The 56730-nt window shown below is 57.7% G+C and carries 53 protein-coding genes, 1 pseudogene and 1 CRISPR repeat array (1 of these 55 only partly in view); of the genes and pseudogenes, 29 read left to right on the forward strand and 25 right to left on the reverse strand.

Annotated elements, in window-relative coordinates; translation table 11 throughout:
* Positions 1 to 48 precede the first annotated feature (48 nt).
* A CRISPR array of direct repeats spans positions 49 to 674; the repeat unit is 37 nt; unit sequence GTTTCAATCCCGCATACCGGGATAAGGAATTTGAGAC.
* 226 nt (positions 675 to 900) lie between these two features.
* Positions 901 to 1233, reverse strand: a complete 333-nt coding sequence (locus tag NZ705_05265; protein ID MCS7292371.1) for a rhodanese-like domain-containing protein — start codon at positions 1231 to 1233, stop codon at positions 901 to 903.
* Between the two features lie 117 nt (positions 1234 to 1350).
* On the opposite strand from NZ705_05265, the gene NZ705_05270 reads away from it, so the two are divergent.
* A complete protein-coding gene (locus NZ705_05270; GenBank protein MCS7292372.1) occupies positions 1351 to 2007 on the forward strand; it encodes an NAD(P)H-dependent oxidoreductase in 657 nt (218 codons plus the stop codon).
* On the opposite strand, the gene NZ705_05275 is transcribed toward NZ705_05270, so the two are convergent.
* From NZ705_05275 to NZ705_05290, 4 genes are read right to left on the reverse strand one after another with little or no spacing between them, the layout of a single operon-like run.
* Entirely contained in the window at positions 1991 to 3238 is a 1248-nt protein-coding gene (locus NZ705_05275; protein ID MCS7292373.1) for a methionine gamma-lyase family protein, read from the reverse strand. The genes NZ705_05270 and NZ705_05275 overlap by 17 nt on opposite strands.
* Complete coding sequence (locus tag NZ705_05280; protein ID MCS7292374.1) at positions 3239 to 3727, reverse strand: GNAT family N-acetyltransferase; 489 nt, start codon at positions 3725 to 3727, stop codon at positions 3239 to 3241. It abuts the gene before it with no gap.
* Complete coding sequence (locus NZ705_05285) at positions 3727 to 4362, reverse strand: TerB family tellurite resistance protein (GenBank protein ID MCS7292375.1); 636 nt, start codon at positions 4360 to 4362, stop codon at positions 3727 to 3729. The genes NZ705_05280 and NZ705_05285 overlap by 1 nt, the downstream gene beginning before the upstream one ends.
* Positions 4362 to 4967, reverse strand: a complete 606-nt coding sequence (locus NZ705_05290) for a CPP1-like family protein (GenBank protein MCS7292376.1) — start codon at positions 4965 to 4967, stop codon at positions 4362 to 4364. The genes NZ705_05285 and NZ705_05290 overlap by 1 nt, the downstream gene beginning before the upstream one ends.
* 245 nt (positions 4968 to 5212) lie before the next feature.
* Between NZ705_05290 and NZ705_05295 the strand changes: the two genes are divergently transcribed.
* Complete coding sequence (locus NZ705_05295; protein ID MCS7292377.1) at positions 5213 to 7798, forward strand: DUF3536 domain-containing protein; 2586 nt, start codon at positions 5213 to 5215, stop codon at positions 7796 to 7798.
* Here the strand turns inward: NZ705_05295 and NZ705_05300 are convergent.
* Together NZ705_05300 and NZ705_05305 are read right to left on the reverse strand one after the other, a co-directional pair.
* Positions 7689 to 8864: an aldo/keto reductase gene (locus tag NZ705_05300; GenBank protein MCS7292378.1), complete on the reverse strand. Its 1176-nt coding sequence runs from the start codon at positions 8862 to 8864 to the stop codon at positions 7689 to 7691. The genes NZ705_05295 and NZ705_05300 overlap by 110 nt on opposite strands.
* 5 nt (positions 8865 to 8869) lie before the next feature.
* Positions 8870 to 9460 (reverse strand): Uma2 family endonuclease, encoded by a 591-nt coding sequence (locus tag NZ705_05305; protein MCS7292379.1) that lies wholly within the window; start codon positions 9458 to 9460, stop codon positions 8870 to 8872.
* A 163-nt stretch (positions 9461 to 9623) separates the two neighbouring features.
* On the opposite strand from NZ705_05305, the gene hpnH reads away from it, so the two are divergent.
* Genes hpnH through rbfA form a run of 3 tightly spaced genes read left to right on the forward strand, consistent with a single transcriptional unit; the run spans position 9624 to position 11772 of the window.
* Positions 9624 to 10646: an adenosyl-hopene transferase HpnH gene (hpnH, locus tag NZ705_05310; protein MCS7292380.1), complete on the forward strand. Its 1023-nt coding sequence runs from the start codon at positions 9624 to 9626 to the stop codon at positions 10644 to 10646.
* 50 nt (positions 10647 to 10696) lie between these two features.
* Positions 10697 to 11365 (forward strand): photosystem II biogenesis protein Psp29, encoded by a 669-nt coding sequence (gene psb29 / locus NZ705_05315; protein MCS7292381.1) that lies wholly within the window; start codon positions 10697 to 10699, stop codon positions 11363 to 11365.
* A gap of 29 nt (positions 11366 to 11394) precedes the next feature.
* The gene (gene rbfA, locus NZ705_05320; protein MCS7292382.1) at positions 11395 to 11772 is read left to right on the forward strand and encodes a 30S ribosome-binding factor RbfA; all 378 of its coding nucleotides are present in this window, start codon (positions 11395 to 11397) and stop codon (positions 11770 to 11772) included.
* Here the strand turns inward: rbfA and NZ705_05325 are convergent.
* Positions 11750 to 12601, reverse strand: a complete 852-nt coding sequence (locus tag NZ705_05325; GenBank protein ID MCS7292383.1) for a transglutaminase family protein — start codon at positions 12599 to 12601, stop codon at positions 11750 to 11752. The genes rbfA and NZ705_05325 overlap by 23 nt on opposite strands.
* Before the next feature lie 60 nt (positions 12602 to 12661).
* On the opposite strand from NZ705_05325, the gene NZ705_05330 reads away from it, so the two are divergent.
* The 3 genes from NZ705_05330 to rsmB are packed head-to-tail and all read left to right on the forward strand — an operon-like array spanning position 12662 to position 16835.
* Positions 12662 to 14359 carry a VWA domain-containing protein gene (locus NZ705_05330; protein MCS7292384.1) on the forward strand — a complete coding sequence of 566 codons (1698 nt, stop codon included), beginning with the start codon at positions 12662 to 12664 and terminating at the stop codon, positions 14357 to 14359.
* 30 nt (positions 14360 to 14389) lie between these two features.
* A complete protein-coding gene (locus NZ705_05335; GenBank protein MCS7292385.1) occupies positions 14390 to 15511 on the forward strand; it encodes a glycosyltransferase family 4 protein in 1122 nt (373 codons plus the stop codon).
* Positions 15477 to 16835 (forward strand): 16S rRNA (cytosine(967)-C(5))-methyltransferase RsmB, encoded by a 1359-nt coding sequence (rsmB, locus tag NZ705_05340; protein MCS7292386.1) that lies wholly within the window; start codon positions 15477 to 15479, stop codon positions 16833 to 16835. Before NZ705_05335 ends, rsmB begins: the two co-directional genes overlap by 35 nt.
* A gap of 12 nt (positions 16836 to 16847) precedes the next feature.
* Here the strand turns inward: rsmB and NZ705_05345 are convergent, their stop codons facing one another.
* Positions 16848 to 17648: a class I SAM-dependent methyltransferase gene (locus NZ705_05345; protein ID MCS7292387.1), complete on the reverse strand. Its 801-nt coding sequence runs from the start codon at positions 17646 to 17648 to the stop codon at positions 16848 to 16850.
* Positions 17641 to 18345 (reverse strand): 7-cyano-7-deazaguanine synthase QueC, encoded by a 705-nt coding sequence (queC, locus tag NZ705_05350; protein MCS7292388.1) that lies wholly within the window; start codon positions 18343 to 18345, stop codon positions 17641 to 17643. Before queC ends, NZ705_05345 begins: the two co-directional genes overlap by 8 nt.
* Before the next feature lie 118 nt (positions 18346 to 18463).
* Between queC and NZ705_05355 the strand changes: the two genes are divergently transcribed.
* A complete protein-coding gene (locus NZ705_05355; GenBank protein ID MCS7292389.1) occupies positions 18464 to 18754 on the forward strand; it encodes a hypothetical protein in 291 nt (96 codons plus the stop codon).
* Here the strand turns inward: NZ705_05355 and NZ705_05360 are convergent.
* Positions 18751 to 19425, reverse strand: coding sequence for a DUF1995 family protein (locus tag NZ705_05360; GenBank protein MCS7292390.1), 675 nt, complete (start codon positions 19423 to 19425; stop codon positions 18751 to 18753). The genes NZ705_05355 and NZ705_05360 overlap by 4 nt on opposite strands.
* Positions 19426 to 19490: 65 nt before the next feature.
* Here NZ705_05360 and NZ705_05365 point away from each other — a divergent pair, with 65 nt between their 5' ends.
* The 9 genes from NZ705_05365 (at position 19491) to aroA (ending at position 26441) form a co-directional block, all read left to right on the forward strand.
* On the forward strand, positions 19491 to 20066 hold the full coding sequence (locus tag NZ705_05365) for a hypothetical protein (protein ID MCS7292391.1): 576 nt from the start codon (positions 19491 to 19493) through the stop codon (positions 20064 to 20066).
* 76 nt (positions 20067 to 20142) lie between these two features.
* Entirely contained in the window at positions 20143 to 20445 is a 303-nt protein-coding gene (locus NZ705_05370; protein MCS7292392.1) for a hypothetical protein, read from the forward strand.
* A 10-nt stretch (positions 20446 to 20455) separates the two neighbouring features.
* The gene (locus NZ705_05375; GenBank protein ID MCS7292393.1) at positions 20456 to 20923 is read left to right on the forward strand and encodes a hypothetical protein; all 468 of its coding nucleotides are present in this window, start codon (positions 20456 to 20458) and stop codon (positions 20921 to 20923) included.
* An 18-nt stretch (positions 20924 to 20941) separates the two neighbouring features.
* The gene (locus tag NZ705_05380) at positions 20942 to 21490 is read left to right on the forward strand and encodes a hypothetical protein (GenBank protein MCS7292394.1); all 549 of its coding nucleotides are present in this window, start codon (positions 20942 to 20944) and stop codon (positions 21488 to 21490) included.
* 51 nt (positions 21491 to 21541) lie between these two features.
* On the forward strand, positions 21542 to 22807 hold the full coding sequence (locus tag NZ705_05385) for an argininosuccinate synthase (protein MCS7292395.1): 1266 nt from the start codon (positions 21542 to 21544) through the stop codon (positions 22805 to 22807).
* Positions 22808 to 22829: 22 nt separating this feature from the next.
* Positions 22830 to 24113, forward strand: coding sequence for an HD domain-containing protein (locus tag NZ705_05390; protein ID MCS7292396.1), 1284 nt, complete (start codon positions 22830 to 22832; stop codon positions 24111 to 24113).
* Positions 24114 to 24146: 33 nt separating this feature from the next.
* Positions 24147 to 24803, forward strand: a complete 657-nt coding sequence (upp, locus tag NZ705_05395; protein ID MCS7292397.1) for a uracil phosphoribosyltransferase — start codon at positions 24147 to 24149, stop codon at positions 24801 to 24803.
* 28 nt (positions 24804 to 24831) lie between these two features.
* Complete coding sequence (locus NZ705_05400; GenBank protein MCS7292398.1) at positions 24832 to 25116, forward strand: hypothetical protein; 285 nt, start codon at positions 24832 to 24834, stop codon at positions 25114 to 25116.
* Complete coding sequence (gene aroA / locus NZ705_05405; GenBank protein MCS7292399.1) at positions 25113 to 26441, forward strand: 3-phosphoshikimate 1-carboxyvinyltransferase; 1329 nt, start codon at positions 25113 to 25115, stop codon at positions 26439 to 26441. Before NZ705_05400 ends, aroA begins: the two co-directional genes overlap by 4 nt.
* On the opposite strand, the gene NZ705_05410 is transcribed toward aroA, so the two are convergent.
* Both NZ705_05410 and NZ705_05415 read right to left on the reverse strand, forming a co-directional pair.
* Complete coding sequence (locus tag NZ705_05410; protein MCS7292400.1) at positions 26438 to 27430, reverse strand: protein kinase; 993 nt, start codon at positions 27428 to 27430, stop codon at positions 26438 to 26440. The two genes, aroA and NZ705_05410, sit on opposite strands and share 4 nt — an antisense overlap.
* A gap of 30 nt (positions 27431 to 27460) precedes the next feature.
* Positions 27461 to 27700 (reverse strand): response regulator, encoded by a 240-nt coding sequence (locus NZ705_05415; protein MCS7292401.1) that lies wholly within the window; start codon positions 27698 to 27700, stop codon positions 27461 to 27463.
* Positions 27701 to 27771: 71 nt separating this feature from the next.
* Here NZ705_05415 and NZ705_05420 point away from each other — a divergent pair, with 71 nt between their 5' ends.
* Genes NZ705_05420 through NZ705_05430 form a run of 3 tightly spaced genes read left to right on the forward strand, consistent with a single transcriptional unit; the run spans position 27772 to position 29915 of the window.
* Positions 27772 to 28443, forward strand: a complete 672-nt coding sequence (locus tag NZ705_05420) for a HEAT repeat domain-containing protein (protein MCS7292402.1) — start codon at positions 27772 to 27774, stop codon at positions 28441 to 28443.
* 12 nt (positions 28444 to 28455) lie between these two features.
* Positions 28456 to 29523 carry an Mrp/NBP35 family ATP-binding protein gene (locus tag NZ705_05425; GenBank protein ID MCS7292403.1) on the forward strand — a complete coding sequence of 356 codons (1068 nt, stop codon included), beginning with the start codon at positions 28456 to 28458 and terminating at the stop codon, positions 29521 to 29523.
* The gene (locus NZ705_05430) at positions 29520 to 29915 is read left to right on the forward strand and encodes a hypothetical protein (protein ID MCS7292404.1); all 396 of its coding nucleotides are present in this window, start codon (positions 29520 to 29522) and stop codon (positions 29913 to 29915) included. Before NZ705_05425 ends, NZ705_05430 begins: the two co-directional genes overlap by 4 nt.
* Positions 29916 to 29917: 2 nt before the next feature.
* Here NZ705_05430 and NZ705_05435 read toward each other — a convergent pair whose 3' ends face one another.
* Genes NZ705_05435 through ndhI form a run of 3 tightly spaced genes read right to left on the reverse strand, consistent with a single transcriptional unit; the run spans position 29918 to position 32335 of the window.
* Positions 29918 to 31066 carry an alanine--glyoxylate aminotransferase family protein gene (locus NZ705_05435; protein ID MCS7292405.1) on the reverse strand — a complete coding sequence of 383 codons (1149 nt, stop codon included), beginning with the start codon at positions 31064 to 31066 and terminating at the stop codon, positions 29918 to 29920.
* Positions 31067 to 31119: 53 nt separating this feature from the next.
* Entirely contained in the window at positions 31120 to 31716 is a 597-nt protein-coding gene (locus NZ705_05440; GenBank protein ID MCS7292406.1) for an NADH-quinone oxidoreductase subunit J, read from the reverse strand.
* Between the two features lie 34 nt (positions 31717 to 31750).
* Positions 31751 to 32335, reverse strand: a complete 585-nt coding sequence (ndhI, locus tag NZ705_05445; protein ID MCS7292407.1) for an NAD(P)H-quinone oxidoreductase subunit I — start codon at positions 32333 to 32335, stop codon at positions 31751 to 31753.
* A 137-nt stretch (positions 32336 to 32472) separates the two neighbouring features.
* On the opposite strand from ndhI, the gene NZ705_05450 reads away from it, so the two are divergent.
* The gene (locus NZ705_05450) at positions 32473 to 33159 is read left to right on the forward strand and encodes a HEAT repeat domain-containing protein (protein MCS7292408.1); all 687 of its coding nucleotides are present in this window, start codon (positions 32473 to 32475) and stop codon (positions 33157 to 33159) included.
* Here NZ705_05450 and NZ705_05455 read toward each other — a convergent pair.
* Positions 33112 to 33927, reverse strand: a complete 816-nt coding sequence (locus NZ705_05455) for a hypothetical protein (protein MCS7292409.1) — start codon at positions 33925 to 33927, stop codon at positions 33112 to 33114. The two genes, NZ705_05450 and NZ705_05455, sit on opposite strands and share 48 nt — an antisense overlap.
* 193 nt (positions 33928 to 34120) lie before the next feature.
* Between NZ705_05455 and NZ705_05460 the strand changes: the two genes are divergently transcribed.
* From NZ705_05460 to NZ705_05475, 4 genes are read left to right on the forward strand one after another with little or no spacing between them, the layout of a single operon-like run.
* On the forward strand, positions 34121 to 35008 hold the full coding sequence (locus tag NZ705_05460; protein ID MCS7292410.1) for a hypothetical protein: 888 nt from the start codon (positions 34121 to 34123) through the stop codon (positions 35006 to 35008).
* Between the two features lie 26 nt (positions 35009 to 35034).
* The gene (locus NZ705_05465; protein MCS7292411.1) at positions 35035 to 36048 is read left to right on the forward strand and encodes a serine protease; all 1014 of its coding nucleotides are present in this window, start codon (positions 35035 to 35037) and stop codon (positions 36046 to 36048) included.
* Between the two features lies 1 nt (position 36049).
* A complete protein-coding gene (locus tag NZ705_05470) occupies positions 36050 to 37237 on the forward strand; it encodes a trypsin-like peptidase domain-containing protein (GenBank protein ID MCS7292412.1) in 1188 nt (395 codons plus the stop codon).
* A complete protein-coding gene (locus NZ705_05475) occupies positions 37218 to 38825 on the forward strand; it encodes an ABC transporter substrate-binding protein (protein ID MCS7292413.1) in 1608 nt (535 codons plus the stop codon). Before NZ705_05470 ends, NZ705_05475 begins: the two co-directional genes overlap by 20 nt.
* A 360-nt stretch (positions 38826 to 39185) precedes the next feature.
* On the opposite strand, the pseudogene NZ705_05480 reads toward NZ705_05475, so the two are convergent.
* A pseudogene (locus NZ705_05480) lies at positions 39186 to 44042 on the reverse strand (5'-nucleotidase C-terminal domain-containing protein).
* Between the two features lie 489 nt (positions 44043 to 44531).
* On the opposite strand from NZ705_05480, the gene NZ705_05485 reads away from it, so the two are divergent.
* Genes NZ705_05485 through NZ705_05495 form a run of 3 tightly spaced genes read left to right on the forward strand, consistent with a single transcriptional unit; the run spans position 44532 to position 49527 of the window.
* The gene (locus NZ705_05485; protein MCS7292414.1) at positions 44532 to 45269 is read left to right on the forward strand and encodes a peptidylprolyl isomerase; all 738 of its coding nucleotides are present in this window, start codon (positions 44532 to 44534) and stop codon (positions 45267 to 45269) included.
* On the forward strand, positions 45266 to 48193 hold the full coding sequence (locus NZ705_05490) for a peptidase domain-containing ABC transporter (GenBank protein MCS7292415.1): 2928 nt from the start codon (positions 45266 to 45268) through the stop codon (positions 48191 to 48193). Before NZ705_05485 ends, NZ705_05490 begins: the two co-directional genes overlap by 4 nt.
* An 8-nt stretch (positions 48194 to 48201) precedes the next feature.
* On the forward strand, positions 48202 to 49527 hold the full coding sequence (locus NZ705_05495) for an HlyD family type I secretion periplasmic adaptor subunit (protein MCS7292416.1): 1326 nt from the start codon (positions 48202 to 48204) through the stop codon (positions 49525 to 49527).
* Positions 49528 to 49614: 87 nt separating this feature from the next.
* On the opposite strand, the gene NZ705_05500 is transcribed toward NZ705_05495, so the two are convergent.
* From NZ705_05500 to NZ705_05530, 7 genes are all read right to left on the reverse strand, one after another.
* Positions 49615 to 50472: a sulfurtransferase gene (locus NZ705_05500; GenBank protein ID MCS7292417.1), complete on the reverse strand. Its 858-nt coding sequence runs from the start codon at positions 50470 to 50472 to the stop codon at positions 49615 to 49617.
* A 288-nt stretch (positions 50473 to 50760) separates the two neighbouring features.
* The gene (locus NZ705_05505) at positions 50761 to 51894 is read right to left on the reverse strand and encodes an acyl-CoA/acyl-ACP dehydrogenase (protein ID MCS7292418.1); all 1134 of its coding nucleotides are present in this window, start codon (positions 51892 to 51894) and stop codon (positions 50761 to 50763) included.
* A 78-nt stretch (positions 51895 to 51972) separates the two neighbouring features.
* Positions 51973 to 52509: an OsmC family protein gene (locus NZ705_05510; GenBank protein ID MCS7292419.1), complete on the reverse strand. Its 537-nt coding sequence runs from the start codon at positions 52507 to 52509 to the stop codon at positions 51973 to 51975.
* 192 nt (positions 52510 to 52701) lie between these two features.
* Entirely contained in the window at positions 52702 to 53478 is a 777-nt protein-coding gene (locus NZ705_05515; GenBank protein MCS7292420.1) for an ABC transporter ATP-binding protein, read from the reverse strand.
* 101 nt (positions 53479 to 53579) lie between these two features.
* The gene (locus NZ705_05520; GenBank protein MCS7292421.1) at positions 53580 to 54380 is read right to left on the reverse strand and encodes an ABC transporter permease; all 801 of its coding nucleotides are present in this window, start codon (positions 54378 to 54380) and stop codon (positions 53580 to 53582) included.
* A 1-nt stretch (position 54381) separates the two neighbouring features.
* Positions 54382 to 55977 carry an ABC transporter substrate-binding protein gene (locus NZ705_05525; protein ID MCS7292422.1) on the reverse strand — a complete coding sequence of 532 codons (1596 nt, stop codon included), beginning with the start codon at positions 55975 to 55977 and terminating at the stop codon, positions 54382 to 54384.
* 173 nt (positions 55978 to 56150) lie between these two features.
* Positions 56151 to 56730: the 3' portion of a TetR/AcrR family transcriptional regulator gene (locus tag NZ705_05530; protein MCS7292423.1), read on the reverse strand. The gene runs 23 nt beyond the window's last position; only the last 580 of its 603 coding nucleotides appear in the window; its start codon lies off the right edge, out of view — the gene reads right to left on this strand; its stop codon occupies positions 56151 to 56153.

Consider the following 56730-nt stretch of genomic DNA (forward strand, 5'->3'; position numbering starts at 1 on the left):
GAATTTGAGACTTATGAGACACCATTGGGGGTACTGCCGGGGGTGACAGTTTCAATCCCGCATACCGGGATAAGGAATTTGAGACACCCAAATCCCCCTGCTGGGCCTCCTGGCAGTAAGCCTGTTTCAATCCCGCATACCGGGATAAGGAATTTGAGACCTTTACTTCACTCACAACTGGCTCCGGCACTCGCAAGTTTCAATCCCGCATACCGGGATAAGGAATTTGAGACTTCGGCAACCGATAAACCAGGTAGCGGATGATACCGTTTCAATCCCGCATACCGGGATAAGGAATTTGAGACACCACCCAGTGCGGGACGCGGTCGGGGCCGATGGGTGTTTCAATCCCGCATACCGGGATAAGGAATTTGAGACCACTGTCATCCCCTCAATACCTGGAAGTCTTGCAAGTTTCAATCCCGCATACCGGGATAAGGAATTTGAGACACCTCCCAAACCCGCCAATTGCTTCTGCCGCTTCTCTAGTTTCAATCCCGCATACCGGGATAAGGAATTTGAGACTTCAATTAACTGTTGGGCTTTGTAGGGAGATGTCTCGTGTTTCAATCCCGCATACCGGGATAAGGAATTTGAGACACCGAACCTAATATAACTCAACAGTAATACGTAACACGTTTCAATCCCGCATACCGGGATAAGGAATTTGAGACTCTGCGCCTGGAAAGACCCGTAAACCGGGATGTCTGGCGCTCATTTTCGTGAAGGTCCCCCAACTGAGACCTTTTGTTAGTACATTGTCCCCACAATTTTGGGGCGATCACACCTTCAACTATCGAATTGTCAAGGTCCTGGCGGTTTTCGTGAACCCCCTAGGGTTTTGGCCGCCACTAAGGTTCACGAAAAACCTTGCCCCCATTCTATACCAACTGACCCCAGTTAGTAGCGGGGGAAGGTTGGGTCGGCGTACCGGGCGTAGGCCTCTAATCCACCGGCCAAATTGCGCACCTGCTGGTAGCCTTGCTCCATCAACCAAGCGCACACCCAAGCAGACCGCACCCCGTGATGACAAATGACGATGACCTCCTGCTCCGGGTCGAGCAACGACCGGATTTGGGTGGACCACTGGGCAAACTCACTCAGGGGCAGGTGCAAACAATCAGGCAACCGCGCTCGCTCGACTTCCCACCACTCCCGCACGTCAAGCACCTGGAGATAGGGATTTTGACGCCGACGCTCGGCCAGTTCCACCGGACTGACCTGCTGAATCATCGTTCCGAAGACCCTAATCCACCCGTCTTCCCCATTCTATTGGACTCCTGGACGGCCCACCCCTATAATCGAAATCAAGGCTACAACGTTAACTTTTGTAAAGCAGGGGGATGGCTCATGGGGGATGTGGTTTCGCCGGCGTTTGTCCAGCAGCGGTTGTACTGGCGGTACGCCACGAAAAAGTTTGACCCCACCCGCAAGATTCCCCCTGAGATTTGGGCGGTTCTCGAAGAAAGCTTGCGACTTGCGCCTTCGTCCTTTGGGTTGCAACCCTGGCGGTTTGTGGTTGTGAACAATCCTGACATTCGCGCCCGTTTGGTGGAGTATTCCTGGGGCCAAAAACAAGTGGTGGAAGCGTCCCACCTGGTGGTGCTGGCGTTACAAAAAAATATCGGCCCTGCGGACGTGGACCGCTATTTAGCGCGCATGGCGCAAGTGCAGGGGGTACCCCTGGAAAAGCTGCAGGGATTTGGCCAGATGGTCAAGGGGTTTTTGACCCAGCCGCCTTACCCGTTGAACCTGGAGGAGTGGGCCGCCCGCCAGGTGTATATCGCTCTGGGACAGTTGATGACGGTGGCGGCGTTTTTGGGGATTGATACCTGCCCGATGGAAGGGTTTCTGCCGGATAAATACGACGAAATTCTGGGACTTGCCGGGACGCCCTACCGCTCGGTGGTGGTCTGTCCGCTGGGCTATCGCGCGCCCGATGACCCCAACGCCCAGCGCCCTAAAGTGCGCTACGAAAAAAGCGATGTGTTTATGTATGTGAATTAGAAAATTCGGGCAAGAGGTGCTCGAGCACCCAGAGCCAGTGCAACCAGGTAGTGCCGCCTTGGCAAAAGACGATGTAAGGCGGACGCAACGGCCCATCGGCAGACAACTCGCTGGTGCTGCCGTCAATGAAGGTGCCGCCGGCCATCAGCAGTTGGCTTTCGTAGCCAGGGGTCACAGCGGGCACAGGGTCCAGGTAACTCCCCACTGGACTCAAGCGCTGGAGCACGCGGCAAAAGCGCTGCAGGCGTTGGGGGTCTCCTAGTTGAATGGCTTGGATGGTGTCGGGACGCGGCTGGTCCGGCAAGGGCTGCACCGGGTACCCCAACCGCTGGAACGTGGCCGCTAGGAGCAACCCACCCTTGAGCGCTTCGCCGACCATCTGGGGTGCCAGAAACAGCCCTTGGAAAAACAAGCGGTTGCACCCCAACGACGCGCCCGTTTCCATCCCAATGCCCGGCGCGCTCAACCGGTTGGCCGCCAGGTGTACGTACTCCCGCTTGCCCGCGACGTACCCACCGCAGGGGGCAATCGTACCCCCCGGATTTTTGATAAGCGACCCGGCAATGACATCAGCGCCCACCATCGGCGGCTCCTGCGCTTCGGCAAACTCCCCGTAGCAGTTGTCCACGACGCAAATGGTTTGGGGCCGGACTGACTTGACCAAGCGAATGATGTGGCCGATTTCTGCGACGGTCAAGCTGCGCCGCCAGCGATAGCCACAGGAGCGCTGGATAAACACCACGCGGGTTTGCGGCCCAATCGCCAGGGGTATCCGGTCCCAGTCCACCTCGCCGCGAGGGGTCAAGTCCACCTGCCGGTAGGTCACGCCGAAATCCCGCAGAGACCCTTGCCCTGTTCCCCGCAGGCCCAGCACCGGCTCCAGAGTGTCGTAGGGCGCGCCGGTCACGCTGAGCAACTCGTCGCCAGGGCGCAACAGACCGTACAGAGCGCAGGCAATCGCATGGGTGCCCGAAACAAACTGAAGACGCACCAGCGCGGCCTCCGCTCCCATCACCTGGGCCAACACCCGCTCGAAGGTGTCGCGTCCCAGGTCGCCGTGCCCGTAACCCGTCGTTTCCTGAAAGTGATGCACCCCCACCTGGTGGTCAGCCATCGCCTGCACCACCCGCGCCAGGTTGGTCTTGACCAGGGCGTCAATCTGCTGGAACTGGGGCTGCAACTGGTCCACCACTGCCTGGAGCAACGGCTGTGTCGTCAATGCAAGCGCCATCTAATCCCCCAGCCACTGGTACATGACCAAGGCATCAATGTAGCCCAGACGAGGGTGCAAAAACGCCTTGGGCAAGCGTCCCACCACCTCAAACCCCAGTTTTTGCCACAGATGAATCGCCACCTGGTTGCTGGCCGCCACAAAGTTGAACTGCATCGCCTTGTACCCCAGCGCCCGCGCCATACGCAACGAATGCTCGCCCAATTGGCGTCCAATGCCCTGGCCGCGCCAGGTTTTGGCCACGATGTAACCGCAGTTGCACACATGCCGCCCTGGCCCCCCTTGATTGGGCTTCAGGTAGTAGGTGCCGACAATCTGACCATCCCGTGCGGCGACGTAGGTTTTTTGGGGCTGTTCCATCCAGAGACAGTAGGCTTGCGCTGGCGATATATCGGGGTCATAGCCGTAGGTTTCGCCGGCCCTTGCCACTTCCTGGATGAGGGGCCAAAGGTGCTCCCAATCCTGCGGTTGTGCTTCGCGAATGACCATCAGGTAGGTACATCTTCCCCGCGTTCGGCCAAAAACGCCAGCGCCCGCATCCGCAGCCCCACCAACTGCTCGTACAGGGGGTTGAGCTTGCACAAAGGAGGGATATGCACTACCTTGCGTCCGAAGAGCACCACATCCCGCTCAAACGGGCATTGCGCCGGAATCAGGCGACAGAGAAACCGCGCCACCTTCGGGTCATGAATCTCCAGCTGGTCAAGCCAGCGCCGCACCGGGTCGAGCAAGTCGTGACGCACCTCCGGATGGGGCACGCACTGGTCCCCTGCGCGCTTGACTAAAGTGGCCTGCAACCCTTGCAAGAGGGTCAGCGGTTGGCCCAACGCCTGGCAAAACTGGCGCAAGAGCTGGTCCTCCGCCTCCGAGTAGGTGCCGTCGGCAATCGCCACCATCACGGCGGTGCGCAAAAAATCTACCGTCTGGGGGTTTGTCGGGCTAAAAACAGCCGCCAGTTCCTGGGGCGTCACCGGCTGAAAATGCGCTATTTCGTGACTGCCTACCGCCTCCGCCACCAGCGCCTTTTCCTCGTCAGTGTAGTGTCCGTCCGCCCAAGCAACCGTCAACAACCCCCGTAACCACAGGTCACTAGCGGTCGGCTGGGTAGAAACCGGCGCACTCATCAGCGGAGAAAACTACTCACCAACCAGAGAATGAGAAACATTCCCCAGCTTACCGCCACGTTGGGATGCAATCCCAGGCCCAGGCTCGCCAGGACCGTCCCGACGACCGCCCCAAGCACCAGCCCCAGCAGCGTCAGCAGCATCGCCCGCCCAAAACGGTTTTCCTTGCGGTTGAGGAAAAACAGGCTGGCCCCAATCCCTAGCGCCACGGGCAAGGCCGCATTCACCGGCGCCGACCAAGCCCAAAACCCCAAACCGCCGTACACCAGCGCCGGCCAAGCCACGTCTGCAGCGGTAGGCGTGTCAATCCAAGTCCGCAACTGTTCCGCCCAGGCCGGCAACGTCACCGTGCGCACATCGTTTCTTTCCGCCGTTGCCACCATGTGACGTTCCGCGTAGCGAATCCGTTCCGGCACCTTGAGCCGTCCCTCCTGCCGCTGGCGTAACCGGTCCATCAGGATGGCATCATAGGCCATTTCCACCACTTGGGCGCGCCGTTCATCTCCCTGGCATTCTCGCAACAGTTGCGCCCGCGCCGCCTGCACCTCTTCAAAGGAGGCGTCTTCACTGACCCCCAACTGTGCGTAGGGATTGGTTTCGTTCATACCGACGTCCACTCGCTCCCGCTACTTTTAGCCTAATGCACTGGCGAGAATAACTACAAGTTTGGAAAACCAAAAATTCTGTAAAAATTCGGCAAGTATCGTCATCGTGCGCCGCCGCAGACCGTTGCAACTTGTAAAGATTTGCTAAATGGCGGCAAAGTTGAAGATTTTGGGGAGAAAACGGGGTGGGAAGATGCCCCAAGGTTAACCTAAAATCAACGCGCGGGTCAACGGGAGCGCAACCGATGCGGGCCACTGAGGTGTACGTCACCATTCATGGGCATTTTTACCAGCCCCCGCGGGAGAACCCCTACCTGGAGGCGATCGAGCGGCAAGAGAGCGCTGCGCCGTTTCACGACTGGAACGAGCGGATTTTTTACGAATGCTATCGCCCCAACGCCTTTGCGCGCGTCCTAAGCGACAGCGGCGATGTGATTGATATTGTCAATAACTTTGAATACCTGAGTTTCAACATTGGCCCGACGCTGTTGAGCTGGCTGGAGCGCTACGACCCAGAGACCTACCGGCGAATTCTCGAAGCAGACCGCCGCAGTTGTGAGCGGCTCAACGGCCACGGCAACGCCATCGCCCAGGTCTACAACCATGTCATCATGCCCCTGGCTTCCACGCGGGACAAGTTTACCCAGGTGCGGTGGGCCAAGCAGGACTTCTTCGCCCGGTTTGGCCGCTGGCCTGAGGGGATATGGCTGGCGGAAACGGCGATTGACTACGAAACCCTGGCGGTGCTGGTAGCGGAAGGATTCAAGTTCACCATCATTGCCCCATCCCAAGCCCAGCGGTGCCGGCCTTTAACCGGCGGCGAGTGGTTGGAGGTCGGTGGCGGCCAGATTGACCCGACCCGCCCCTATCTCTGCCGGATTCCCGATGATGTCTTGCCGGAGTATGGCCGCGACCGCAGCATCACTCTCTTTGTCTATGACGGGCCGATTTCGGGGGATATGAGCTTTGGGGATGTGCTCTGTAGCAGCCAAACGCTGGTGGGACGCCTGGGGATGGCGGTGCAGCCCGGACGCACCCAATTGATCGCCGTCGCCACCGATGGGGAAACCTTCGGCCACCACAAAAAGGGCGCGGAGAAGACCATTGCCTACGCCCTGACCCGAGAAATCCCCCGGCGTGGCTGGAAGGTCACCAATTTTGCTCACTACCTGAGCCTGCACCCGCCGGAGTGGGAGGTGGTGATCAAACCCCGCACGGCCTGGAGTTGCGCCCACGGAGTGGAACGCTGGCGCTCCGACTGTGGTTGCGGCGGCGGTGGTGGGTGGCACCAGAAATGGCGAGCGCCCCTACGCCAAAGCTTAGACTGGCTGGCCCAGCAGTTGGACCGGCTGTACGAGGAATGGGCGGGGGAGTGGCTGCTGAATCCCTGGCGGGCGCGGGACGACTACATCCACGTCATGCGGGAACGCACGCGGGAGCGGACCCAGGCCTTTTTGGCCCAGCACCAGCGGTATCCCTTGACCCCCGAGGAACAGGTGGATGTGTTGCGGCTGTTGGAGATGCAGCGTCACCGCCTGTTGATGTTCACCAGTTGCGGTTGGTTTTTCGATGAACTGTCCCGTCCTGAGGGCGTGCAGATTCTCCGCTATGCCGACCGAGCGATGAAGTGCGCACAGGAGGTGACAGGGCAAGACCTGGAACCGGAGTTTCGCAAGCGGCTAGCCCTGGCCCCCAGCAACCTGCCCCAGTACGTCAACGGCGAAGTGGTGTATCAAAAACGGGTGGAGCCGGCGCGGGTGACTATGGCCCAGGTGGCGGCCCACTACGGCATCAGTTCCCTGTACACCTCCTATCCCCGCCAGGAGCAGCTCTACTGTTACCGCATCGAACAAAAGGACTACCAGGTGGACCGGCTAGGCACCTTAACCTTAGCAGTCGGCCAGGTGACGATTACCTCCGTCATCACCTGGGAAACCCAGCATTGGGTCTTGGCGGTGCTGCACCTGGGGGGCTGGGATTTCCACTGTTGTTTGCAACCCTTCAAGGGCCGCAAAGCCTACCAGCAGATGCGGGAGCAGTTGGTGCAGGTGTTTCGCCAGGGAAGCGGCGCCCAGACGGTCTTGGCGATGGCCCGGTTGTTTAGCGGTGGCGCGTGCTACAACCTGTCCGATGTCTTCAGCCAGGAGCGACAACGGATTATCCGCCTGCTGGCCCAGAACACCCTGACCCAGCTCGACCAGCTCTACAGCCAGGTCTATCGGGAAAACTACGGCGTGGTAATGGCCTTCCGTCGGGACCATTTACCCGTGCCCCAGGAGTTGCAGGTGGCGGCGGCCATCAGTCTCGGCCAGCGAGCCATGTCCCTGTTGCGGCAATTGGAGCTGGAAACTAGCAACCCGCTCCAGGACAGCCCCCCCAATGGGCTGATGTACCTCCAGGAGCTGCACAGCCTGGCGCAGGAGGTGGAACAGGTGGGCGTGCAGCTGGACATTCCCGAAGGGCGGCAGGTCGTCGAACGGCTGTTGCTCACCTGGTTGGAGGGCCTGCTCACCCATGTCCCCCCGTCCCTGTTGCAGTTAGGTGTACAGCGCTGGCGCCAGTTATTCCAGCTTGCCGAGCGGTTGCAGTTGCCCCTCCAGCTCGACCGGATTCAGGAGCGGTATTTCGCCTGGGGGGTGCGCGGGGAACTGGCGCCCGAACTGCTAGAACTGGCCCCCCTGGTAAAGGTCGCCCCGCCAAGTTGTTCAACAGAAACCTGGCTCAGGCCCCCGATAGCCGCTGACCGGTTGCTCCCCCCAACAACTGGTGCGCCCGCTGCAACCGCCGCAGCACCTCCTCCGGCTGAGGATGGCGGCTCAGACAGGCCCTGAGTGCCGCCAGGGGTAAATCCGCCGCGTTGCGCCCCGGCACCCAATGCCCTCCCGGCCCCAGCATGCTGTAGCGCGTCCGGCTGTACTCCCACAGGTCAAACGCCTCCGCCAAGTTCAGCAAGCGCAGGATAAGCGGCATATTGATTTCCCCCGGCGTCTCAAACCAGGGGGGCAAGTTCACCGCCCATTGCTCATACCAATCGCGTCCCAGGGCTTGAATAGCAGCCTCCTCCAGCCGTTGCAGGATGGGAGGCAAAACCTGCGGGGCCTTGGGCAACAAGGGCAACGTCTGCAGGTGGGTGTCGAAATCACTGGGGCGAGCCGCACCTATACTCAAAGTATGCACCTGGGGATGGCTCAGGCAAAACAGGTCATTAAACACCAACGGGTGCAGGGGTTGGCAAAGGCGCACGAGCTTTTCAGGGGGATTGTACAAATGTCCGCCCTTGTCGCTCGGACTAATAATAAACACCCCCATATCCTGTTGTTGTGCCGCCAGGATTGCCGGCCAATTCTCTTGAAAAATGTAATACCAGTGTAGATTGACGTAATCAAATTCGCCGGTCTGAATCGCCTGGGTGATCAAGCTAACGTGCCCATGGGTAGAAAATCCCACAAAGCGCACCCGGCCTTCCCGTTGCCATTGGCGCACCAGGGGTAAACACACCTGCAAACTCCACTCCAAATGCTCCGGTAAATTTATGCCGTGAATCGCTAATAAATCCACATACTCCAATTGCAAGTAGCGCAACGACGTGGCGAATTTTTCCGCAAACACCTGGGGGTCGGGACTGGGGGGCACCTTCGTCTGCACAATGAGTTTTTCGCGGGGAAATTCTCCCAGCACCCAACCCAATTGCATTTCGGAAGTGCCGTATCCCCGCGCCGTTTCGATATGGGTGATACCGACCTCCCAGGCCCTGTGGATGGTCGCCCGCAAATTCTCCTGGTTTTCCTTGGGGATGGCCGCTGGGTCCTGGTCTTGCCATTTGTACTGATACCGCATCCCGCCGCAGGAAAACACCGGCATGGGCAATTCGGTGCGGCCAAAACGGCGGTACTCCATCGCAGTTAATCGTTCGTACCGAAGATGGATGTCAAGTCGAGCATCAACCCCGGCAACACATCGTCACCGGTCAAGGGCTGGGCAAAATCCACGGTTTGCGGCGGTTGCTGGGGGCGGTAGATGGTGACGGTGCGGGTTTGGGGGTCAATCAACCAGCCCAGGCGCGCGCCGTTATCCAGGTACTCCTGCAGCTTGGCCTGCACCAGGGACTTGTCATCCGACGGCGAGAGCAACTCCACCACGAAATCGGGGCACACCGGCGCAAAACCCCGCCGCTGCTCCGGTGTCAAACCGTCCCATTTCTCCTTGGGAATCCAAGCCACATCGGGAGAACGAATCGCCCCATTCGGCAACCGAAACCCCGTTGACGAATCAAACGCATAACCCAGCCCTGTCTGCCGGTTCCACAGGCTGAGCGCCACTGCCAGTTCCAAGTTGAACCGGCCCGTTTCCCCAGCCGTTGGTGCCATGGCGATGAGTTGCCCGTCGGCGGTCAATTCCCAGCGCCAGTCAGGATTGGCCTTGACCCACTCGCCAAATTCGCTTTCCGTCCAGCGCAACGTCGGGGGAATCCGCAGCGGCAAACCCGTCGCCATACGCCCATTCTACAACAGACCAGCTTGCTTTTTGTACAACGTTAGTGCAACAGGCAGGGTTCCGATGGCCCAATTGGCATTGCAGGCGGAGACAGCGGTTGCCAGAGGTTGGGAAATCCTCTAGAGTGGGGACGAATGCTGTGGTCTAGTGAGGAGTCTGCGGATGGCCATTCACTGGTTGCAGGCGCTGGAGGTGGGGAAATACATCGTGACGCAGCGGCTGCGAGGGCGCAAAAAATTTGCCCTGACTTTGATGTTGGAGCCCCTGTTCCGGTGTAATCTGGCCTGCGCCGGCTGTGGCAAGATTCAGCACCCCCCCGACGTGTTGAAACGGCACTTGACGCCGGAGGAGTGCTTCCGCGCGGTGGAGGAATGTGGCGCGCCCATCGTGGCGATTCCGGGCGGGGAACCCCTGCTCCATCCTCAGATTGACGAAATTGTGGCGGGGCTGGTGGCGCGGCGCAAGTTTGTGTATCTTTGCACCAACGGCCTGCTGCTGGAAAAAAACCTGCACAAGTTTAAGCCGTCCCCTTATTTTTCCTTCAGCGTTCACCTGGATGGGATGCGCGCGCTGCACGACAAATCTGTGAACCGTCCGGGCGTGTTTGATATCGCCGTAAGCGCGATTAAAGCGGCGAAAAAAGCCGGTTTTCGCGTGACGACCAACACCACCGTTTTTGAGGGCACGAAACCAGAGGAGATTCAAGAGCTGTTTGATTTCCTGACGGAATTGGGTGTAGACGGGATGATGGTATCGCCAGGGTATAGCTACGAGCGGGCGCCGGACCAGGAGCACTTTCTCAAGCGGGAACAGACGCGGGCCTTGTTCCGGGAAATCCTGGCCCCCTATCGCAAAGGGTTGAAGAAATGGAACTTTAACCACAACCCGCTGTTTCTGGATTTTCTCATCGGGGAAAAGGACTACGCATGCACGCCGTGGGGGATGCCCAGCTACAGCGTCCTGGGCTGGCAAAAACCCTGCTATCTGCTCGATGAGGGCTACTGCCAAAGCTATCAGGAATTACTGGAAACCACTGACTGGGACAGGTACGGCCACGCCAGCGGTAACCCCAAATGCCGCGACTGCATGGTGCATTGCGGGTACGAACCGACGGCGGCGCTAGAGGCGATGGCACCCGCCAATGCGGCCCGTTCCTTGGCCAGTGTGCTGGGTCTAGGGCGGTAACGCCCGAACGCGGTAAGATAGATAACAGTCCATCGCCGGGGTGTGCGCCTGTGTCTGCCGTGCCGACGGTTGCTGATACCAAGCGGGCCTTCTACCAGCATTACCCCCGTCCTATCCATTCGGTTTATCAACGGGTGGTGGAAGAGTTGCTTGTGGAAATGCACTTGCTTCACGTGAATGTGGCGTTTCGCTACCAGCCGCTCTACGCCCTGGGGGTGGTGACGGCGTTTGACACGTTAATGCAGCACTATACGCCGCCAGCGCACCGGGATTTGATTTTTCAGGCGTTGTGCCGGGCGTTGCACCAGGACCCCCAGCAGTATCGAAAGGATGCGGAACGACTGTTGACCCTGGCCCAGGGAGACAGTGGCGCTCGGTTGCGTGCGTGGCTGGCCCAACCGGAAACCCCCCTGGCGGAACAGGACCCCCTGCAGCGGGAGTTGCGGGACTGGGTGACGCCACCGGTGCCCAAGTACAGTCGTCTGGCGGCGGTGGGGCTGTGGACGCTGGTGCAGACAGTGCTGCCGGAGGCTTCCGAACAGTGGTCTTTCGCGATGCAAACCTTAGCCCAGGCGCTGCAGTGGAATCCGGAAAGGGTGCAGCGGGATGTGGACCTCTATCGCAGCACGCTAGAACGGTTGACGCAAGCGCGGGCGATGTTGGCGGATATGCGCAAGGGGAGCGCCCCCACGCCGCCGGCTACTGTGACGGCTTCCTAGGGCTTTACCACGCACAAGGAGGAGAACCAATGGCTACCAGTCGCCGGGTGGAGCGGGTCGCCGAACTCATCAAGCGGGAGATCAGCCAGTTGTTGCTCAAGGGCATCAAGGACGAGCGGGTAGGGCAAGGACTGGTGAGTGTCACTGATGTAGAAGTGTCGGCGGATTTGCAACATGCCCAGGTGTATGTGAGTATTTACGGGTCGCCGGAGGTGCGGGCGCAGACGATGGCGGGTTTGCAGTCGGCCACGGGCTACGTGCGCTCGATGCTCGGGCAACGGATTCGCCTGCGGCGGACGCCGGAGGTGGTCTTTCGCGAGGACACGTCCTTAGAGCGGGGAAGCCGCGTCATTGCCCTGTTGAACCGGTTGCAGCAGGAGCGCGCTACGCCGCCGACACAGGAGTAATGGCGATGTTGTAGGTCAATTCGCCCGTGACGCCAGGTGTCAGAACCTGACCGGTCAAAGGCAGGGTGTCTTGGGGATAGGGGCGGGCGGTTAGGGCTACGTAGCGGTCGTTGACGGCCAGACCGTGGGTGGGGTCATAACCCCGCCAACCGGCGCCCGGGAGATAGACCTCGGCCCAGGCATGGAGATGCCGGTGCGGCCAGCTTGGGTCTCCCTCGTGGTAGCCGCTGACAAAGCGGGCCGCCAACCCCATCGCGCGACACACGGCGATAAACAGCATCGTCAAATCCCGGCAAGCTCCCTCTCGGCGTTGCCACGTCAGACCTGCTGGCCAAGCAGCGCCCGTTGGACGAATGATGTGGGTGCATTTGTCGTGGATGGTCTGGTTCAACCGCCACAGAAACGGCACCACCTGGGCGTCGCTTGCTAGCCACAGCTCTTGCGCCAGGGCGATGGCCGCCGGATCCGGTGGTTCGGTCGCTAGGTACGGCTGCAATTCCTGGCGCAGGCGGTGGGGGTACTCCAGCGGCAAGGTCACCGCCCAAGGCTCTAGCAGGAAATCAAAGGGATTGTCCCGGTAGGTGCGCACCACCGTCTCCATCTGGAGATACAACGCTGTAATACCCGCAGGCGGGAGCAAAATGGTTTCGGTGCTCCCATCGAGCGCGATGTTGCTGTAAAGACGCTGAGGGGGTGGGTCTATCTGCAACTCGTAGCACTCGACCGCTTGGGCGCAATCGCTCCGGGGATGCAAGCGCACCACCTGCGGCGACAACTGCACCGGCTGGGGATAGGTGTAATGCAGGCTGTGACGGATGCGATAACGCATGGGTAGACAGGGGCATTTTGCTACAGTATGCACAGCAGAGGCGCAGCCAGGGGGTTAACCATGCAACAACGCCGGCGGTGGGTTTGGGCTATAGGGTTCACGGCCCTGGCGGCGGGGTGTCAAGCAGTCGGCCCGTTCAACCCGTCGCCGTCGCTGGAAATCGAATTGCTCTTCGGTAGCGCCTTGAAGGAATTCTGCGCACAGGCGGTTCCCGAATTCAACCAACGCCAGCCCCGCTTGGCCGATGGCACACGCTTTAGCGTGCGTTGCACCACCCTGGGGTCGGGCGATGTGGTGACGCGCGTCGTGAGTCTGGCCCAGCAGTGGCAACAGGGACTGGTCAAGGAAACCGACCCCCAATTTCCTACCTTGGTCTCGGTGGACGGGGACATTTACCACAGTCAACTGGTCTATCGCATCAATCAACTGTTTCCGGGCCGCAAATACATCCCCGATGTGACCGAGGCGCCCTTGATCGCCTACAGCCCGATGGTGTTCATGGTGCCGGCGGAGGTGGCTGGTTCTGTGCAGAAGATGGATTCCGTCTATCGCGCTATCGTGTCGGCGACCACCTTTCAGGACATCGACCCCAAGGCCCCGCCGTTGAAAATCTTTTTTGTCCAGACGGCCCCTACCCGCTCCAATTCCGGCTTGCAGAGTCTGGTCGCCCAATTTGCCGAGGTGTCGGGCAAACCGCCGGAGCAATTGACGGTGCAGGACGTGCAAACCTACCTTCCGCAGGTGCAAAAAATCCAGGCCAAGGTCACCCGCTACGGCATTTCCACCGGCAGTCTGGCGCGCGATATGGTCAAATACGGTCCGTTTTGGGCCTCCATCGGCGCGGTCTATGAATCGTCCGTGATCGAGGCCAACCAAAAAACCACGCCTGGCCAGACCCGCTACGTCGCCGTTTATCCCAAAGCCACGTTCACCTCCAACATGCGGGCGATTTTGCCCAATGCCCCCTGGGTGAGTCCCCAGGAGCGGGAAGCCGCCCAGCAGGTCATCGAATTCCTGCGCTCCCAACCGGTTCAGGAACGGGCAGCCCGTTTGGGATTGCGACCGGGTGCGCCGGGTGTGCCCCTGGGCAATCAATTCACGCCGGCCAACGGGGTGCAGCCTAAGCCCACCTATGACTCCCTGCGTCCGCCGGCGCCGGAGGTGGTGGAGGCGATGCTCCGGGCCTGGGAGACCGTCGCCAAGAAACCGTCGCGGGTAGTGGTGGTCGTGGACGATTCCGGTTCCATGCGGGGGCCTAAGCTGGCAGCGATGCAGCAGTCTCTTTACACCTACATCAACAACCTGAATCCCAGGGACGAACTGGTGCTGATTCGCTTTAGCTCCCAGGTGGATGCGCCGGTTTTCATCCGGGGCGATGCGGCGGGCAAACAACAGGGACTGGCCTTTGTAAACAACCTGCGCGCGCAGGGGGCCACCGCGCTCTACGACGCCGTGGGGCAAGCAGTCACCTGGCTACGGCAAAACCTGCGCCCAGGGGCGATCAACGCCGTGCTGGTGTTGACCGATGGGGAGGACACCAACTCCCGCACCAGCCTGAGCCAACTGGAGCAGCAACTGCGACAAAGTAACTTCGAAACCGATGTGCGCATTGGCTTTTTCACCATCGGCTATGGCGAAGAAGGAGAGTTTAACCCGCAGGTTCTCCAGCAGATTGCCACCTTGGGCGGGGGGTATTACCAGCACGGGAAACCGGAGACGATTGCCGCCGTCATGGCCGACCTGCAGTTGGAGTTCTAAAATAGCCACAGGGAGCGGTAGGTGTGGGGAATGCACATTGCCTGGTTAGGAAAAAAATCGCCCTTTTGTGGCAATGTCACCTATAGCCGCGAAGTGACCAACGCCCTGCGGGACCGGGGGTATCATGTGAGTTTTCTGCACTTTGCACCCCCTAGCGAGTGTGAATCGGACCAGGACTTTTCCCTACCCTGTCTGTACAAATCTCAGATCTATACCCTACCCAGTCCAGGGGCGACCCAAGCGCTGTTACGCACCTTGAAAAAATTGCGCCCTGATGTCCTGCATGCTTCGTTGACCCTGTCGCCGCTGGATTTCAGCTTGCCGGACATTTGTGGGGAGTTGGGGATTCCCCTGGTGGCAACGTTTCATCCCCCTTTTGCCAGCCGCCGGTTGAACTTGGCCGCCAGCACCCAGTTTTTGACCTACCAGTTGTACGCCCCTTGCCTGAGCCACTACGACCGGGTAATCGTCTTTTCGCGGTTGCAGCAGGAATTGCTGGTGCGGTTGGGGGTGCCGGAACAGCGGCTATGCGTAATTCCCAACGGCGTGGACCCCGACCGCTATGCCCCCGGCTGGAGCACCCTTAAAAGCGAGCTAAACGCGGATTGCGTGTTCATCTACCAGGGGCGGATTGCCCTGGAAAAAAACGTGGAGGCGCTCCTGCGGGCCTGGAAAGCAGCGGACCTGGGACCCCGCGTGAAGTTACTCATTGTCGGCAATGGCCCCTTGGCCCCCAGCCTGATGGCCCACTACGGCCCGGAGCAGGGCGTGCTGTGGCTCGGGTTTGTGGCCCAGGAAAGGGAGCGGATCCGCCTGTTGCAGGGAGCTGATGTTTTTGTCTTGCCATCGCTGGTGGAGGGCTTGTCCCTGTCGCTTTTGGAGGCGATGGCCTGTGGCCTGGCCTGTGTGGCCACCGATGCGGGCGCTGATGGGGAAGTGCTCGAGGGCGGGGCCGGGATTGTTCTGTCCACCCAGGGCGTGGCGACCCAGTTGCGTACCCTGCTGCCGATGCTGGTGCAACAGCCGGAGTTTCGCCGCATTTTGGGGGTTAAGGCCCGCCAGCGGGTGCTAGAGCGCTACACCTTGAGTCACAATCTGGACCGGTTGGAAGCCCTCTATGCCCAAGTGGTCCGTCCGGTCTGCGCTTGCTGACCCGCGTTATCTGGCGTGGCAAGCCCTGCGGGCGATTCAGGCGGGTCAACCGACGGAAACCGCCCTAGCGCCCTACCTAGACAACGGGCTGAAGGAACCTGACCGGCGCCTGTTGATGGAACTGGTGTGCGGGGTCACGCGCCAGCGGGGGTTTTTGGATGCAGTGATTGACCAGTTAGTGCCTCGTTCGCCGCCGGTGCCGGTGCGGCTGCTGTTGCGGCTGGGGCTGTATCAACTGCACTTTTGCCAGCAGATTCCCGACTTTGCGGCGGTAGACACAACGGTGGCCCTGGCAGAACAGGTGGGTTGTCAGCGCTGGCGCGGGTTGGTGAACGCCGTTTTGCGGCATTACCTACGGGTGGTGGGCGACCCGCCCCGGCATTTCCCCTTGCCGTTACCAGCCGAACCAGCTGCCGCGTTGGCCTTGCAGTACAGCTATCCGGCGGAGCTGGTCCAACACTGGCTGGCCCAACTGGGTCATGCCGAAACTGAACAGCTCTGTCAGTGGTTCAATCAACCGCCGGTAACCTACCTGCGAGTCAACCGCCTGCGCACCGATGTCCCAACGGTCGTGGCCCAATTTCAGCAGGCGGGTTTAGCAGCGCATCCCGTTCCCGAGCTGCCCGGCGGGCTACAGGTCACCAGCGGCGGCAAAGTGACCACCTGGCCCGGATTTGCCGACGGCCACTGGACTGTGCAGGATGCGGCGGCCCAATGGGTCTCGCTCATTCTCGACCCGCAACCGGGCGAAACTGTGATAGACGCCTGCGCTGCGCCGGGGGGTAAAACCACCCACATTGCTGAACTCATGCGCGACCACGGCACCGTCTGGGCCTGCGAGCTTCGCCCCGACCGTCTCGTACAACTGCAAGCCAATGTCCAGCGTTTGGGATTGACCTGTATTCGCTATCGCCTGGGAGACGCCCGCCGCTTTGCAGACTGGCGCAACCAAGCCGACCGGGTCCTGGTGGACGCGCCTTGCAGCGGCTGGGGAACCCTGCACCGGCACCCTGAAGCTCGCTGGCGCTATCGCACGGAGGAGCTAGCTCGGCTGGTGCAGTTGCAGCGGGAACTGTTGCAGGCGGCGGCGACCTGGGTGAAACCGGGGGGCATTTTGGTCTATGCCACCTGCACGCTGAACCCGGCGGAAAACGTCCAGCAAATCCAGCAGTTTCTGGCCCAACATCGCACTTGGGAGGTGGTTCCCCCGTCGTTACCCGCTTCGCTTGCCAGCGCTCTGGACCCCCAGACCCACACGGTAACCTTTTGGCCCCAGCGCCACCGGATGGACGGGTTTTTTATCGCCAAGTTACGCCGGCGCTAGGCTATCCTGACTTCATTTGGTAGCAACGACCGCCACGTTCCAGGCCCAGCGTTTCAGGCCCGGCAGGCGCTTCAACCAGTGATCCACTTTTTCCAAGCGCGTATAAAGGGGTTGCAAGCGCCGGTGTTCGGCAATGATTTTTTTCCAATAGCGTTCCCGGTTGGGGTTCACCTTTTCAATGAAGTAGAACTGCAAGAAAATCCAGAGGGTTGCCAACCAAAACGTATCCCAGGCGATATGGCGAAATAAGGGGCGAATGTGTCGAATGATGTTGATAGACAAGGGCCGTTCATCAGGGGTACGCACCTGGGTCGCCAAGCGCCGGTACACGTTGATGATGGGATTGTGAATCAAAGGGTCCCAAAAGCAAACGTGACCGCCTGGTTTAACAACTCGTCGCATTTCTTGCAGGGCCAGGAGCGGGTCGGGTAAGTGATGCAGTAAGTTGGCCGCATAGACAATATCAAACGTATTATCGGGAAAGTCAATCGCCATGGCGTTCACAACTTTCGTGCCAATTGTTACCCCGTATTGGTCGGCTAATTTTTGGGCCACGTTCAACATTTCGGGGGCGTAATCAGCAGCAATACAATTGGCTCCCCGCAACGCGAAATAGACGCTGTTTTCACCCGCGCCACAGCCCAAATCTAGGACCGATTTGCCGCGCATATCTCCCAGATGGCTAAGAATAAACCGGTTTTCGGGGGCGGTGCAGGCAGTGAAGTAGTCCACAACCGGAATTTCATCGGTGTCTATCACCTTGGCCCAGGCGTCGTGAAAGGCCCGTTCCCTGGCTAAGATGTCGTCAAACATGGGGCGTTCCTTCCGTGACCGCGTAGGGGAGGGGGTCGGTGATGCCTGCTTCGCGAAATCCAGCGCGCCGCAGGATGCAACTGTCGCACACCCCACAGGCAATTTCTTCCCCCCGATAGCAAGACCAGGTCAGTTCCCACGGCACCCCCAGGGTTTGCCCCAGCCGGATGATGTCGGCTTTGTGCAGATGCAGTAGCGGCGCGGTCAGCAGGATGGGTTGTCCTTCCCGGCCTTGTTTCGTGCCCAAGGTATAAACTTGCTGCATGGCGGCCAGGTAGTCTTCCCGGCAGTCGGGATAACCCGAGTAGTCCAGCGCATTGGCGCCAATGTAGACCCGCACAGCGCCTAGGACTTCGGCCCAGGCGAGGGCAAAGCTCAAAAAAATCGTATTGCGGGCAGGGACGTAGGTGATGGGAATCCCCTGGTTCATCTCGGCAGGCAAGCGGTGGCGCGGCAAGTCCAAATCCCGCTGAGTCAAGGCCGATCCCCCCCATCGCCCCAGCACAAGCGGCACAATTTCGTGTTGGATGACGCCCGCCCGTTGCGCAATCGCCTGAGCAGCCTGCAGCTCCCGCCGGTGCCGTTGGCCATAATCAAACGACAGGGCGTAACAGTCATAGCCGGCGGCTTTGGCCTGGTACAAAACAGTGGCCGAATCCAGCCCGCCCGATAGCAGCACCACCACCCGCTGGTTCATGATTCATCCCGGCGCGACTATTGTTAGAATGATCACCATGTTAGGGAACATGGAAAACCTGTGGAGAACCGAACAGGTTTTGGCTACTGGATACTCTTTCGCTTTGAGGAGACCGCCGATGCTACACCGTAAACTATATCAACTCTGCTGCGACGGTCGCGAAGTGTGGATTTATCTCAGGGACCAGCAACGGATGATCGAGCGGGCTCGGATTGTCGATATTGAGGGAGACCTGGTAACCTTACGCTACGAAACCGAAGAAGACGACGAAATCTGCTCCTGGGAAGAAATGGTGCGCATCGAGAGCATCGGTTCCATTACCCAAAAAATTGCGTCCGTCCCGCGGGGCGACCTGGAACCCCTGGTTTCCGATGAGTGCCCGGAAGCGGAACAAATTCGCGAAGACTAGGCCCGCAACGCCCGCAACAAGCGCGTGAGTCCCCGCCAGAATCCGCCGCTTGGCGTTGGGGGATTGAGCAACTGGTCCAACGTCTCCGCATCGGGGTTGGTGGGAACTTCACCAGCAGGTTGATAGTCGCCGTTGCTGGTCTCTCGCCAAATTTGCCAGGGGTTGGGGTAACAGCGCAGGACGGCTCCCCCTTCCACCGGGCGCAGGTGATAGGCCGTGACCAAAGTCTGCAAAAACTCTCGCCGCAATCGCCGGCCCGCATAGCCAATCCCCACAGTGCCTGCATCTTCCAAGCGGGCGTTGAGCAAGATGACTGGACAAGGGGCCGTTTCCACGAGCAACCGAACTTCCGTGACAGCTGCCGGATCCGGTGCAATGACCACCACCCCTTGGTCAGTCGGTTGATGGGGTTCCCGCAAGGTTTCCAAGCGCCAGGGCACATCCCCCCAATCCCGTCGGGCCAGGGCGGCGGCTCCAGCATCGGGAAAAACCACCCGTCCGGCGGCGCCCCATTCCGTGAACGCCTGTAAAAACGCCCACCCTAGCGCCATGGGTTTCACATCAGGTAGCCACAGTTCCACCAGCAAACGGGTTTCGCCAGCCGCTATCGCCTGTTGAGTCGCCATCTGGGCCTGGGCAATCGCCTCCGGCAGGGTTTGGGGCAAGGTCATAGGTGGTCGTTCGCCAGTAAGTCATCTATATTATGGGGAAAATGTCACGCTAAACACTGGTTTGGATGGTCAACTTTTTACTCGGTCTGCTAGTGGGGGTCATCGGACTCCTATGGATGTGGCAACGCTATCAGCGTGTGCGTTCCCAGTGGCAAAAACGTTTACAGCAATCAGAAGAAACAACCCAAAGTTACCAGCAAGAACGGGATGCGCTCATTCGGCAATATCAAGAACTGACCCAACGGTTACAGGCGCTGGACGAAGCGTATCAAGCCGCCGTACAAAGAGTTAAGGAACTTGAACAAGAAAATCAGCGTTACAAACAACAGGTTCAACGCCTGGAAACCGACCATCGAATCGCGATTCAGCGTGTCCAGGTTCTTGAAGCAGAAAATCAACAATTACAAACCGACTGCACGGACTTCCAGAAATATGCTCAGGCAATTGAAGCAACCCATCAACAAACCCAAGCAGACTATCAGGATGCCATTAATCAAATCCAAGTTTTGGAGACACAGAAGCGACAACTACAGCAGCGAGTAGACCAACTCCTAGAGTGCATCAATCAACCAACATGCAGACCAGCGTCCTATTGTTTCAGCCGGCACCCAGACGAATTCCCATATTGCTGTCATCTTTGAAGCTACTGAACAAGACCTGTATCCCGATGAAATTTATGACACTATTCTGAGTATCCTGAAAATCTACGCCAATAGCTTGCCGGAAGAATACCGTCGCCGCCATCACATTTTGCAAGACATTTTGAATTGCAATCCCCCTTCTGGCCGCCGCGATGAGCTTCAACAAACGATCAAATCCCTATTTGCCAACTATCAAGGCAAAACCGAGCGTCTTGTCCGAGATTTAGTTGATTTAGGCTTTGAGTTTTTAGATAGCCCGAACCACTACAAGGTGAAATGGTGTGGTGATGACCGTTATGTATTCTCATTTGCGAAAACACCAAGCGACTACCGAGCCGGTGCCAATATTGCCCGCGACCTGATTCGTTTACTGTTTTGACATGCGAAGGATGGCCATCATGAATACCTTGCGTCGCTTGTACCGTTCTCTAAAATATGCTTGCTTCCAATTCATGCATCACTGGAAATACGGCAGCAGTCGTGCTGGTTCTCCGTACTGGGAAAGTGTGATTCAGACCTTAGAAAGGGAAAAGTCAGTATTGGAACGGCGGAACAGCGAACTCAGGCGGGTCAATCAAGAACTTCAGAGCGAGCGCCAGCAATTGCGATATCAAGTTGACCAGATGACTAGGGAGAATCGAGAACTTGCTAATCAAAAACTTATCCTGCAGGGGCGTTGTCAGGAGTTAGCTGACCGACTGGGTCAATGGCAACAGGAAAATCAAAGTCTCAGAAACCAGCTCCAGCAATTGCAAGTTGAAAAGGTTCAGCTACAACAGGAGAACCAGAATTTTGCAGGTCAGCTCCAGCAATTGCAAATCGAAGTAACTGGCTACAAAGAAAGCCTAGATAGATAAAACCAGTACTTACAGGATTTGGCTCAAGAAAACGAAGCCCTGCAAGTCGCTCTCCACCAGCAGGAGCAAGAATGTAAAAAACTGCAAAGTCAAACGGAGCAGCAAGCGCAAGAAATTGCTCAACTACGGGAGCAGTTAGAATGGTACCGGAAACCGAGTTCGAATCTGGAATTTAGAACCGGTGAGCGCGGCCTTTACGAAGGTGAAATACGGGACATGATACTGATGATTCTCAGGCAACATCTCGAAAGTTTACCGGCGGATCCGAGAGACTATCCACGACGCAAGGATATTCTACGCGATGTACTAGCGCATAATTCCCGTCACGGTGAAATGGACCAACTCCGCCAGAATATTAGACAGCTCTTTCAGGGTTACACGAAGTGGAATGACCGTATTGGCGAAGAATTGAGACATTTGGGTTTTCAATACTCAACCGACGGTGAACATTGCAAGGTAACTTGGCGCGGTGATAAGCGCTATACCGTTACCATCTCGACAACACCGGGTGACAAAAAGAATGCAGGCCACACTGTTATACAGAACTTCAACCAAACGTTTTTCTGAAGAGTCATTCGCCTACTATGGAAAAAGAAGGGGCTGGGAGATAGGGAGCGAATGGAACAGCGGGCGCGGAAGGTGGTGTTGGCCTACTCGGGCGGGGTGGACACAACGGTGTGCATTCCTTACCTGCGGCACGAATGGGGCGTCGAGGAAATCATTGCGCTAACGGTGGATGTGGGACAAGGGCTGACGCTGGAGATGGCGGACGCACCGGAACTGGAAACCCGCCGGCAGCAGGAATTGGAAGCCATTCGCACGAAAGCCTTGGCCGCCGGCGCTAATGTGGCTTTGGTAAAAGACGCGCGGGAGACGTTTGTGCGGGAGTATGCCCTGCCGGCGATTCAGGCCAATGCCCTCTACGAGGGTCGCTATCCGCTTTCGACGGCGCTGGCTCGCCCCTTGATCGCTCGCCTGCTGGTGGAAGTGGCCGAAGAGTACGGCGCGGATGCGGTGGCCCACGGTTGCACAGGCAAGGGCAATGACCAGGTGCGGTTTGATGTGGCGATTGCGGCGTTGAATCCCCGGCTGAAAGTCCTGGCGCCGGCGCGGGAATGGGGCATGAGCCGCGAGCAGACGATTGCCTACGGGGAGCGATTTGGGCTGAGTTTTCCGGTCAAAAAGTCGTCCCCCTACAGCATTGACAGTAATTTGTTGGGGCAAAGTATTGAGGCGGGGCCGCTGGAAGACCCCTGGCTGGAACCACCGGAAGAGATTTACACGCTGACCCGTTCGGTCGCCCAAGCGCCCCCTTTGCCGGAGTACATCACGGTGGATTTTGTCCAGGGACAACCGGTGGGTGTGAATGAGGAACCCCTGCCGCCAGTGGCGTTGATGGAGCAGTTGAATTTCCTGGCGGGGCGACATGGCGTAGGCCGGATTGACATGATCGAAAACCGGCTGGTGGGGATTAAATCGCGGGAGGTGTACGAGGCGCCAGGGTTAGCGGTGTTGATAACGGCGCACCAAGCCCTGGAAAGTTTGACCCTGACGCGGGATGTGACCCATTACAAGTATGGGATTGAGCGCACCTATGCCGAACTGGTCTATAACGGGTTGTGGTTTAGCCCCCTGAAAGCGGCACTGGATGCGTTTATTCAAGAGACACAAAAACGGGTGACAGGGACAATTCGCTTGCGGCTCCATAAGGGCACGGCAACGGTGGTGGGGTGGCAATCGCCCTATTCCCTTTATGACCCTGATTTGGCGACCTATACCGAAGGGGACCGGTTTGACCACCAAGCAGCGGAAGGATTCATTTATGTGTGGGGATTGCCGCTGCGGGTCTGGGCGCAAGTGGGACAAAAGCATCCGCCGGTTTAAGGGTTAAAGTGGAAGAAAAACGATGGGCAAAACCCGCACGTATCATGACCCAGTGCATGGGGCAATTACGCTCGATGGGCGGGACCCGGTCGAGGCGCTGTTGATTCGTTTGATTGATACACCCCCATTTCAACGCCTGCGCCGGTTGCGTCAATTGGGAGCGGCCAGTTTTACGTTTCATGGGGCGGAAGGGTCGCGGTTTACCCATTCGCTGGGGGTGTTGTGGGTGGCGCGCCGCGTGTTTGACCGGTTGCAAAATCATTACCCAGAATTAAAACCCCATCGGGCGGTGGTATTGGTAGCGGCGTTGTTTCACGATTTGGGTCATGGCCCCTACAGTCACACCGGCGAAGAAATGTTCCATTATCACCATGAACATTGGACGCAAAAAATTCTGGAACAGGACCCCAGCATTCGTTCGCTTTTAGATGGGTTTGACTCCGAATTGATGCCGAAGGTTTTGCAAGTTTATCAACAGGTCTATCCCCTAAAGTTTGTGGGGCAATGGGTGTCGGGACAATTGGACTGCGACCGGTTGGATTATCTGATGCGGGATAGTTATCTGACTGGGGCGGCCTACGGGCGGTTGGATTTAGACCGGATTCTGGCGGCGATTGATTACGACCCCGATAGCGGCGGGTTAGTCGTGCATCGCAAGGGGCTGGCGGCGATTGAACATTACCTGGTGGTGCGCTATTTCATGTATGTCCAGGTGTACAGCCATCGCAAAAATGTGGCGGCCACGTGGATGCTCTGCCGGTTGATAGAGCGCGCCAAACAAGACCCCCAAGTGCTCTTTTGTGACTCAACAATGCACCGCTGGCTAACTCAACCCATCGAGGCGCTCGAACTCCCGGATTATTTAGCCGCCGATGATGACGTTGTGAACTATCACCTTCATCGCTGGACAGAGGCATCAGACCCGGTGATTGCGGATTTGTGCCGGCGATTTTTGCAGCGCGATTTGTTCAAAGCGACGGAGGTGACCCGCTGGAGTGAGGCGCAACAGCAGGAGTTGCTGGCGGATATTCAACAGGCGGTCCGACAAAAGGGCTGGGATGAACACTATTACTGTGGGTTGCACCGCCGTTCCATTCGCGGTTACACGCTGTATCAAAAGGGTATCCTGATGCAGACGGATGAGGGTCTGCGGGAGATTAACGAGCTGTCGCCGCTGGTGCAATCGTTGAGTCATCCCCACACCCGCGCGTGGTTGATCTATCCCCGTGACGTGACGGAACAGGTGATGACCTGGGTGCAGCGCCACGCCACGGTTCCCGAGGCAACAAATGGGCAAAGTTTTTAGGGGATAATTGGTTAGGGTTTTCTGGATGGGCTAGTGACGCTCCAAGGAACGGTTTATGTGCCCCCGCATCCATTGATCCAGCACTGGTTGGGGGTGGTGCGGGATAAACAAACGCCGAATGCCCTGTTTCGCCCGGCGCTGGTGGAATTGGGACGCTGGTTGACCTATGAGGCCATCCGGCGGGATTGGTTGCCGTTGACGACCGCAACGGTGGAAACCCCCCTGGCCCCTGCAACAGCGCAATTTGTGGACCCGACCGTGCCGCTAGTTTTGGTGCCGATTCTGCGGGCGGGGTTGACCTTGCTGGAGGGGAGCCAGAACCTGTTGCCCCTGGCGCGGGTGTACCACTTTGGAGTGATGCGCAACGAACATACCCTCGAACCGATGGTCTATCTCAACACCTTACCAGCGCAATTCGACCCCCAGACACGGGTGCTGGTGCTGGACCCGATGCTGGCGACGGGTGGGACAGCCATGACAGCATTGACAGCCTTGGTGGAACGGGGCGCCCAACCGGCCTACATTCGCCTGGTTTCGGTCATTGCCGCGCCGCCAGCTTTGCAAAAAATTACGAGCCATTACCCCCAGGTGCAAATTTACACCGCTGGCATTGACCCCGAACTCAATGACGTCGGTTTTATCGTGCCTGGCTTGGGAGATGCCGGTGACCGGAGCTTCGGGACGGGGTAAACTGGGAACAGGACTGGGAGAAATGTCCATGGAATCGCGAGGGGATGGTTTTGGCAAGGGCTTGCTGCTGGGGACCCTGTTTGGCGGTGTCATTGGCGGCGTCCTAGGGGTGATCATTGCCAATCGGTTAACGGCGCAATCCCGACCCCAACCTGTGAAAGCAGCCGGCAATAGTAACAACCTGCGCCAGAACCTAGAGGAGAAAATCAACCAGTTGAACGAAACAATTGACCAGGTGCGCGACCAACTGGCCCAGGCGAGTGCCGCCGCGAGTGAACCTGTCCCCGAACCCAGCGGGCGAGAATCTCCATGACAGTCGAGCGCTCGCTGCTGGCGTTTACTGCTGACGGCGTTCTCCTGCAACCCCCACCGGACTTCACCTTGCGGGGAACGGTGCAAGTGCCAGGCGATAAGTCCATTTCCCATCGCGCCTTGATCATTGGCTGCTTGGCCCAGGGGACCACCGTCATTGAAGGGATACTGCCTGCTGCCGACCCCCAGAGTACGGCCCAGTGTTTACGGGCGTTGGGGCATCGGATTTCGCCGCTCAATCCCCAACGCGTGGAAGTCACACCGGGAGCCTGGCAAGAACCGGACCAGGTGCTGGACTGCGGCAATTCCGGGACCACGATGCGCTTGCTGGCGGGCGTGCTCGCGGGTCGGGTGGAGCAGTTTTTCGTACTCACAGGGGATGCGTCGCTGCGGAGCCGGCCCATGCAACGGGTGGTTACGCCCTTACGCCAGATGGGTGCGGTGATGGATGGCCGCCAGAATGGGACGCGGGCGCCTTTGGCGATTCGGGGACAGCGGTTGCGGGCGATTGACTACGAAAGCCCGGTGGCGTCAGCCCAAGTGAAATCAGCGATTTTGCTGGCGGGATTAACGTGTGCGGGCGTGACCCAGGTGCGCGAACCCTACCCATCGCGGGACCACACGGAACGAATGCTGAAAGCCTTTGGGGCTGACATCGCCTGGGAAAACGCCGTGGTGGAACTGCGGGGGGGTGCCACGTTGCACGGTCAACGGGTAGTGGTGCCAGGGGACATAAGTTCGGCAGCGTTCTGGCTGGTGGCGGGCGCCATTACCCCCGGCGCAGACATTGTGATGACTAACGTGGGTGTCAATCCCAGCCGCACCGGTATCTTGGAAGTTCTGGAAGCGATGGGAGCGCGGATTGAATGGCTGAACCAGCGGGAGGTAGCGGGCGAACCCTTAGCCGATATCCGGGTGCAACACAGCGCGCTCCGGGGGGCAACCATTGGCGGCGCGTTGATTCCCCGCTTGATTGATGAGATTCCCATTTTGACCGTGGCGGCGGCCTTTGCCCAAGGGAAGACGGTGATCCGGGATGCGGCGGAACTGCGGGTGAAAGAGAGCGACCGGCTGACTGCGATGGCAACCCAATTGACCCGGATGGGCGTGCAGGTAGAAGAATACCCAGATGGTTTGACCATCTACGGGACCGACAAACCGCTGGTGGGCGCGGATTTGCATACCTACGACGACCACCGGATTGCCATGGCCTTGGCGATTGCGGCGTTAAACGCGCAGGGCAACTCTCATTTAGCGCCCGCCGATTGTGTGCGGATTTCCTATCCCGAATTCTGGGAGACGTTGCAGCAGCTCTATCACGGTTAATCCTTTGGCCCCAGCAGCAGGAACTCCAATTTATTCAAGTCCCTGAGAGCGTCGGCGGCGGACGGATACCGGTCTTGGGGATAATAGCGGGTCATGGCTTGCAAGATGTTCAATAAATGACCGTTTTGGGGGGTGCGCCAGGGGGTCAAATCCAGTTCGCCGTTGTGAACATCCCAGGGCAAATCGGTCGGAGGAACGCCCGTCAGCGCCTGCAGAGCCACCATGCCCAACGCATACAGGTCACTGTTGAATTCGGGGTAGCCCATGAGTTGTTCAATGGGTGCATACCCCCGCGTGCCAATCGAGACGCTGGCGGCATAGGGATCAGGTTGGGGCGACATTTCTTTCACCGCGCCAAAATCTATCAAAAAATAGTGGTCGCTTGCTGCTTCGTAGATGATGTTATCGGGTTTGATGTCGCGATGAATGACCGAGTGCCGGTGCATAAATTTCAGGATTTTGAGTAGATTTTTCACTAGGCCAAATACGGCTGGGACAGGCCAAGGCTTGCCATCGGCGAAACGTTCTCGCAACGACGGCCCGGCGATGAATTCTTCCACCAGATAAAAGTCCCCATCCTGTTCAAAATAGGCCAACAGGCGGGGAATGTGTTTGTAATGGCCTAGATTTTCCAGCACTCGAGCTTCCCGTTGAAACAATTGGCGGGTGCGCCGCAGTTTTTCGGGTTCCGTCAGAGGCACAGAGAGCAATTTTTTGACGACACACAGGGGCTTACCGGGCCGGTGCCAGTCCTGAGCGAGATACGTGCGCCCAAATCCGCCTTCCCCCAGCGGTCGCAGAATCTCGTAACGTCCCCCCAGGTGCGATGCCAATGTAGGCTTTGTCGCCTGGATACTCCGCACTGTCGCCAGTTGCGCCGCCACCCGAGCTGCTACCACCGGTAAATCCAGGGGTTTGGTGATGTAGTCATTCGCGCCCGCTTGCAGGGCAGTCACGACATCGGCGCTTGCTGCCCGACCCGTCACCATAATCACCGGTAGGACGCCTGGCGGGTGGGTTTAGCGAATCACTTTCAGCAAGTCCAGCCCCGTCATCCCTGGCAATAGCCAATCCAGCAACACCAAATCCCACCGGTCGCTTTGCAACAACTGGAGCGCTGTTTCGGGTTCACTGGCCGTTGCGACGCGGTAGTTGCCCTGCTGGCTGAGGAACCGTTGTAAGAGCTTGCGCATCAGGGGGTCGTCATCTACGACCAGCAGCGACGCCGACGTGCCCACATCCGTTTTCTCGTCTTCCATTACCAAACACTCCGACCCCCCACCGCTTATCTTAAAGGGTTGCAGCGGCGAGAAAGTCAACCCCCGTTAGGATGGAATTGACGGTGGTGTTGCGAGCAGCGATGGATTGGGCCAGCGTGGTTCACCAGGTCAAAACCGCTGCGTCGCCGGGGGCTTTGGTGGCGGCGGTGCAACGGGTCGCTGAATGGCCGGAGCCGTCCCAGGCGATTCCTTTGTTGATCGAGGTGCTGGGGTACAACAACCCGGCGGCGGCGCAGGTGGCCATCGCCAGTTTGCAGCGCTGGGGACGACAGGCGGTACCCGAATTGCTGGCACGGTTGGATGGCTACAACTATGGGGCCAGAGCCTATGCCGTGCGGGTCCTGGCGCACATTGGCGACCCCCGCGCTTTAGAGGTCTTGGAACAGGCGGCGCGCTACGACTTTGCTCCGAGTGTGCGGCGGGCGGCGATTCGGGGTTTGGGCAACATACAGTGGCAGGAACTGGCAACGCCAGAACCCTTACAGGAACGGGTGGCCCAGGCGCTCCGGGATTTGAGTGGCGATGGCGATTGGGGAATTCGCTATGCCGTGATTGTCGCCTGGGAATTGTGGCACCAGCGGGGGTTGCCGGGCTTTTTGCAGCCGCAGATGGACGCTTTACTCCAGCAGTTAGCCCGAGATGAGGACCGGGTTGTCCAAGCGCGCGCCCAGTGGGCTCTGCAAAGGTCTGATAAGTACGTTACCATGCCAAAAGAAGTCTGAAAGAGGCCAGCCATGAGCGTGACGCCCCAGCAGGTGTTGGAAGCCTTGCGCCCTGTCAAAGACCCGGAACTCCAACGCAGCCTGGTGGAATTGAACATGATCCGGCGCGTGCAAGTGGAAAACGGGCGGGTGTCGTTCCATCTGGTGCTGACCACGCCGGCTTGTCCCCTGCGGCAAATGATCGAAGAGGACTGTCGCCAAGCCGTGTTGCAGTTGCCTGGGGTCGAACAAGTCGAAATTGTCACCACGGCGGAAACGCCCCAGCAGAAATCCCTGCCCCAGCGGCAGCAGATTCCCGGCGTGCGCAACATCATTGCGGTCGCCAGCGGCAAAGGAGGTGTGGGCAAGAGCACCGTAGCAGTCAATCTGGCGGTGGCCTTGGCTCAGGCGGGCGCGCGGGTGGGGTTGCTCGATGCGGACATCTACGGCCCCAACGACCCGATGATGCTTGGCGTCAGTCACCAGCGCTTGGTCGTCGCCGACAGTCCCCAGGGGGAAGTACTGACTCCAGCGGAAAACTACGGCGTCAAGCTAGTGTCCATGGCGTTTTTGCTGACCCCCAGTCAACCGGTGATTTGGCGCGGCCCTATGCTCAACGGCGTGATCCGGCAATTTCTCTACCAGGTGCAGTGGGGCGAATTGGATTACCTGCTGGTGGACTTGCCGCCCGGAACCGGTGATGCCCAGTTGACCCTCGCCCAAGCGGTTCCGATGGCCGGCGCCGTGATTGTGACTACTCCCCAAAAGGTAGCGGTGGCCGACGCGCGCCGGGGACTGGAAATGTTCCGTCAACTAGGTGTGCCGGTGCTAGGCGTCATCGAAAACATGAGCTATTTCATTCCCCCGGATGCGCCCGAAAAACGCTATACCATTTTTGGCGAGGGAGGCGGTGTCCAGTTGGCGGAAACCCTGGGCGTGCCGTTGCTTGGGCAGGTCCCCTTGGAATTGCCAGTGCAGTGGGGGGGCGATAGCGGTCAACCGGTGGTGGTAGCGCACCCGGAATTGGCGTCGGCTAAGGCGTTTCGGGAGATTGCCGGCAAAGTCGCGGCGCGGGTGTCGGTATTGGCGTTAGGGGCATGATGGCAAGGGGATGGGGGTCGGGTCTAGGGCTGCTCATGGGATTGAGCCTGTTCCCGGCCTACGCCCAACCGCAGCGTGTGCAATTCCCACCCGGCGCTTCGTCCACGACCCTGCAGGCAACCGTACGGGGTTATCAGGTGGCGGAATACGTCCTGCGAGCCAGAGCAGGGCAGGTCATGTCCGTCCAGGTTGTTTCCGCCAATCCCCATGTAGTTTTCTCCATGTTTGACCAAGAGGGCCGCCACTTCCCTGGTTCTCCCGCCGAAACCACCCAATGGCGCGGTCGTCTCCCCAGCTCTGGCGACTATGTGATCGTTGCCGGTCTCACTCGAGCAGCAGCTCGCCGTACCTCTCAACCCGTGCGTTTGACACTCCACGTCACCATCCGCTGATTTTAGGACAGAACCTGCAGGGCGGCGGCCACCCCACTCCCTGGGGTCACGGGATGTCCCAACTGCTGCAATACCGCTTCCAGGGCGCTGATCACCGTCAACATTTCCCGCTCACCCGCAAACCCCAGATGCCCGATGCGGAAAATTTTGCCCTTGAGATGGTCTTGCCCCCCAGCGACCGCAATGCCGTATTGCTTCTTCAACAGGCTGCGCACCGCTTCCGGGTCCACCGTGGTCGGAGCTACCGCTGTGACGGCGGGGCTTGCGCACTCTTTGGGCCCCAATAGGGGCAATCCCAACGCCGCCATCGCCGCTTGCACCATCTGCGATGTCCGCCGATGCCGCGCAAAGATGTGGGGCAACCCCTCCTGCTGCATTAACTGCAAACTCTGGCGCAGGGCAAAAAACAGGTTCACCGGCGGCGTGAAAGGCGTGGTGTTCTTCGCTGCGTCTCGACGATATTGACCCAAATCGAAGTAGAACTTGGGCAGTTGGGCCGTCTGGTAGGCCTCCCACGCCCGCGCGCTCACGGCCACAAACCCCAGCCCTGGCGGAATCATGTAGCCCTTCTGGGACCCGGAGACGACCACATCCAAGCCCCATTCATCCATCGGCACCGGCGTCGCCCCCAAACTGGTCACCGCATCCACGATGATCAAGGCTCGCCCGTGGGCCTGGACGTAACGGTTGATCGCCTCCAGGTCGTTCAACACACCGGTGGAAGTTTCGCTGTGGGTAACAATCACCGCCTTGATGGTTTTTTCCGTGTCGGCGGCTAGCTTCTCCCCAAACGCCTCGGGATCTAGGGGTTGACCCCAAGGCGCCGTGATGGTCTCCACCTGCAATTGGAACGCTCGGCACAGAGCCGCCCATCGCTCGCCAAACTTGCCGTTGCACCCGCACAGCACCCGGTCCCCTGGACTCAAAAAATTGATAATCCCCGCCTCCATTGCGCCCGTGCCCGAGGCGGTCAGGATCAGCACGTCGTTATTCGTCTGGTGCAACCACTTGAGACCCGCCGTTACTTCCTCCATCAGGGCGCTAAACTCGCTGCTGCGGTGCCCAATGGGATGCTGGGCCATGGCCCGCAACACCGAATCCGGCACCAACGTCGGGCCAGGGATCAACAGCAGCGAACGGTCAAAGGTCATGGGCGCTTCACCGCCTTCAGGGTAGGTAACCTACTATACCACACCCCAGCGTCCTAGCGCTGACCAGTGGGCGTGGGAAGTTCGGGACGAGGCCGCTCGGGCAAACTCAACGGCGGCACCTCTGGAACTTCCGTCGGAGGAATCAACTCGCGCCGCGCCAAAACTACAGCGCCAATGAGCGCCATCAACAACAGCACCGATGCCAGCTCAAACGGCAGCAAGAACCCATTGAAGAAGTGCTGGCCGATGCGCACGATGGAACGGGCCGGATGGGGCGCCACCTGCACCGCCCAGGGCGTGGTAAAAATCATCGTCCCTAGCAATGCCAGCAGTCCAAAACAGACAAAGGTGGTCACGACCTGGCGCACTCCGGAGCGAGGCACCGGCGCAAACCGCTCCCGCTTGTTTACCAGCATGATGGCAAATAGGATCAGCACGTTCACCGACCCCACATAGATCAGAACCTGGGCGGCGGCTACGAAATCGGCATTCAGCAGGATATACATCCCCGCCAGGCTAATAAACACCCCCCCTAGCAGGAACGCCGAATGCACAATGTTGTCCAGCAGGACTACCCCCAGGGCGGCCAGGAGCATCATCCCGCTTAACACCGCAAAACTAACCAGCTGTACCCCTTGCCCTAAGGTCACAGCAGCGCCTCCTTTTGTGTTGTCCTTCCGTATTTTAACCCTGCGCCTGTTCCAGAATTTCCTCCGGTCGCAGGCCCGCCCGCCGTTCAGTGTGGGGCACCTCGTGGCCGTCCATGACTCCTTTCGGCAAGTAGGCCAACCCGCGAATGGGTTGCACCATCGGGTCCTGGGTCACGTTTAGCGGTAGACGCCCCAGCGCCTGGCTATCGTAGTTGAGTTCATGCCGGTCGTAGGTGGACAGTTCGTACTCCTCGGTCATGGACAGGCAATTGGTGGGGCAGTACTCCACGCAGTTCCCGCAGAAGATACACACCCCAAAATCAATACTGTAGTGCTTGAGTTCCTTTTTCTTAATGTCCTTGTTGTATTCCCAATCCACCACCGGCAGGTTGATCGGGCACACCCGCACACACACCTCACAGGCAATGCACTTGTCAAATTCAAAGTGAATCCGGCCCCGGAACCGCTCCGACGGGATGAGCTTTTCGTAGGGATACTGGATCGTCACGGGCCGCCGCTGCATGTGGTCAAACGTCACCGATAGCCCCTGGCCAATGTAGCGGGCCGCCTGGAGCGCCTCCCGCCCATAGTCCGCCACTTTGTTGAGAAATTTGAACATAGCTGCTCTCTCGATGGGGTCTGCACAATTCCTATGATGAACTCCCTTCTCGCCCTGCGCAAGGAATTCCCTCCTCGCCAACCGCCTATCCCCTGCGCTAGGATAATTGTTAAGAAATGTTACGAATGGGGTGGGCGATGGTGGACCTGAAGCAGTTGGAACGGCAGTTGGACAGTCCGAATCTCAAGGACCGGTTGTTAGCTCTGGTGGCGCTGCGGGATGTGGAGCCGGCGCAAGCGTTTCCCCTGTTGAAGAAGGCGCTGGCAGACGAGAGCTTGCAGATTCGCTCGATGGCGGTATTTGGGTTGGGGGTCAAACCCACGCCGGAGTGCTTGCCACTGCTGGTGCAGTTGTTGCAAAACGACCCGGACTATGGGATTCGGGCCGATGCGGCTGGGGCCTTGGGCTACTTGCAGGACCCTCGCGCGGTCGAACCCCTGATTCACGCGCTCTACGAAGATACAGACTGGTTGGTGCGCTTTAGCGCCGCTGTTTCCCTGGGGAACCTGGGCGACCCCCGCGCCTATCAGGTGTTGCTGCAGGCCCTTGAGGCGCCTGAACCCGTGATCCAGCAGGCAGCGATTGCAGCGCTGGGGGAAATCGGCGCTGTTCAAGCTGTGGAACGGCTGTTGACCTTTGTGCAGTCGGAGGACTGGTTGGTGCGTCAGCGGGTTGCCGAGGCCCTAGGGAACCTGCCCCATCCGAAAACGCGCGCCGCGTTGCAGTACCTGGCCAAGGACAATCATCCCCAGGTGCGGGCGGCAGCGACCCATAGCCTATCGCGGTTGGCCGAGCCCTCGGTGCAAGACTCGATAGTCCACTAATTGCCAGCCATTCCCCTGGAAACGGCCGTAGACCATCGGTTGATCGGCCCGCGCCGCCAGGGTAACCCCATCTAGGGCCACTTGCCACAGGGACGACCGCTCCACCCCCAGGATGTAAGTCTCGAAAAGGATGCTGGTGGGGTTTTCCCGGCTCCAGCCCAGCAGCAGGGAGTGGGTGTAGGCGACCGCCTGCGGACTCAGGAGACGCACGCCCGTGTCATCCCACACCAGGGCCCGGTCGGTAATCTCCGACGACCCAAACCAGCCTACCACTTGCCGCGCCAGCAGTTGCCGGCCATTGGCAGACCAGGAGACCGGCACGAGCGCCCAGATTTGGCCTGGTTCAACGACGGTCGGTTGACCCACTGGGCGCAGGGCAATGGGTGATGTCTCCCCCAATCGCCGGATGTAGAGGGTGCTGGTGACCCGAGTGCGGGTGTAATCCTGGGGATGAGCAAAAACCTGCACCTGGCTAAAGGCGGCGTAACGCCCGTCTGGTGACCTCAGCACCGGGCTCTGGACCGTCCCCCGCATCGGCTGTCGTCGTTGCTGCGCCTGGGTCTGAATGCCCCACACCCACCGCCAGGGCATGGGATAGGCGCTCTGCAATGGGTCTTCTGGCACCCAGGCCGGTACAGGTAGCGATAACGGTCGGGGATGCGCCGTGGCCGGGGAAGTCTCTAACTGTGCGAAGCCTAGCAATAATAGCAGCACAATGGTTACTCCCTGGATGGTCCAAACCCTGTGGTGTCCTTTTCGCCCAGGCATGGCGACGTTACCCTGGTCTCACCCCCACTATAGCAAGCGCATCTGGACTATTGTTGCCTAGTTTTTTATAGAAAGAAATAAAAATCAACCTACAGCGGCACAAAAAGTTCCCTTTTCAGGGGATTAAGCAGCGCATAAACCTCCAGCAATGTTATAGTGATGGATAAAAATGGTGTGAGGTGCCAGAACTCCTATGATGCGAACCAAAGCTTGCCTCCGGTGGACAGGGTTAGCAGCGCTGGTACTAGGGGGATGTACCACTGCTGTTAACCAGACGAGTGAGAATGCACCCACGCCCTCACCCATTCAACAACTGAATAACGTCCAAGCGGCAGCGCGGCCAACGCCCCCGCTTTCTGTTGCTGTCAGCGCACCGGTTCCCTTGGCCCAGGATGATTTGATCCCTTCGGAGGACCCCGACAAGCGCCGCGACGAGTTGATGCCAGGTCGGAACGACCCCTTTGCGCCTCCCGGAACAACCGCCCAGCGCCCTGGTGAAGTCGTGGAGATTCCACCGCCGCCGTTTGACATCGCCCCAGCGCCGGGGCCGTTGCCCCAAGTCCAGAATGCGCCGTTACCGCCGTTTGACCCTGGTTCCTCTACGCTGGCGGATTTCCCGGGACGGGGCGCCGACATTGCCAATATGATCATCGTGCATGGCGTTGTGCAGGTGGGCGACCAGGTACAGGCGATTGTGAAAACGCCCAACGAATCCTCGGCGCGCTACGTGCGAGCAGGGCAACGCCTGGAAAGCGGTCTAGTGCTCGTCAAACGCATTGAAGCGCGGGGCGTGCAACCTGTGGTGGTGTTCGAACAAGATGGGGTGCAAGTGGCGCGTGCGGTGGGTCAGGAACCCGATTTCCCGGTGAATCCCTACACCATCGGCGCGCGGGTGCCGAGCTTGCAAAGTCAAACGCCACCGGTTCGCTCAGGTATGACGGTGGGACCTTTGGAAACTCAACCGGCGATGCCTGGGCAACCGTCGTCACCGGCAACTCCGCCCCGCCAGGGTCAAACGCCTGGGATGCCGACCCCAGCGCAACCAGCCGTGGTCTTACCGCCCGCTCCTCCCGTTCGTTAACCGTTTATGGAAGGGAGTGATTGCCTATGCGATCCGTACCGTTGACAGTGGGGTTGCTGTTGACCTTGGCGTTGCCGACGCTAGCCCAGCGGTTGACCCCCCAGAATGTCCAGGATGTTTATACATTGATTGCTGAGAACGTTTGTCCCTACCCCCGTAGCCCGATTGACCTGCGTTCGCTGCGGGAGTTGACGGGACGCGATGATTTGACCCTAACGGATGTCCAGCTCATCTGTGGCCGGGCGACGGGACGCCGGGTGGCGGTCGCGCGAACAGTTGGCCGTCGAGCAGCTCTATCCAACTTTGATCTCATCGAGCGGGCGCGGCGGGCAACGGTGTCGGTCATTTTGTCGGTTTACGATGCCGTTGGGCAACCTCAGCCGTCTCCGGGCAACATTCCTACCAACCCAACGTTTGGGGAGTTCTTTGCACTACAGCGGCTGTACGATATCCGGCAAAGCACGGGGTTCCATATTGGCAACGGTCTGATTATCACCAATCTAACGTCTGTAGGGGGCGTACCAACGGCCATCAGCAGCGACGGTACGCTCGTGCAGGTAGAGGGCGCTAATGCCAATAACATGCGCATACGGGTCGAGCTGGCGGATGGGTCGGTGCGGTTAGCGCGGCTAGTGTACTTTGACCCCACAACGGATACGGCGCTGCTGGCCGTCAAGGGAGACATTCGCCGATTGCCTGCTCTGCCGGTGGCCACGGGTTTGCCGCGAATTGGCCAGCGCGTGTTGACGGTGAGTTATCCCATTGGAGTGCTGCCGGTGACGGCGACGGAGGGGATGGTGGTGGGCATTCGGCCCTACGGACGGTTGACCCTTTTGCAGATTGATGCGGCCACCAGCGAAGGTTCCCAGGGCGGGCCGGTCTTGGATGAGCAGGGTGCGGTCGTGGGTGTGATTACTCTCAAGAACCCCACAGCCTTCCAACTGGCTGGTTCGCTGCTAGGGACTCAAAACATCGGCTTTGCAGTGCCGATTGGCACTGTTTTGCAACGGTTGAATCTCGCAGCGCGGGGAGGTCACTGAAATGAATTGGCGACGGTGGTATTGGTTTGCAGCGCCAGTAGGGGCGGCAGCCGTCTTAACCACGGCGGTCATCACCACAGGACAGGGCGTGCGTTCCCAGTCTCAACCGGTGGTCGTTACAGACACGCAACCGGCAACGGCTCCGGCAACCCAACCCGCAGTTCAGGAAACGGACTGGCGAGCAGCGGCGCGGTTGGAGGCGGAAAGTGCGGCAGCCATTGCCCAAACGGCGATGACGCCAGCCGACTGGGAACTGGTGCGGTCCAAGTGGCGAAAAGCGTTGGCCCTGTTAGACAAAGCGCCCCAGGACGCGCAGACCGCACGCATGCGCCGTTACTACCAGCAGCAGTTGCAAGAGCAAGGGATGGTGGAAGAAGACGAGGTGCCTGCTGGGCGACGGGTAGCCAGCGCCAATCTCCTGCCAGGGACGCGGGGCATCTTCGCGCGGGAAATCGTCATCCGAGGCGTTCCTGTACCAAACCAGGTGTTGACCCCCGCCCAAATTGTCAATCGCTATTTGCCGGCAGCGGTGACGGTGGAGCCAACACGTGCAGTCGTAGGAAGCGGGTTCCACATTGGGGAGGGTTACGTGATTACCAACCTGCACGTGGCCCAGGAGGCGCGGGCGTTTGACCGGCGGATTTTCGAGGACCGTCCGATTCCGATAACTGTCCAGCTCTATGACCGAACCCGCCGGCCAGCACGGGTACTGCGAATCATGGAAGGCGGCTTGGCGGCAATGGCTGTTTTTACGATTCCCCATGAACCCTACGACATCGCCTTGTTGCAAATTCAGGGGGATGTGAGCGACTTGCAAGCGGTGCCCTTGTGCGGCAAGATGCGGGTAGGCGATGAGGTGATTGCCATTGGAACGCCCCTTGGCCAACGCAACACCATTACCCGAGGCATCATTAGCGTCATTCACTCTTTCGAGGCGGGGCATATCATTCAGACCGACACCCAAATTCTCGGAGGCAACAGCGGCGGTCCTTTGCTCAACAACCGGGGAGCCGTCGTGGCGGTTAACAGCGCGGGGATTTTTGGCGCTGCGGTGGAAGGACTGAAGTTCTCGGTACCGATTGTCCAAGCGCTAGAACGGATGCGGGTGCGGGTGCTCAATACGGATAACCCCGGCTGTGGCGGTACAGGGCCAGCCGATCGCATGGTTTATGCCCCGGGGCAAAAATAAGCGCCAGTGGTGGGGAATTCTCCTGCTGCTTTTGACGGGCTGTCCCTCACCGGCGCCGCCACCCTTTATCCAGGAACGCGACCCCAATCAAATTCTCATCGGCACGACCGCCAAGGTCAGCACCTTAGACCCCGCCGACGCCTACACCGTGTTTGCCGGGAATGTGCTGATGGCCTTGGGGGACCGGCTCTACACCTACAAGCCGGGAACAACAGAACTCCAACCCCAGTTGGCAACGGCTTTACCGCAGGTGAGCGCCGATGGCTTGACCTACCGGATTCCCCTGCGTCAAGGGGTGGTGTTTCACGACGGCACACCCTTTGACGCTGAGGCCATGGCCTTTTCGCTGCGGCGGTTTATGGAAAATGGAGGGCGGCCTTCGTTTTTGCTCAGAAATATCGTGGCGGACATTCAAGCCACAGGCCCCTATGAACTCACCATTCGCTTGCAAAGGCCTTTTGCTCCCTTTCCCCGGTTGCTGGCGTTTTCGGGGCTGTGTGCCGTCTCCCCCAAGGCCTACACGATTGGGCCAGGGCAATTTCAACCGCGCACGTTTGTGGGGACGGGTCCCTATCAGTTGGTGTACTTTGGGAGCGATGTGCTCAAGCTCAAACGGTTTCCGCGCTACTGGGGGCCGCCGCCGGCCAATGCCCAGTTGGATATTCAGTTTTTCAGTAGCAGCGCCAATCTGTACAACGCTTTACAAACAGGGGCCATTGACGTGGCCTACCAGTTTTTGGAGCCAACCCAAATTCTGGAGTTGCAAAAGCGTGACGATATCCAAGTCATCAGTAGCGCTGGCACCGGCGTCAATTACCTCACTCTCAATCGCAACCAACCGCCCCTAGACCGCCGGGAAGTGCGACAGGCCCTCGCTTTGGCCATGCCCCGCGAACTCATCCAACAACGGGTGTTCCAGAATTTGGTGGAACCCGCCTTTAGTCTCGTGCCCAGCACCTTGCCAGGATATCAGCCGGTCTTTCGGGTGGCCAGCGACCCACTGCCTATCGAGCGGGCCAAAACCCTGCTGGCCCAAGCAGGTTTCAATCCCACGCAACCCCTGCAACTCGACCTGTGGTACCGGAGCAATATCCCCAGCCAAATCCAGGTGGTGAGCACGATTAAGGCTGCGCTGGAGCGAGAGTTGCCGGTGCGTCTCAATCTCCAACCCGTGGACTCCACGACCGCTTACCAAAATCTAGAAAAGGGAATTTACCCCCTGTTTTTGCTGGACTGGTATCCCGACTTCCTCGACGCCGATAATTACTTGGAGCCGTTTCTCAGTTGCACCAAAGGAAACGAGACCGAGGGTTGCCTAGAAGGGTCGAGCCGTACCTTTGGTTCGTTTTACTACAGCGCCAAGGCCAATGATTTGATTAGCCGCAGTCGTCGCACCACTGACCCTAAACAACGCCTGGTATTACTAGGAGAATTGCAAAAGTTACTGGCCCAGGATGTACCCTACATTCCCCTCTGGCAAAACCGAGAGTTCGTATTTGCGCGTAGAGACGTCCAAGGGGTGCGCCTAGAACCAACCCAGACCTTTCCCCTCTGGTTGTTGCAGAAAGCGCCCCCTGCGCCCAATTAACTAGCCCACAATCAGGATGTCAGCGGCGGTGAGATTGGGAGTGCCGGCCAAGGTGGCAAATAACCCACCCGTTCCCAGCCCAGCCGTCCCTCGGTCGGGGTTGTAGAACAGGTTCCCCGTTTGCCGGTTGTACACAATCAGCGCCGATGCATTCCCTGCTGTGATGACTTCATTGGCAGCGGCCACATCCACCACCGCGAAATCGGCAGGGGCTAGGGGGGTTCCCCCACTGAGAATCGTTCCGCTAGCAGCGGCTAACGCTGTAAACGTGGTACGGCTCAGTACAAGAGCATCGAGACCCGGCGTGAAGTCGGTCACCGTATCCCGACCCAGCGCCGCACCAAAGGGCGCGTTGCCGTCGAATACAAAGCGGTCGCTGCCAGACCCACCCGTGAGCAGGTCATCTCCAAAACCACCGACCAGCACGTCACCGCCAGACCCGCCATCGAGAATGTCGTTACCCGCACCCCCAATCAGCGTATCAGCGCCAGACCCGCCGTTGAGCGTGTCATTGCCGTCGCCACCGTCAATGGTGTCGCTGCCCGAATCGCCGCTGAGAACGTCATTACCCCCTTCACCGTAGAGAATGTCGTTCCCTACACCGCCGTTGATGGTGTCATTGCCCGCCGTACCCACCAGAATACTCGCGCCCGGATTCGGGTCATTTAGGGTTTCTCCTGGGCGCGCTAAAGCTAGGGGCATCCCGGCCAACATATTGCCAATCCCCAGCAGCCCATCATAGGGCGTCGTCGGGCGGGGCAGGATTTCGTAGGCCGTCAATGTATTGCTGATTTCGTTGGCCACCAACAGCACCGGGCGACCGCTGGGACTGTCTGCTGCCGGGATAAACAACAGCCCTTCGGGACTGACATCGCCAGGAACATTGATGTAGTCCACAAAACGGGGCGCATTGGGATTGGTGATGTTATAGACCACCACCCCGTTAGACCGCTCCCAGGCGATGAAGGCATAGATCTGGTTGCCCACCTGTCCCAGCACCAACCCTTCCGGCTCCGGCCCTTTGTTATCGCTACGACTTTTATCCAGCACCCCTCGGGCCGCCGCAATCAGGTCAAAGTCGTTGCCGCTGTCGTACACCAAGGCCCCTGTCTGGGCGTTCCAGATGGAAAACGACCGACCGCCTAGCGTCACCAAGCGTTCGTAGCCGGGCGCGGGCGCATCGTCCCCCACCGTCCGCAGCACCGTTAACCGCCCCAACGCCTCCGTGTCCTGAATCCCGCTGGGGATGGGGAAACGCTCCGGATTCAACGTCAGGCTGCCGACCCGCGCTTCATTGGCAAAACCACTGTACTCGCGCCCATCCCCCTCGTTTGCCGTTACCAGATACGTCACCCCATCCACCACGTAGGCAGCAATCGCATCCGGCTGGTACGCCCCAAACAGATTGGGAAAACTCTGCGGATTGAAGGGATAGGCAATGATGCGGGCACCCCGACCACCCGTCAGGTTGCGCCCATCCACCGTGATGCGGGTATTGACACCCCCGACAAACTCGCCGCGGGCGTTGGTTCCCGAAAACCGAATGTCAAACTGGCCGCCAATGGCCGCCACCGCCACATTCGCATTGCCCCCCACACTGGGTAAAGCACCCAAGGCATCGCGGATCGCCGTCGCACTGGCGTTGAAGGGCAAAGGTCCGGTGGTAAAGGTCCCCGCGCTATTGCTCACCGTCAGGGTAAAGGTGCCCCCTGTCGCGCCCCCCAAATCCAACACCGCAAACGTGTCCGTTGCATCCAGGCTGTTGCGGGGCGAGCTGTGGTCCTTAAAGCCCAAGGGCAGGATATTGGTGACCACCCCTCGCTCCAGGTCCACCAGCGCCACCGCGTTGTTTTCCTGCAACGTCACGTAGGCAAAGCGGGAGTCAGGGGTGATTGCCACGTATTCCGGCTCCACATCCTGGGCCACCGTGCGACCCGGCCCATCAAAGATGGCACCCCGTCCCTGCAGTTCCGCCCGGCGGTCGTTAAACGCCCGAAAATCGGCATCCACCACCCGCAGGGGCGATGTCGCCGTCAGCCCTCGGACGCCCCCTTCAAACGTGATGATGCTGACCGACCCTTCGGGGTCCACATCGCCAGTACCGTAGCCTTGGGGTTCCCCTTCGTTGGCCACCACCAACCGCCGTCCATCGGGAGAAAACGCGATGTTATCCGGCAAGAAGCCAACTTCCACCTCGCGAATAAAACTGTTGTCGCTGGCGCGGAAAAACAGCACCCGGCCCCGCACCCCCGCATCCGCCCGCTCAGCCGACGTTGTTCCCAAGGCTGGACTAATGGCCACCGCCACAATCCCGTCTTTGACCGCCACGCTGTTGGCGCTGATCCCCCGGCTGTAGCGGGCTGTCGTCACCGTCCCCAGGTCAATGGTGGTCACCGCGCTGGGATTCCCTAAATCGGCAACCGTGCGAATCTCCAGCCGGTTGGTGCCCCCCACCACAAACACCTTGCGCGTTGCCGGGTCATAGGCCACGATTTCCGCGCTATCAAACCGCACCGTACTCCGCGGCGCCAGCAACAGCTCCCGATTCGGCACCGTGCTCAAGACAGTGTCCTGGGTCCCCGGCACCGCCAGATTTTGGATGCGCTGGTCAAAGCGAGCATCGGTTTCCGGTGTGCTGTAGCTGGGCCGCCCCTGGGCCACGTTGTAGCGGGTAAACAGATATTCCGCTAAAGCGTCCTGCTCCGTCCCCTGTGCCGCAAACGTGACATTGTTCCCTAAAATCGCACCGCCGACCCCAGGCGTGCGGGGGTTGCCGTCCAGGTTCAAATCCACCCCCGTCTCTGGCAGGAAATCCACCCGATTGGCCAGGGTGGGATTGGCCTTGACCCAGCGCGCCAAGGGATACACCGTATCCACAATCGCCGGCACTGCTGGCGTGGGGTCTCCCGCTAGGAAATTCAGCGTCACCAGGCGCAACGTGGCGTTAGGGTCCCCCACAAACCGCCCGTCTTGGACAATGACCTTGGTCACAATCCCGTTTTCGTCCGTCAGCACCAGGTTGCGCAGGCGCCCTTCGCCGTTGGCCAAGCGCTGTTGAAACTCGGGTTGCAAGACCCCCAGCGCGTCAAATACGCGCGTAGAAGTAGCTCCTTCACCCCGCAGCTCCTGCAGCCCTGGCCGCGTGGGGTCATAGCTGAAGCGCACCCCCGCCACCTGCGGGAAATTCCCCGGCGTTTGTCCAGGTGCCACCGTCGCCACCGCCGCCTCAAACAGCCAGTAGAGCTGCTGCTCCGTGATCGTCAGTAGTGTCAACCCATTGTTAAACCGCAGCGTCCCGGCAATATCCAACTGGGACACTTGTCCTTCCTGCTTGCCCGACAGGGGATTGGCCTGGGTCGGCAAAAAGTCTGTCCGGTCGCCGACATTGCGCACCGCCCCGATGACATCGCGGATGCCGCCTCCATTTTTCAAAGACAGCGTTACCGTTGGGTCCACCGCCCGGGCATAGACCAAATTGGCGTCCGCTGTTAAATTCCCCAAATTCGTCTCCTGGGTGCGCACCTGGGAGCGCCGTCCTTCCAGAAATACGCTGGTGTTCCCAGCAATGTTGCTGTCCTGGGCATTGACTACCGCCGTCACTGCATCCACCAGTTGCCCAGCCAGCGCGGCCCGCAGACTGGTTTCCCGCAGCCTGGCCGTATCCGCCGCCCGGTTCCCGCTGGGGGTCCCCAACCCCAACGCCGGAAACACTACACTGTCCAGCGTCGCGTAGGCCCCGCTCACGTTCGGGTTATAGCTGCTGGGAATAATTACCCCCCGGTCATCGAACTGGATCACCAGGCGTCCCACGTACTCGTACAGGCCGTCAGTGTTGACCAGGGCTATGGGGTTGCCGTCCGCCCCGTTGACAAAGGTGGGGTAGGGGCCCTGGCTCACGTCTCCAGGCCGCAGCACATCGTTGGCATCCGTTAGAATGGTGCCGGACCCCCCCGCCATGATAATGTCCACACCCCGCAGGAGCGGCGCCAGCGCCAGGTCCACCTGGAACTGTTGCAGGTGGGTCACCAGGATGATCTTGTTGATGTCATCGGCAGTGCCCAGGTTGTTATCCGGTCCCCGAATCACCCGGTCAATCACCGGCTGGATGAGCTGGGCCAGCTCCTGCACATCGTTGCGCCCACTGCCGATCACCCGCGTAGCTCCTGGCGACGAGATACTCGCCAGCAAGGGCGTTGTCAGTCCAATCACCCCGACCCGGTCAAAGGTGGTGCTGGGGTCGCCATCCAAGTCCACTACCGTTGCCGGCGCCAGCTTATCCCGCTCCTCCAGTTCCGTTGGCGTGGTCGCCCGCTGAATCCGGTCCGCCGTCAGGGCAAACGCTGTACTGAGCCGCAGGGGTTCGGTAGTAAACAGCGGCCCCCCGTTGATGAACGTATTGATGATGTCCGCATTCAGGTTGGGGTCCTGGGAAAAATCCAAATTTGCCGCCAGGTAGGGGAAAAGCGTCCCTAGCCAGCGCGTCCCACCTAGCACATTCCCGCTAGCGCTAGCCCGAATGTCTTCCGCAATCAGCTCGGCCACAATCGCCGTGCCCAGGTCAAACTCGTGGTTCCCCAGCGCCGACGCATCAAACCCCACGATGTTCATCAGGGCAATGTCAATCCGGCCAGCGCCGCCCCGCAGGTCCGTAAACGCCGGAATCGCGTTCCCCACCACGAAATTGGCCGCCGTCAGAGTCGGGTTACCCGTCAGCGTCGCAAATTGCCCGCCTGCTGCGCCAAAGCCCGCCTCCGTCCCGTTTTGGTTGTAAAACAGCTTGCCGTTGGTGCGGTTGTAAACGATAAAGGCGGCACTGGTTTCCGCCGCTGCATCGCTGTCGACGACCGCAAAAGTTGCCGCGTCAATCGCCCCAAAACTGGTAAACCGAGTAAACGTGCTGCGGTCCAGCACAATCGTGTCTTCGGCAGGGTTAAAGTCGGTGATTGTATCAATCCCGATGAGCGTGGTCACCGCCGTTGTGGCGCTGGGGGATGGCGCGCTGAAAATAAACCGGTCCCGTCCGGCTCCACCCGTCAACGTATCGTCTCCTGGCCCACCTTGCAGCGTGTCATTACCCGCACCGCCGTTGAGCACATCATTCCCTGCGCCCCCATCGAGAATGTCATCCCCCTCATTGCCGCTCAAGGTGTCATTGCCCAGAGCGCCGCTAAAGTGGTCATTGCCAGGCCCGCCGGTCAAGGTGCCATTGCCGTCTCCATCGGTAATGCGGTTGAAGAAAAAGCGGTCATACACCCGCCGCAGGACCGTCTCCACCGTTTGGACACCCGGTTCGCCCGGTAACACGTCCACCGTCGTATCCCCGGCTGCGTTGAAAAACGGCCCCGCCAGGTAGTTATCCCCCGATGAAAGGATCAAAGTATTGCGGGACAAGGGGCGGACAACCGTACCACTTGGCACCAGCGTTGGGTCATTGGCGAAAAAGTCAATCAGGGCCGTAAACCGGTCCACGTTGGGAATCGCCCGAACCGTTCCCTCCAAGTCGGAAGCGTGGAGCAGTTGCAAGGTAAATACCATCGTCCTCACCCCTTCCCGTGCTGAACCAGTATCAAGCTAGGGAAAAAGGTGGTTCGGGTCAATTAAGAACTGGCTAAGAAAACGTTAAGGCCGATGACCAAGGGCAAGTAGCCGGCGCCGCCCTGCTAAAGTTTTACTGAATAGGGAGCAACGGTGGCCGTAACAGTGACCATGACGGCAGCGACTGGGGTCTTGCAGGTCGGTGACCAGATTTTTCAGGCTACCGACTTGTTGCGCTTGCTGGCGGTGCATCAATTGTTATTGCCCCTGCTGCGGGGTATTGTGACCGATAAGGCCCTTGCCGACATCCCCTGCATACCGGAAGAGACCCGCCAGTGGGTGCAAGCGTTTTGGCAACAGCAGCAGGCCACCACACCGGAGCAGCAACAAGCCTGGTTACAAAAGCATCACCTGACGCCGGAACAGGTAGAAATGATTGCCAGCCGTCCCCACCGGTTACAACGCTTCAAGGAAAAAACCTGGGGCGCGGACGTGTCCAGTTACTTCCTGCAACGCAAAGACCAGCTCGACCGGGTGATTTACTCGCTCATCCGGGTGCCCGACCCTGGCGTGGCTCAAGAAGTGTACTTTCGCATCAGCGACGGGGAGCAATCCTTTACCGAAGCCGCCCAGCAATTTTCCCAAGGCCCGGAAGCGATGACGGGTGGGCTCATTGGCCCGATGCCCTTGGGGAGACTCCATCCCAGCCTGCGCAAACTGCTAGCGATGAGTCAACCGGGCCAGCTGTGGCCGCCGGTGCAGTTAGGGCAGTGGTGGGTGATAGTGCGCTTGGAACGGCTGTTACCGGCCCAGTTGGACGATACCACGCGCCAGCAACTGCTGGATGAGCTGTTTGAGCAGTGGCTGGAGCAGCAACTGAGCCGCCTGTCGTGGAAGGAGTTGGGATGACCGCGACTGCAGCGCCGATTCAGGAGTTTGTGCTGGGGTTGCCGTTTATGCAGGCGCTGGCCCCAGCCGTGCAGCAGCGCGTGCTTGACGCCATCCAAGTCTGGAAGTATCGCATAGGCCAGCCGTTGCTGGTGGCCCACCAAACTCCGGACCAGGTGTTGCTGCTCTATCAAGGCTCCGTGCGGCTGTTATTTACTGACCCCCGCAGCCAGAAGCTGGTGACGCTGGCGCGGTTGTCGCCTGGGGCGGTGGTGGGGTGGCTGAGCGCCCTGCGGGGCCAAACCTGTGAAACGGCGATGGCAGCCGAAGAAAGCGTAGCGGTGAGCCTACCGGCGGCGCTGTTTGGGGAGCTGTGGCGCACTCAACCCGCGTGGCAAACGTATTTCGGTCCGGAACCCACGGCGGTGGAGATAGCGGAAGTCATCGCTGCGGAATGGCAACACCAGGCGCAGCAACCGGTGGATTTGCCCTTGCGGGAATGGGTGGCCCAACTGCGGCCCCACATCCAGTGCATTACCCTGCAGCCAGGGCCCTTGACCTTGCCCGACGTGCCGGACTGTCGTTGGTGGGTCAGCGTGGGCCAGGTGGGCGAGTATACCCAGGGGCAATGGCTCGACGGGGCAGCTCCCCATGTGCGGGTCCGCCAGGTGACGCGCTTGCTGGGAGTCACCCAGCCCATCCTACCTGAGTCTGCAACGGCGGCTATTCCCGTTCCGGCGTCACCCCGCTCGGATTCGCTGACGGAGATTCCCTATGCGCCGGCGTTGAGTGGGCAACCAGCCAAGCAGGCCAGCCGTTATCCCTACGTGCAGGGGGAAGGACCTGTTGGGGGCGCGTTGGCCTGCCTGCAGATGGTGGCGAGGTTTTGGCAACTCCCTTTCCGGCGCGAAATGCTGCGGCGACTGTTGGAAACCCGCAGTCGGCAACTTGGCGGCGTGACGCCCCAGTTAATGGGTGCGCTGGTGCAACTGCTGGGGTTGGATGCGCAACTGCTCAGCGTCCCCGCCCCCTTGTTGACCCGCGTGGAAACGCCGGCGCTGGTGCAGTGGCAGGGGCAGTGGGTGGTGCTGTTTGCCGTTTCGCCGGCTGAAGTGGTGCTGGGGGTGCCGGAGCAGGGCCTGGTGTACCGGGAGCCGGCTAAACTCTTGCCGACCTTTGGGGATGACATCACGCTCTTGACGCTCAAAAAAACGGCCCACACGCCCCAAAAACGGTTTGGCTGGGGCTGGTTTTGGCCGGTGATTTGGCGCTACCGGCGGGTATTAGCGGAAGTTTTTATTGCGTCCTTTTTCGTGCAATTATTCAGCTTGGCGAACCCTTTGATGATTCAAATCATCATTGATAAAGTCCTGGTTCAAAACAGCGTCAGCACGCTGCATGTGCTGGGGATGTTGCTGCTGGGGATAGCGGTGGCGGAAGCCGTCTTAGGGGCACTGCGCACGTATTTGTTTGTCGACACCACCAACCGGATGGACCTGGCGCTGGGGTCAGCAGTGATTGACCACTTGTTGCGCTTGCCGTTGCGCTATTACGAGCGGCGACCGGTAGGGGAATTAGCCACCCGCATCAATGAGCTGGAAAACATCCGGCAATTTCTGACCGGCACGGCGCTCACTGTGGTGCTTGATGCCGTGTTTTCGGTGGTCTACATCGTGGTGATGGTGATTTACAGTTGGTTGCTGACGCTGCTTGCCCTGGCGACCGTGCCCTTGTTTGCCCTGTTGACCCTGCTGGCGGCGCCTTTGATGCGGCGGCAGTTGCGCACCAAAGCCGAGCGCAACGCAGAAACCCAAGCCTACTTCACGGAAGTCATCACAGGGATTCAAACGGTGAAGGCGCAAAATTTGGAGCTGACGGCGCGCTGGCGCTGGCAAGGCCACTACGGTCGCTACATCAGCGCGGGGTTTCAAACCGTGATAACGGCAACGACGGCCCATTCAGTGAGTAACTTTCTCAACCAGCTGTCGGGTTTGTTGCTGATTTGGGTGGGGGCGTTTTTAGTGCTCAAAGGGGAATTGACGCTGGGGCAATTGATTGCCTTTCGCATTATTGCCGGCTACACCACTAGTCCCCTGTTGCGGCTGGTGCAACTGTGGCAAAACTTTCAGGAGACGGCGCTATCCCTGGAGCGGCTAGCCGACATTGTGGACACGCCGCAAGAAGCAGAAGACAGCACCCAGATTCCCATGCCGCCCATCGTGGGGGCGATTCGCTTGGAAGAAGTCAGTTTTCGGTTTAGTCCCAACGGGCCGTGGCAATTGGTCAATATCTCGTTAGAGATTCAACCCGGAACTTTCGTGGGGATTGTGGGGCAAAGTGGGGCGGGCAAAAGCACGCTGACCAAGCTGATAGCGCGGTTGTACACCCCGGAGTCGGGACGGATATTGATTGACAATTACGACATTGCCAAGGTGGATTTGTACTCGCTGCGCCAGCAGATTGGAATGGTGTTGCAAGAGCCGTTGTTGTTCGACGGCACGATTTTGGAAAACATTGCCCAGTCGAATCCGGATTTACCCATCGAAGCGATTATTGAAGCTGCGAAGATTGCCTGTGCGCATGAGTTCATCATGGCATTGCCCCAGGGGTACAACACGCGGGTGGGGGAGCGGGGGAGTGCGCTTTCGGGTGGGCAACGGCAACGGATTGCTCTGGCGCGGGTGTTGGTGCAACAGCCCCGGTTGCTAATTTTGGACGAGGCCACCAGCGCGTTGGATTACGACACGGAGCAGCAGGTGTGTGCTAATTTGCGGCGGGCGTTCCAAGGGGTGACGGTGTTGTTTGTGACGCACCGGTTGAGCACGATTCGCCAGGCGGACCGGATTTTAGTGATGGACAAGGGGCGGATTGTGGAAGATGGCACGCACGACGAATTAATGGCCCTGAAAGGGCGGTATTATTCGCTGTATCAAAAACAGGACTAGGGGGTGATATGAGTCTGGACCGTCCAGTGACGAACCTGCAAAAACGCCCGCCTGCGGCGATAGCCGCATTGGACCAGCCGGTGGTGTTGCAACAGCCTAGTATTTGGTCACACGTGATTTTATGGTCGTTGATTGTGAGTGCAACGGGCGCGGTGACATGGGCGGCGCTGGCGCCAATAGAACAAGCGGTGCAGGCCCAGGGGAAACTGGAACCAGCAGGGAAAGTGCAGGAGGTACGGGTGCCGGTCAATGGGGTCGTGCGCGCGGTGCATGTGCGCGAAGGGGAGCAAGTGCAAAAAGGGCAATTGCTGCTGACGCTCGACCCGCGCTTGAACCAGGCGGATTTAGCGGCCAGCCGCCAGCTACGGGACAATTTGGTCGCGGAAAACCGGATTTACCGGGCGTTTTTGGCGGGGAACTTGCAAGTTGGCAACCTAACGCCCGAGCAGCGAGCGATGCTCAACGAGAGTTATCGGGAGCGAGCGACACGCATCGCAGCCACGCAAGAACGGATCGAGCAACTGCGGGAACAACTGCGCCAGAATCAAGCGTTGTTGACCAGTAATCTGGAAGTACTCAAACTCAATCGCCAGTTACTCCAGGACTTGCAAACCTTGGTCGAAGAAGGGGGTTTGGCGCGGGTGCAGTATGTGCGCCTGCAGCAGGAGGTTTTAGAGCAACAGGCCGAAGTCGAGCGCCTCGAACGGGAACGCCCCCGGCTGGAAAGCGCGATGCGTCAAGCCACCCAAGAGTTGCAAAATACCATTGCCGCCAGCCGACGCGACCTGCTTTTGCGCATCAGTGACAATGAGCGTCGGATTGCTGAGATTAATCGGCAACTGCAACAGGCGCAGGTTTCCCAGCAGTATCAGGAAGTGCGGGCGCCGGTGGGGGGGATGGTGTTTGATTTACAAGTCCATGCACCGGGTTATGTGGCCAACGTGAATGATTTGCGTCCTTTGCTCAAGATTGTGCCGACGGACCGGTTGGTGGGCAAGGTGTTTATCACAAATCGGGACATTGGTTTTGTGAAACCGGGGATGCCGGTGGATGTGCGCATTGACACATTTCCGTTTAGCGAGTTTGGGGATGTCAAGGGGAAGGTGGTGCAGATTGGTTCCGATGCGCTGCCGCCGGATGCGGTGTACAACTTTTTCCGGTTTCCAGCGACGATTGAGTTAGAGCGGCAGTATCTGGTAGTAGATGGGCGCCAAGTGCCCCTGCAGTCGGGGATGAGTATCTCGGCCAACATTCGTACCCGCCAGCGCACGGTGCTGAGCATCTTCACGGAGTTGTTCACCCGCCAAACCGAAAGCCTGCGATATGTCCGGTAGGGTCAAGCCACCCAGCGACCGGCATCGCAGAGCCTAACCGAGGACCTAAGCCAGTGCAACTGGCTAACTTGCTCTTAGCTCACTTGGTTACACCATGGCCGGTTGACCTGTTTCAATCGGTAATTCGGGGATACGGGACCATTCATTCCAGGAAGCAAAATAGTTGCGCACATCTCTAAAGCCCGCTTCTTTGAGCGCCACTAAAGTATTGGAGGCTCGTGAACCCTTGAAGCAATATACGTAAATACTTTTATCGGGAGTAACGCCTTTGGAACGACACATTTCCAATATTTCCGGTCCAGATTTAAACATTACTGGCTCTCTAGTGGTATCCATGAAGTTATACCACTCAATCCAAACTGCGCCAGGAATCCGACCCTTGCGGGGGCAAAAATCCCTACCATAGGGCGAAGAACTCTCTCCTAACCACTCATCACGATCACGCACATCAAGAATTACCACACCTTCTTTACCAATTCCGGCCAGCATTTCTTCCTTCGTCAGCCAAATTTCTGGATTAATCTGGACAGGAAATTTCTTGGCAATGGGATTTGCTGGCTCTGTAGAGATAGGCAAACCAGCTGATAACCATGCCTGGTAACCACCATGCAGAATCATAACCCTAGGGTAGCCAAGATACTTGAGCAGAAAATAACCTCGGCAGGATTGACCAAAACCCCGGTTCATGGCTTCTTCATAAACCACAGCAGTTTCTTCACCTGACAGACCAGCTGCACCAAAAATATCGGCAAATTTAGCGCTCATACTGGCAATGCCTTCAGGCGTAGAATCTGCCAAATAGGTAAAAATTTCACGGATATTCACTGCATTCGGGATATGGCCCTTAGCATAGTCTTTTGGGTCACGCGTATCAATAATGACTACTGGCTCACTCACACTGAGAGCAAATAGCTCCTGGGGAGACAAGAGTACCTTTTCGGCCATGATTTTTCTCCTGAAATGGGACCTAAACTACCTATAGATAATAGATAGAATCAGTCGAATAATTTGTGCCCAAAGCTACATTTAGAAAAACTGTTATACTTGAGTAGGTATTGCTCTGGAGTACTACAACTGTATGGATCTTTATTATCCAGATAACCGCCACAAAGTTTGGACATTTTATAGCCAAGCCGCTTTAGTTTGCTTAGAGAGAACCAACAGCCAACTTTGCCCTACGACTTAAGGGATGAAAAGTGTCAGTCTGCAGGGGGAAATTCCTGCAGGTATAAATCACTCGAGGGAAGCTAGCATCTTACGCAAGTGCTTAAGTGCAGGGGTTACAATAGCAACAAAGTAAGCCTCTCTCAACTTACGATAATAGGGACTGTTTTCCAAATAGGCAATTGCACCTGCGTGCAACATTGCAGATTGAGCGGCGCGCAGAGCCAGTTCTGACGCTTTGATTCTACATATAATTACTTCTTTAAGCGTCTCCTTTGAAAGGAATTTCTGACCACAACCAATCACCTCCGCAAGATGGTGGGAATTGCGACGTAGCTCATCTAGCTCCTTTTCTAAGCTTTCAGCCTGGTCATCCAGAAAACAGTTTACATGGGATTTACGACGATTCTGTTGCCGGATAAGTTCAATACAACTAGCAACAATACCCAGTCCTATACCAACTTGACTCAGAATAAATCCAGGCTTGATCAATTCTACGTACTGAGTGCAGGGCGCAGATAAGATCCATTCACTACTGACAAAATAATCACGGAATATACATTTAAAAGTGCCCGTTCCTTCGAGAGCAATAAAATGGGCATCATTGCGTAAAACTAAACCTGGCTCTCCACCCTTCACAATTGCCATCAAGTAATTACCTGAATTAGCCAAACGCGCAGCAATAGCAAAGTAATGACCGTCTCCGATATTTGAAACCCAGGGAAGCATACCATTCAGAACATATCCTCCCTGGCAAGGTTGAGCAATCAGGTTAATCTTTTCGATGCCAGCAAAGTGTTTCATGGGGTTAGATAAACCTGTACCAGCTAGAAATTCACCCCTGGCGACTGCTGGTAGGACTGTATGTTTCAAAAAGAGATTATCAGAGTTTTGCATATACCAGGCACAAGCATTCTGGCACCATGTTAGGAAACCAGTACTGCCGCATTCACGGGCAACAGTCTCAATCACTTGTAGAGTGCCCAGCAATCCCTGACCAGTGCCACCAAAATCAGAATCAACGGCCTGGGCATATGCTCCCAAAGCGCCAATGTACCTGAGAAAATCCTTGGGATAAAGACCTAAACGGTCAATTGCCTCCGTCATGGGCTGGAGCTTTTCTTTGACCGCCGCCTTTAAATGAGATATGAGAGTTGCCCCTGATAGAAATTGGGCATTGCCAAGAGCAACGGATGCAACCATAGAGAACCTCCAAAATAAAAGTGAAAAACAGTCCCTAAAGTGACCCTACCGCTGACTCTTTAGGGACTGGAGAAAACCCTAGGCAAGAGTTACGGTCATGTTGACAGGATTGCGCAAGGTATTTGCCACGGGAGACCAGTAGTTGGCATGGGCAACCAAATCCTCCAGCGCCGCCCTATCAACCCCTTCGGCAGCAATGTCCACTTGCACACGAATGTCGGAAAACCCCAAACGCTTTTCCGATAAATCGCCAATTCCCCAGACGCCAGTGATATTGATATCCCCTTCTACATACAGCTCTAGCTTCGTTAGCTGGATACCACGCATGATGGCGTTGGCATGAATCCCAACCGATAGGCATGAGCCTAGCGCAGCAAGCACTGCTTCAGATGGGTTCGGAGCTGTATCTTGCCCGAGTAAAGTGGGAGGTTCATCAATAATGTGGGCTGGTAAGTTCCGAACGTAATTCAAATTCCGAAATTGTCCTTCGCATACTGTCTTGACCTTCAACGTGGCCACTGCATTGGGATTGGCTTTAGCCTTTTCCGCCAAGGACACCAACCCGTCTTTGCTCACTGGACGCAAACAGGTCTTGATTTCCGCCGATTGAGTCATGGCTCTACCCCTTCGTGAGTAAGTAAATAGAACGCTCTTTATAGTAAGTTAGCCTGTAGCCGTTTGGCAAATTGTTACCTGGGATACCGTTTCTTCAAACTTCTTGGGGCTACTGATATCGCCAATCATTGGAAAACCAGCAAGGGAACTTAACCCTGTGACCCTGGCGATGACAAGCGTAAATAAAAAGCACTACCCTAAATTCTGGGCTTTTTCGACTTCACGGGTTTCCCGCGTGAGATGTTCTTCCATTAAAGCCTTCAGCTCGTGATAACCGGCTTGTTGGTCCAAGGTATCCCGATGTCGCGGTCGTGGAAATGGTACATCTAAAATCCGGTCAATTTTGGCTGAGGGGCCCCTAGTCATCATGATAATTTTGTCCGATAGCAGCAGGGCTTCTTCGATACTGTGAGTAACTAGCACAACCGTTTTGCGTTTTTGTTCCCAGATACGCTCAACTTCATCCTGAAGATACCCTCTCGTTAGTGCATCAAGTGCACCAAATGGCTCGTCCATGAGCAAAATTTGTGGCTCAATTGCTAATGCACGCGCAATACTGACTCTTTGTTTCATGCCTCCAGAGAGTTCGTGGGGGTACTTCCGCTCGGCGCCGCGCAATCCCACCAGCTCAATATATTCATAAGCAAGACTAAGGCGTTGGGGCTTAGTCATCTGTGGAAAAACAGTCTCAATAGCAAAAAGAATATTCTCCAAGGCCGTCATCCAGGGTAGCAATGAATAGTTCTGGAAAACAACGCCACGGTCAGGTCCTGGACCAGTAATAGGTTGACCATTGAGAAATACCTTGCCCCCAGTCGGTCGCACCAAACCAGCGATGATATTCAGTAGTGTTGACTTTCCACAACCAGAAGGCCCAATGATGGATACAAATGTATTAGGTTCTATATCCAGGTTGATGTCAGAAAGAGCAACGTAATTCTTAGTTGAGCGACGCGTCACCCTATCCATCCAGCTACACCGCCCTGGATAGACCATGTAAATGTGGCGCAAAGACAGATGACTTGTTGGTTCAGCGACCAAGGACTCAGTCTGCATTTGCTCAGCTGTAATCATACTTGCCTCCCGTAAGCAACCCAACTCTGAAGCAATGCAAAAAGTCGGTCAAATAAAAGGCCGACGAAACCAATGACAATTATCCCCGTAATCAGGCTGGTGATGCTCAAATTATTCCACTCATTCCACACAAAATAACCCATCCCTAGATTGCCAATGATAATCTCTGCCGCCACAATTACTAGCCAAGCAATGCCAAACCCTATCCGCATACCAGCAACAATGTTCGGTGCAGCGGCGGGTAGAATGACTCTTGTAATTGTGCGCCAGAAAGAAGCCCCCAAGAAACGAGTGACATCTAGGTAGGATTTGTCCACGGTGCTCACCCCAAACCTAGTATTCAGCAGGGTGGGCCACATACTGGTAATTGTGATAACGAATAAAGCTGTCGCCTCTGAGTCCTTGAGTAATCCCAAGCCTAAGGGCAACCAAGCCAGCGGTGAGACTGGTCTGAGGACTTGAACATAGGGATTTAGCGCCTTATCAACCACTTCCGAGAGTCCCATGAGAACACCTACAGGAATGGCAATAGATACGCCGATTAAAAAGCCTAAACAAACACGGCGTAAGCTAAACAAAACCAGCCACCCAATCCCCTTATCATTAGGCCCATTGTCGTAGAATGGATTGGATACCCACCGCCAAAACTCCTTAGCAGTATCAAAGGGAGAAGGGATCAGCTCCGAGAAAATACGCGCCTTGACACCCATATCCCACAGCGTCACTAAGACCATGAATGAAAGAATGAACAGCGCCAAGGCCGTAATGTTTCGATGACGTTCCCATACGGTTGGCATACTACAATTTAAACCTCCTTCTTTGCTCAGCGATATAAGCTGCAGGATTTTGAGGATTAAAAGTATCAAACTTCAAACGTTCAACCCGTAGCTCTTGTGTGGGTGGATTCTGCCCCGTCTCCCGAGCTAAGGTTCTTGCGAGAGCTGTTTGGAAAACTTGATCAGCAATTTCTTTGTAGCGAGCCTGCTTTTCCGGCATCAGATTCCAACGCACCATCTGGGACATGAGCCAATAGGCAAAACTCTTCCAGGGGTAAGGGTCAAAGTCAATCCGGTCAGGGACATTGAATTTTCGGCCTTGACCGTCCTCAAAGTTACCCGTCAGCACAGCGTTGATCACTGGCTCAGGTGCGTTCAAAAATTCTCTAGCGGCAATGGCTCTAGCAATTCTTGGGCGATTAACGGCCTGTCGCGAAAAACCACAGCCGTCAATAATCGCCTTGTTCACGGCGCGGAAGGTATTGGGGTGGTCACTGATCCAGCGCTGACTAGCCGCAAAGGCACAACAGGGATGGCCCTGCCACAATTCTTTGCTGAGCATGATGATGTGACCCACTTTATTGAAGACAGCCCGCTGTCCGACACTATCAGGAAGCAAAAAGGCATCCAACTGTCCAGCGGCCATCTTTGCTAGGGCTTCAGGAGGTGGAATAATGACAATCTCCACGTCCCGGTCAGGATTGAGACCCGCCGTTGCCAAATAGTAACGAATCAGCAAATTATGCACCGAATAGGGGAAAGGCACACCGATACTGAAACCACGGAAATCTCTAGGCCCTTTAACTTTACCCTGGTGCTTGTTAGCTACAACAATCGACTGTCCATGGATGTTTTCTATGCTAGCCAAGCGCATCGGGAAAGTCACTGAACCAAGTCCCAGTGTCATCGCAATGGGCATGGGTGTTAGCATGTGATAGGCATCCAGTTCACCCGCAATCGCTGAATCCCTAATAGCCGGCCAGCTCGGCATTTTTATCAATTCCACCTCAAGGCCATATTTTTTGTAAAAGCCCAGTGGCTTTGACATGATGATGGGTGTGGCGCAGGTAATGGGGATAAAGCCGATTTTAAGTTGATTTTTCTCGGGTTTACCTGGACCTTTGTCCTGCGCTCTTAGGTCGTCCTGGGTTAGGATAGACTGCATCGAAAAGGCAAGCGCTAGTAAACCTGCTGCAATGGTGATTTGCTTGAGAAAATGGCGACGGCTAAAACTTCCTTTTTTCAGAGTTGCGCCTAAAAATTCTTCGACCTGTGGGCCAAATGCAGCACGGAATGCAGCGGCTACTCCGCCAGCTTCTTTGATAAGTTCCTCACACAGTTGCCGTTTTAGAGGGTCGTCCCCCGCCACATAATCTGTGAACAAAGCATCTAGCATTTCAGCCTTGGCAAGTTTTTCTCCCAAAGCAACTGCCTCTGGACTGTACAGCCCCATCTTGTAGAAGTCATCGGCCAGGTCAATGGGGTCTTGTGGCATACCAAGCGCCTGATGGTCATGCTCTTGGGGCGAATGCATCCCGCCACAAAAACATCTCAATTCTTCATGCGGCTCCTGTTGCTCACCCAGGTAGATAGAAACGCTTTTCGTCCAAACAGCCATAGCTCCCGCAAAACTGTTTTACTACGAAGAATTTATTGAATTTACCCCCACTTATCTGTAACAATCGCTACTAAATAAAACGTTTTGTTTATTTGCAACCAACGCAGAGCGTGGTCAATCCCGAGCCGTTTGTCTGTAACAATGGCTACTAAATGGGTGACTGCTAGGGCAATTTAGTGTTTGATACAGGCATCCTTTAGGAGCTGGCGGATGTAGCTAAAGCCACGTCTGAGGTGATGACGTTCGTCTCCTTGGTCATAAAGACGGCTCATGAGCAAGGTGCCTTCCATATAAGTCAGTATTTGCTCTGCAAGCTGCTCTGGAACAATCTCGGGCCGGAGCTGCTGCTTCCCCTGTTCGAGCAACCTGGTAAAAATTCCTTGCCATTCGTCAAAAACAGTTATCAGATGCTTTCTAAAAGCATCATCTGAACCGGCTAAGTCCACAATCAAGTTGCCTAATAGACATCCGGCGCAGTTTGGCTCATGCAAATGGCGCTGCTCGATAGCATCAATGACCGCCAGTAGCTGGGCAATCGGTTCGTCGCAAGAAGCGATCGCTGGCCATATCACCTTATCCCTGATGTTCTTCCATTGATAATCAATCAGTGCATGCCCTAGCTCGTCTTTGTTCCCAAAGTAGTTGTATATACTGCCGGCGCTGGTTTGACTGACCGCCAACAGCTCTTTCAAACCAGTTGCACGAAATCCGTGCTGGTGAACAACATCTACGATAGAACGTAGGATGTCCTCA

The organism is Gloeomargarita sp. SKYB120, from assembly GCA_025062155.1.
GTDB lineage: Bacteria > Cyanobacteriota > Cyanobacteriia > Gloeomargaritales > Gloeomargaritaceae > Gloeomargarita.

Bases quoted from the DNA above. Each gene is read 5' to 3' on its own strand.
- NZ705_05475 (MCS7292413.1), top strand. From the start codon at position 37,218: ATGCCCCGGGGCAAAAATAAGCGCCAGTGGTGGGGAATTCTCCTGCTG.
- aroA (MCS7292399.1), top strand. From the start codon at position 25,113: ATGACAGTCGAGCGCTCGCTGCTGGCGTTTACTGCTGACGGCGTTCTC.
- NZ705_05410 (MCS7292400.1), bottom strand. From the start codon at position 27,430: ATGGTGACGGGTCGGGCAGCAAGCGCCGATGTCGTGACTGCCCTGCAA.
- NZ705_05420 (MCS7292402.1), top strand. From the start codon at position 27,772: ATGGAATTGACGGTGGTGTTGCGAGCAGCGATGGATTGGGCCAGCGTG.
- NZ705_05265 (MCS7292371.1), bottom strand. From the start codon at position 1,233: ATGATTCAGCAGGTCAGTCCGGTGGAACTGGCCGAGCGTCGGCGTCAA.
- NZ705_05525 (MCS7292422.1), bottom strand. From the start codon at position 55,977: ATGGCTGTTTGGACGAAAAGCGTTTCTATCTACCTGGGTGAGCAACAG.
- NZ705_05275 (MCS7292373.1), bottom strand. From the start codon at position 3,238: ATGGCGCTTGCATTGACGACACAGCCGTTGCTCCAGGCAGTGGTGGAC.
- queC (MCS7292388.1), bottom strand. From the start codon at position 18,345: ATGAACCAGCGGGTGGTGGTGCTGCTATCGGGCGGGCTGGATTCGGCC.
- NZ705_05355 (MCS7292389.1), top strand. From the start codon at position 18,464: ATGCTACACCGTAAACTATATCAACTCTGCTGCGACGGTCGCGAAGTG.
- NZ705_05425 (MCS7292403.1), top strand. From the start codon at position 28,456: ATGAGCGTGACGCCCCAGCAGGTGTTGGAAGCCTTGCGCCCTGTCAAA.
- NZ705_05305 (MCS7292379.1), bottom strand. From the start codon at position 9,460: ATGGCGACGGGTTTGCCGCTGCGGATTCCCCCGACGTTGCGCTGGACG.
- NZ705_05485 (MCS7292414.1), top strand. From the start codon at position 44,532: ATGACGGCAGCGACTGGGGTCTTGCAGGTCGGTGACCAGATTTTTCAG.
- NZ705_05430 (MCS7292404.1), top strand. From the start codon at position 29,520: ATGATGGCAAGGGGATGGGGGTCGGGTCTAGGGCTGCTCATGGGATTG.
- ndhI (MCS7292407.1), bottom strand. From the start codon at position 32,335: ATGTTCAAATTTCTCAACAAAGTGGCGGACTATGGGCGGGAGGCGCTC.
- NZ705_05290 (MCS7292376.1), bottom strand. From the start codon at position 4,967: ATGAACGAAACCAATCCCTACGCACAGTTGGGGGTCAGTGAAGACGCC.
- NZ705_05510 (MCS7292419.1), bottom strand. From the start codon at position 52,509: ATGACTCAATCGGCGGAAATCAAGACCTGTTTGCGTCCAGTGAGCAAA.
- NZ705_05375 (MCS7292393.1), top strand. From the start codon at position 20,456: ATGGCCATCATGAATACCTTGCGTCGCTTGTACCGTTCTCTAAAATAT.
- NZ705_05520 (MCS7292421.1), bottom strand. From the start codon at position 54,380: ATGCCAACCGTATGGGAACGTCATCGAAACATTACGGCCTTGGCGCTG.
- NZ705_05490 (MCS7292415.1), top strand. From the start codon at position 45,266: ATGACCGCGACTGCAGCGCCGATTCAGGAGTTTGTGCTGGGGTTGCCG.
- NZ705_05400 (MCS7292398.1), top strand. From the start codon at position 24,832: ATGGAATCGCGAGGGGATGGTTTTGGCAAGGGCTTGCTGCTGGGGACC.
- NZ705_05505 (MCS7292418.1), bottom strand. From the start codon at position 51,894: ATGGTTGCATCCGTTGCTCTTGGCAATGCCCAATTTCTATCAGGGGCA.
- rbfA (MCS7292382.1), top strand. From the start codon at position 11,395: ATGGCTACCAGTCGCCGGGTGGAGCGGGTCGCCGAACTCATCAAGCGG.
- NZ705_05495 (MCS7292416.1), top strand. From the start codon at position 48,202: ATGAGTCTGGACCGTCCAGTGACGAACCTGCAAAAACGCCCGCCTGCG.
- NZ705_05415 (MCS7292401.1), bottom strand. From the start codon at position 27,700: ATGGAAGACGAGAAAACGGATGTGGGCACGTCGGCGTCGCTGCTGGTC.
- NZ705_05360 (MCS7292390.1), bottom strand. From the start codon at position 19,425: ATGACCTTGCCCCAAACCCTGCCGGAGGCGATTGCCCAGGCCCAGATG.
- NZ705_05270 (MCS7292372.1), top strand. From the start codon at position 1,351: ATGGGGGATGTGGTTTCGCCGGCGTTTGTCCAGCAGCGGTTGTACTGG.
- NZ705_05325 (MCS7292383.1), bottom strand. From the start codon at position 12,601: ATGCGTTATCGCATCCGTCACAGCCTGCATTACACCTATCCCCAGCCG.
- NZ705_05460 (MCS7292410.1), top strand. From the start codon at position 34,121: ATGATGCGAACCAAAGCTTGCCTCCGGTGGACAGGGTTAGCAGCGCTG.
- rsmB (MCS7292386.1), top strand. From the start codon at position 15,477: ATGCCCAAGTGGTCCGTCCGGTCTGCGCTTGCTGACCCGCGTTATCTG.
- NZ705_05385 (MCS7292395.1), top strand. From the start codon at position 21,542: ATGGAACAGCGGGCGCGGAAGGTGGTGTTGGCCTACTCGGGCGGGGTG.
- NZ705_05345 (MCS7292387.1), bottom strand. From the start codon at position 17,648: ATGTTTGACGACATCTTAGCCAGGGAACGGGCCTTTCACGACGCCTGG.
- NZ705_05390 (MCS7292396.1), top strand. From the start codon at position 22,830: ATGGGCAAAACCCGCACGTATCATGACCCAGTGCATGGGGCAATTACG.
- NZ705_05500 (MCS7292417.1), bottom strand. From the start codon at position 50,472: ATGGCCGAAAAGGTACTCTTGTCTCCCCAGGAGCTATTTGCTCTCAGT.
- hpnH (MCS7292380.1), top strand. From the start codon at position 9,624: ATGGCCATTCACTGGTTGCAGGCGCTGGAGGTGGGGAAATACATCGTG.
- NZ705_05285 (MCS7292375.1), bottom strand. From the start codon at position 4,362: ATGAGTGCGCCGGTTTCTACCCAGCCGACCGCTAGTGACCTGTGGTTA.
- NZ705_05300 (MCS7292378.1), bottom strand. From the start codon at position 8,864: ATGGAGTACCGCCGTTTTGGCCGCACCGAATTGCCCATGCCGGTGTTT.
- NZ705_05435 (MCS7292405.1), bottom strand. From the start codon at position 31,066: ATGACCTTTGACCGTTCGCTGCTGTTGATCCCTGGCCCGACGTTGGTG.
- NZ705_05365 (MCS7292391.1), top strand. From the start codon at position 19,491: ATGGTCAACTTTTTACTCGGTCTGCTAGTGGGGGTCATCGGACTCCTA.
- NZ705_05295 (MCS7292377.1), top strand. From the start codon at position 5,213: ATGCGGGCCACTGAGGTGTACGTCACCATTCATGGGCATTTTTACCAG.
- NZ705_05280 (MCS7292374.1), bottom strand. From the start codon at position 3,727: ATGGTCATTCGCGAAGCACAACCGCAGGATTGGGAGCACCTTTGGCCC.
- NZ705_05515 (MCS7292420.1), bottom strand. From the start codon at position 53,478: ATGGATAGGGTGACGCGTCGCTCAACTAAGAATTACGTTGCTCTTTCT.
- NZ705_05455 (MCS7292409.1), bottom strand. From the start codon at position 33,927: ATGCCTGGGCGAAAAGGACACCACAGGGTTTGGACCATCCAGGGAGTA.
- NZ705_05470 (MCS7292412.1), top strand. From the start codon at position 36,050: ATGAATTGGCGACGGTGGTATTGGTTTGCAGCGCCAGTAGGGGCGGCA.
- NZ705_05335 (MCS7292385.1), top strand. From the start codon at position 14,390: ATGCACATTGCCTGGTTAGGAAAAAAATCGCCCTTTTGTGGCAATGTC.
- NZ705_05465 (MCS7292411.1), top strand. From the start codon at position 35,035: ATGCGATCCGTACCGTTGACAGTGGGGTTGCTGTTGACCTTGGCGTTG.
- NZ705_05450 (MCS7292408.1), top strand. From the start codon at position 32,473: ATGGTGGACCTGAAGCAGTTGGAACGGCAGTTGGACAGTCCGAATCTC.
- NZ705_05330 (MCS7292384.1), top strand. From the start codon at position 12,662: ATGCAACAACGCCGGCGGTGGGTTTGGGCTATAGGGTTCACGGCCCTG.